At 40.2% G+C, this 57,671-nt stretch carries 46 protein-coding genes, 1 tRNA gene and 2 pseudogenes (1 of these 49 running past the window's edge); 26 read left to right on the forward strand and 23 right to left on the reverse strand.

The genetic code is table 11. The features are described 5' to 3' along the window. Positions 1 to 52: 52 nt before the first annotated feature. Positions 53 to 331, reverse strand: a pseudogene (locus ACM0OY_RS11030) (FkbM family methyltransferase); the annotation flags it as partial. 19 nt (positions 332 to 350) lie between these two features. Further along, entirely contained in the window at positions 351 to 776 is a 426-nt protein-coding gene (locus tag ACM0OY_RS11035; RefSeq protein WP_414568898.1) for a hypothetical protein, read from the reverse strand. Positions 777 to 2,123: 1,347 nt separating this feature from the next. On the opposite strand from ACM0OY_RS11035, the gene ACM0OY_RS11040 reads away from it, so the two are divergent. The 12 genes from ACM0OY_RS11040 to ACM0OY_RS11095 all read left to right on the forward strand — a co-directional run bounded on the left by ACM0OY_RS11040 (position 2,124) and on the right by ACM0OY_RS11095 (position 16,279). Beyond that, the gene (locus ACM0OY_RS11040; protein ID WP_414568899.1) at positions 2,124 to 2,549 is read left to right on the forward strand and encodes a hypothetical protein; all 426 of its coding nucleotides are present in this window, start codon (positions 2,124 to 2,126) and stop codon (positions 2,547 to 2,549) included. A gap of 56 nt (positions 2,550 to 2,605) precedes the next feature. Next, complete coding sequence (locus ACM0OY_RS11045) at positions 2,606 to 4,789, forward strand: GumC family protein (protein ID WP_414568900.1); 2,184 nt, start codon at positions 2,606 to 2,608, stop codon at positions 4,787 to 4,789. Between the two features lie 394 nt (positions 4,790 to 5,183). Next, complete coding sequence (locus ACM0OY_RS11050) at positions 5,184 to 5,987, forward strand: nitroreductase family protein (RefSeq protein ID WP_414568901.1); 804 nt, start codon at positions 5,184 to 5,186, stop codon at positions 5,985 to 5,987. Positions 5,988 to 6,201: 214 nt separating this feature from the next. Next, positions 6,202 to 7,116 carry a glycosyltransferase family 2 protein gene (locus tag ACM0OY_RS11055; RefSeq protein WP_414568902.1) on the forward strand — a complete coding sequence of 305 codons (915 nt, stop codon included), beginning with the start codon at positions 6,202 to 6,204 and terminating at the stop codon, positions 7,114 to 7,116. A 67-nt stretch (positions 7,117 to 7,183) separates the two neighbouring features. After that, a complete protein-coding gene (locus tag ACM0OY_RS11060; RefSeq protein ID WP_414568903.1) occupies positions 7,184 to 8,287 on the forward strand; it encodes a polysaccharide pyruvyl transferase family protein in 1,104 nt (367 codons plus the stop codon). Positions 8,288 to 8,370: 83 nt separating this feature from the next. Continuing rightward, positions 8,371 to 9,684 (forward strand): flippase, encoded by a 1,314-nt coding sequence (locus ACM0OY_RS11065; protein WP_414568904.1) that lies wholly within the window; start codon positions 8,371 to 8,373, stop codon positions 9,682 to 9,684. A 277-nt stretch (positions 9,685 to 9,961) separates the two neighbouring features. Then, entirely contained in the window at positions 9,962 to 10,687 is a 726-nt protein-coding gene (locus ACM0OY_RS11070) for an FkbM family methyltransferase (RefSeq protein ID WP_414568905.1), read from the forward strand. Positions 10,688 to 10,738: 51 nt separating this feature from the next. After that, positions 10,739 to 11,434, forward strand: a complete 696-nt coding sequence (locus ACM0OY_RS11075) for a class I SAM-dependent methyltransferase (RefSeq protein ID WP_414568906.1) — start codon at positions 10,739 to 10,741, stop codon at positions 11,432 to 11,434. 81 nt (positions 11,435 to 11,515) lie between these two features. Next, a complete protein-coding gene (locus ACM0OY_RS11080) occupies positions 11,516 to 12,787 on the forward strand; it encodes an O-antigen ligase family protein (protein WP_414568907.1) in 1,272 nt (423 codons plus the stop codon). Positions 12,788 to 12,898: 111 nt separating this feature from the next. Beyond that, a complete protein-coding gene (locus ACM0OY_RS11085; protein ID WP_414568908.1) occupies positions 12,899 to 14,143 on the forward strand; it encodes a glycosyltransferase family 4 protein in 1,245 nt (414 codons plus the stop codon). Between the two features lie 68 nt (positions 14,144 to 14,211). Beyond that, the gene (locus tag ACM0OY_RS11090) at positions 14,212 to 15,054 is read left to right on the forward strand and encodes a glycosyltransferase family 2 protein (protein WP_414568909.1); all 843 of its coding nucleotides are present in this window, start codon (positions 14,212 to 14,214) and stop codon (positions 15,052 to 15,054) included. 70 nt (positions 15,055 to 15,124) lie between these two features. Then, positions 15,125 to 16,279 (forward strand): glycosyltransferase, encoded by a 1,155-nt coding sequence (locus ACM0OY_RS11095; protein ID WP_414568910.1) that lies wholly within the window; start codon positions 15,125 to 15,127, stop codon positions 16,277 to 16,279. 165 nt (positions 16,280 to 16,444) lie between these two features. Here ACM0OY_RS11095 and ACM0OY_RS11100 read toward each other — a convergent pair whose 3' ends face one another. After that, positions 16,445 to 16,621, reverse strand: coding sequence for a hypothetical protein (locus ACM0OY_RS11100; protein WP_414568911.1), 177 nt, complete (start codon positions 16,619 to 16,621; stop codon positions 16,445 to 16,447). A 61-nt stretch (positions 16,622 to 16,682) separates the two neighbouring features. Between ACM0OY_RS11100 and ACM0OY_RS11105 the strand changes: the two genes are divergently transcribed. From ACM0OY_RS11105 to glgP, 4 genes are all read left to right on the forward strand, one after another. Further along, positions 16,683 to 17,483, forward strand: coding sequence for a WecB/TagA/CpsF family glycosyltransferase (locus tag ACM0OY_RS11105; RefSeq protein WP_414568912.1), 801 nt, complete (start codon positions 16,683 to 16,685; stop codon positions 17,481 to 17,483). 193 nt (positions 17,484 to 17,676) lie between these two features. Next, the gene (locus ACM0OY_RS11110; protein WP_414568913.1) at positions 17,677 to 19,197 is read left to right on the forward strand and encodes a choice-of-anchor Q domain-containing protein; all 1,521 of its coding nucleotides are present in this window, start codon (positions 17,677 to 17,679) and stop codon (positions 19,195 to 19,197) included. A 166-nt stretch (positions 19,198 to 19,363) separates the two neighbouring features. Then, complete coding sequence (gene fghA, locus ACM0OY_RS11115; RefSeq protein WP_414568914.1) at positions 19,364 to 20,218, forward strand: S-formylglutathione hydrolase; 855 nt, start codon at positions 19,364 to 19,366, stop codon at positions 20,216 to 20,218. Between the two features lie 864 nt (positions 20,219 to 21,082). Continuing rightward, positions 21,083 to 23,296 carry an alpha-glucan family phosphorylase gene (glgP, locus tag ACM0OY_RS11120; RefSeq protein WP_414568915.1) on the forward strand — a complete coding sequence of 738 codons (2,214 nt, stop codon included), beginning with the start codon at positions 21,083 to 21,085 and terminating at the stop codon, positions 23,294 to 23,296. Positions 23,297 to 23,464: 168 nt separating this feature from the next. Here the strand turns inward: glgP and ACM0OY_RS11125 are convergent, their stop codons facing one another. Next, positions 23,465 to 24,415 carry a general stress protein gene (locus ACM0OY_RS11125; RefSeq protein WP_414568916.1) on the reverse strand — a complete coding sequence of 317 codons (951 nt, stop codon included), beginning with the start codon at positions 24,413 to 24,415 and terminating at the stop codon, positions 23,465 to 23,467. 376 nt (positions 24,416 to 24,791) lie between these two features. On the opposite strand from ACM0OY_RS11125, the gene ACM0OY_RS11130 reads away from it, so the two are divergent. Continuing rightward, positions 24,792 to 25,559, forward strand: coding sequence for a Uma2 family endonuclease (locus ACM0OY_RS11130; RefSeq protein WP_414568917.1), 768 nt, complete (start codon positions 24,792 to 24,794; stop codon positions 25,557 to 25,559). Between the two features lie 247 nt (positions 25,560 to 25,806). Here the strand turns inward: ACM0OY_RS11130 and ACM0OY_RS11135 are convergent, their stop codons facing one another. The 6 genes and pseudogenes from ACM0OY_RS11135 to ACM0OY_RS11160 form a co-directional block, all read right to left on the reverse strand. Next, positions 25,807 to 27,507, reverse strand: coding sequence for a DUF1565 domain-containing protein (locus ACM0OY_RS11135; protein ID WP_414568918.1), 1,701 nt, complete (start codon positions 27,505 to 27,507; stop codon positions 25,807 to 25,809). Positions 27,508 to 28,110: 603 nt separating this feature from the next. Then, positions 28,111 to 28,380 carry a hypothetical protein gene (locus ACM0OY_RS11140; protein WP_414568919.1) on the reverse strand — a complete coding sequence of 90 codons (270 nt, stop codon included), beginning with the start codon at positions 28,378 to 28,380 and terminating at the stop codon, positions 28,111 to 28,113. Positions 28,381 to 28,793: 413 nt separating this feature from the next. Continuing rightward, positions 28,794 to 31,175, reverse strand: a complete 2,382-nt coding sequence (locus ACM0OY_RS11145) for a phosphoketolase (RefSeq protein WP_414568920.1) — start codon at positions 31,173 to 31,175, stop codon at positions 28,794 to 28,796. A 202-nt stretch (positions 31,176 to 31,377) separates the two neighbouring features. Beyond that, a pseudogene (locus tag ACM0OY_RS11150) lies at positions 31,378 to 31,548 on the reverse strand (Uma2 family endonuclease); the annotation flags it as partial. Positions 31,549 to 31,591: 43 nt separating this feature from the next. Then, complete coding sequence (gene rimM / locus ACM0OY_RS11155) at positions 31,592 to 32,158, reverse strand: ribosome maturation factor RimM (RefSeq protein WP_414568921.1); 567 nt, start codon at positions 32,156 to 32,158, stop codon at positions 31,592 to 31,594. Positions 32,159 to 32,272: 114 nt separating this feature from the next. After that, positions 32,273 to 33,556, reverse strand: coding sequence for a valine--pyruvate transaminase (locus ACM0OY_RS11160; protein WP_414568922.1), 1,284 nt, complete (start codon positions 33,554 to 33,556; stop codon positions 32,273 to 32,275). Between the two features lie 382 nt (positions 33,557 to 33,938). Here ACM0OY_RS11160 and ACM0OY_RS11165 point away from each other — a divergent pair, with 382 nt between their 5' ends. Both ACM0OY_RS11165 and ACM0OY_RS11170 read left to right on the forward strand, forming a co-directional pair. Beyond that, positions 33,939 to 35,048: an S-(hydroxymethyl)glutathione dehydrogenase/class III alcohol dehydrogenase gene (locus ACM0OY_RS11165; RefSeq protein ID WP_414568981.1), complete on the forward strand. Its 1,110-nt coding sequence runs from the start codon at positions 33,939 to 33,941 to the stop codon at positions 35,046 to 35,048. Between the two features lie 337 nt (positions 35,049 to 35,385). After that, complete coding sequence (locus ACM0OY_RS11170; RefSeq protein WP_414568923.1) at positions 35,386 to 35,973, forward strand: Uma2 family endonuclease; 588 nt, start codon at positions 35,386 to 35,388, stop codon at positions 35,971 to 35,973. 85 nt (positions 35,974 to 36,058) lie between these two features. Here the strand turns inward: ACM0OY_RS11170 and ACM0OY_RS11175 are convergent, their stop codons facing one another. Then, positions 36,059 to 36,451: a hypothetical protein gene (locus ACM0OY_RS11175; protein WP_414568924.1), complete on the reverse strand. Its 393-nt coding sequence runs from the start codon at positions 36,449 to 36,451 to the stop codon at positions 36,059 to 36,061. Between the two features lie 208 nt (positions 36,452 to 36,659). Between ACM0OY_RS11175 and ACM0OY_RS11180 the strand changes: the two genes are divergently transcribed. After that, positions 36,660 to 36,818: a hypothetical protein gene (locus ACM0OY_RS11180; protein ID WP_414568925.1), complete on the forward strand. Its 159-nt coding sequence runs from the start codon at positions 36,660 to 36,662 to the stop codon at positions 36,816 to 36,818. 246 nt (positions 36,819 to 37,064) lie between these two features. Beyond that, on the forward strand, positions 37,065 to 37,733 hold the full coding sequence (locus ACM0OY_RS11185; RefSeq protein WP_414568926.1) for a transposase: 669 nt from the start codon (positions 37,065 to 37,067) through the stop codon (positions 37,731 to 37,733). A 37-nt stretch (positions 37,734 to 37,770) separates the two neighbouring features. On the opposite strand, the gene ACM0OY_RS11190 is transcribed toward ACM0OY_RS11185, so the two are convergent. Continuing rightward, positions 37,771 to 39,285 carry a phenylacetate--CoA ligase family protein gene (locus tag ACM0OY_RS11190; RefSeq protein WP_414568927.1) on the reverse strand — a complete coding sequence of 505 codons (1,515 nt, stop codon included), beginning with the start codon at positions 39,283 to 39,285 and terminating at the stop codon, positions 37,771 to 37,773. Between the two features lie 367 nt (positions 39,286 to 39,652). On the opposite strand from ACM0OY_RS11190, the gene ACM0OY_RS11195 reads away from it, so the two are divergent. Together ACM0OY_RS11195 and ACM0OY_RS11200 are read left to right on the forward strand one after the other, a co-directional pair. Continuing rightward, on the forward strand, positions 39,653 to 41,350 hold the full coding sequence (locus ACM0OY_RS11195; RefSeq protein WP_414568928.1) for a protein kinase domain-containing protein: 1,698 nt from the start codon (positions 39,653 to 39,655) through the stop codon (positions 41,348 to 41,350). A 56-nt stretch (positions 41,351 to 41,406) separates the two neighbouring features. Then, entirely contained in the window at positions 41,407 to 43,605 is a 2,199-nt protein-coding gene (locus tag ACM0OY_RS11200; RefSeq protein ID WP_414568929.1) for a protein kinase domain-containing protein, read from the forward strand. A 128-nt stretch (positions 43,606 to 43,733) separates the two neighbouring features. On the opposite strand, the gene ACM0OY_RS11205 is transcribed toward ACM0OY_RS11200, so the two are convergent. Continuing rightward, on the reverse strand, positions 43,734 to 45,167 hold the full coding sequence (locus tag ACM0OY_RS11205) for a vWA domain-containing protein (protein ID WP_414568930.1): 1,434 nt from the start codon (positions 45,165 to 45,167) through the stop codon (positions 43,734 to 43,736). A 43-nt stretch (positions 45,168 to 45,210) separates the two neighbouring features. Here ACM0OY_RS11205 and ACM0OY_RS11210 point away from each other — a divergent pair, with 43 nt between their 5' ends. Continuing rightward, positions 45,211 to 45,348: a hypothetical protein gene (locus tag ACM0OY_RS11210; protein ID WP_414568931.1), complete on the forward strand. Its 138-nt coding sequence runs from the start codon at positions 45,211 to 45,213 to the stop codon at positions 45,346 to 45,348. Between the two features lie 38 nt (positions 45,349 to 45,386). Here ACM0OY_RS11210 and rplL read toward each other — a convergent pair whose 3' ends face one another. The 4 genes from rplL to ACM0OY_RS11230 all read right to left on the reverse strand — a co-directional run bounded on the left by rplL (position 45,387) and on the right by ACM0OY_RS11230 (position 47,420). Next, positions 45,387 to 45,767: a 50S ribosomal protein L7/L12 gene (gene rplL / locus ACM0OY_RS11215; RefSeq protein ID WP_414568932.1), complete on the reverse strand. Its 381-nt coding sequence runs from the start codon at positions 45,765 to 45,767 to the stop codon at positions 45,387 to 45,389. A 139-nt stretch (positions 45,768 to 45,906) separates the two neighbouring features. Next, a tRNA-Leu gene (locus ACM0OY_RS11220) sits at positions 45,907 to 45,976 on the reverse strand. Positions 45,977 to 46,235: 259 nt separating this feature from the next. Continuing rightward, positions 46,236 to 46,736 (reverse strand): hypothetical protein, encoded by a 501-nt coding sequence (locus ACM0OY_RS11225; protein WP_414568933.1) that lies wholly within the window; start codon positions 46,734 to 46,736, stop codon positions 46,236 to 46,238. A gap of 483 nt (positions 46,737 to 47,219) precedes the next feature. Further along, on the reverse strand, positions 47,220 to 47,420 hold the full coding sequence (locus ACM0OY_RS11230; protein WP_414568934.1) for a hypothetical protein: 201 nt from the start codon (positions 47,418 to 47,420) through the stop codon (positions 47,220 to 47,222). Positions 47,421 to 48,233: 813 nt separating this feature from the next. Between ACM0OY_RS11230 and ACM0OY_RS11235 the strand changes: the two genes are divergently transcribed. Continuing rightward, positions 48,234 to 48,617 (forward strand): CVNH domain-containing protein, encoded by a 384-nt coding sequence (locus tag ACM0OY_RS11235; protein WP_414568935.1) that lies wholly within the window; start codon positions 48,234 to 48,236, stop codon positions 48,615 to 48,617. Between the two features lie 192 nt (positions 48,618 to 48,809). Further along, positions 48,810 to 49,076 carry a hypothetical protein gene (locus ACM0OY_RS11240; RefSeq protein WP_414568936.1) on the forward strand — a complete coding sequence of 89 codons (267 nt, stop codon included), beginning with the start codon at positions 48,810 to 48,812 and terminating at the stop codon, positions 49,074 to 49,076. A gap of 105 nt (positions 49,077 to 49,181) precedes the next feature. Here the strand turns inward: ACM0OY_RS11240 and ACM0OY_RS11245 are convergent, their stop codons facing one another. The 6 genes from ACM0OY_RS11245 to thrS all read right to left on the reverse strand — a co-directional run. Then, entirely contained in the window at positions 49,182 to 50,795 is a 1,614-nt protein-coding gene (locus ACM0OY_RS11245) for an NAD(P)H-quinone oxidoreductase subunit 4 (RefSeq protein WP_414568982.1), read from the reverse strand. Between the two features lie 248 nt (positions 50,796 to 51,043). Beyond that, complete coding sequence (locus ACM0OY_RS11250) at positions 51,044 to 51,553, reverse strand: hypothetical protein (protein WP_414568937.1); 510 nt, start codon at positions 51,551 to 51,553, stop codon at positions 51,044 to 51,046. 169 nt (positions 51,554 to 51,722) lie between these two features. Then, positions 51,723 to 52,634, reverse strand: coding sequence for a homoserine kinase (thrB, locus tag ACM0OY_RS11255; RefSeq protein ID WP_414568938.1), 912 nt, complete (start codon positions 52,632 to 52,634; stop codon positions 51,723 to 51,725). 215 nt (positions 52,635 to 52,849) lie between these two features. Continuing rightward, the gene (locus tag ACM0OY_RS11260; RefSeq protein WP_414568939.1) at positions 52,850 to 54,676 is read right to left on the reverse strand and encodes a lipoxygenase family protein; all 1,827 of its coding nucleotides are present in this window, start codon (positions 54,674 to 54,676) and stop codon (positions 52,850 to 52,852) included. A gap of 480 nt (positions 54,677 to 55,156) precedes the next feature. Beyond that, a complete protein-coding gene (locus ACM0OY_RS11265) occupies positions 55,157 to 56,845 on the reverse strand; it encodes an NAD(P)H-quinone oxidoreductase subunit 4 (protein ID WP_414568983.1) in 1,689 nt (562 codons plus the stop codon). Between the two features lie 349 nt (positions 56,846 to 57,194). Beyond that, positions 57,195 to 57,671, reverse strand: the final stretch of a protein-coding gene (gene thrS, locus ACM0OY_RS11270; protein WP_414568940.1) for a threonine--tRNA ligase. The gene runs 1,362 nt beyond the window's last position; 477 of the gene's 1,839 nt are visible here — the last part of the coding sequence; its start codon lies off the right edge, out of view; the stop codon is at positions 57,195 to 57,197.

Genomic DNA, 57,671 nt, shown 5'->3' on the forward strand with positions numbered 1-57,671 from the left:
TTGAGCAACTTTACTTTCCGTTACATACTTTGGTTTTTTTGCGCCATTCTACTTATACTTCCTTGACAAAGGTGTAATTTCCATTACCTTGAGCATATACAAGTGAGTATCCAAATTGCAGGATACTGGTTACAGACTCTTTTATTCTGTCCCTATAGTTTGTATCTAAAGGGTTGAAGCATTCGTCGTATTCAACACATAGTATTTTAATATCCAATTTGTCTTCAATAATGGAGTTTACAACCTTATACTCGGCTCCCTCGATGTCTAGTTTTAGTAAGTCGAGATGAGTGTGTCCGTTCTTGTGCATAACGTTTGCAAGTCTATCTACCTGAGCTTCAAAAAACTCTTCAGTTTTTTGTAAATTCTAAGACAGAGTGTGATATGTGCGCTGAATTTTTTGGTGCGTAAAACCTTAATTTTTCCTCTTGATTCCACAGCCCAATATCAGAGAAATGATACTTCTGATAATCGGCGGCATGTTTTCTAACGTGCTTAATTGCACGAGGAGTAAGATCAAAAGCGTAGACGTGGCAGTTAAATTCTTCTATCAACCCCAAGTCAAACGTAATGTCTTCCCCACAACCAACGCAATAGCATGTAGAATCTGCATTCAGTAAGTCTTTGGGAACTACCCAGCCGCCATAATCTGTACCAATATGTAATAAATCGTTGCGCGATACGACTTTTGTACCAGTTACTTCATCTATGTTTAATAGTTGAAATACGCGGCGAAATACTTTGTGAAATGCCCTAGAAACAAGTTGTGTTTTCACGTTATTCCGGTTTCATATTTAACTCATATTAACCCGATATTAAGATACTCGTAAGTAACAATAAGAGTTACTTACCGAATATAAAATCTATCTTTGGGTATATTATTAGTTGTTTAGGACGCCAGAATGCACTAATTTGAGTAGCAATTAAAACAGCTATTCCCTTATAAAGTGAATGGTTGGAAGCATTTTGGTGTGATAGTTGCGAGGAAACAAAGTGGGATTATGTCAAGAAATATAATCGCAGCTATGAATTGGCGATCGCACCCTCACAACGCAATAAGCAAGTGGCATAATTCACCCTCAAGGAAACTCTTCTGTAGCAGAGTTTACTCGCAGGCAAGGCCGCAATGCACAATTTTGATACCGCTTATCGGTGTGCCTAACAGCCTCCCTAGACACAATTATTCTTTACAAATCTTAATATAATTTTATATCTTTAGAACGAGACTAGTGTTAATTTACTTAAGTGAGAGGAAGAAATATTTTATATTTCTTAAGTATTTACCGTAGTCGGCCTCTTTGTATGAAAATCAATCGACTAGTAGCGGCGATTGCTAGTTCCCACTGAGCCACGAGCCAGAGACCATACCAAAGGAGGCGCAACACCATACTTCATGATGCTGGTTGTTGGTATATTCTCTCTGTGGGTAGTGGCTACTGAAAAATTGTTCTAAAATTTGGGAGGTATCAAAGCCCTGAACATATTTTTACGAGTGGCAACCCAGTTTTCCATCATTCTTCATATGTTGACAAAAAGTTAGTTTATTCATTGAGAAATTGTTTATCGTCCGAACATATCAAGAATGGTTGTCAATCTTTAATCTCCAGTACCTAGTCATGAATTGTAATTACTTAAGTAAAAGTTGCTCCTTAGATCCTCGACTTATTTAATAAGTCGAGGATCTAAATCCAGTTGAAGTAAGTTGATTTCGTCGCTAGGACATCATCGACTAAATCAACTTGCTATTTAGAATAGGTAAAAAGCTGGGAGTATTAAGTATTATCTCTTTTGAGTTTTACCTCTTTGTAATAGTGCCTTTTCCCAAAAATCTGAAAATATTAAGTAAGGAATTTCTGAAAAATGGACACCTCAATGATTCTGATTAATCTCTATTTACCCTATCTATAATTATGGTTAAGTCTTAGGATATAAATTTATTTTTTTTTTAGTAGATAAAAAAAGAAAATAAAATAGTTATGCTAGGCTAATTAAGAATTAATCAAAATTTTTGAGTGTAATTAAATAACTGATGTTTGATTTAGGAGTTGGGCTTCGATGATTTATATCTCAGTCCCTCCAGTGGAACCTTATTAATGGTGTGCCTACCAATAAGTGAGGTCTAATTGCAGAATAAGTGTAACCAAAGTAACCAAAATCGGAAACGTTCAAAGCGACGGGCTATTTACTGTCCAATTCATGGATGCTATTTGGATAGTGTGAGTCAAAAGTATAAATTATATGCTGATCGAGCCGGACAACTCCAACAAAGGGGGATAGGACGACAGAATGCACTAATTTTAGTGGCAACTAAAACAGCTATTCCTTTAGAAGGAGAATGGTTGGAAGAATTTTGGTGCAATCTCTGTCAGCAAACAAAGTGGTATCACGTCAAGAAATGCGATCGCACTTATGAAGTGGCGATCGCACCCTCAGAACTTTGGCAGCAAGCAAGTGGCGTAATTCACCCCGAAGGCAACCCTTCTGTAGGAGAGTTTACTAAAAGACAAGCCAGAATAGCCGGCTCTAGCAGCACCAAGGATTTTCGGTAAACACTTTAAAATAATTGCAGCCTCCTATAGACCAATAAAATCAATATCTTGCGATTATGGAAACTAAACCAAACTCTGAAGAGATAGATTTTCAAAAATATCTACTCGTTTTACAACGACGTTGGCTTCCTACAGTCGGAATTTGGGCAATAGTCACTGTCGGTGCAACCTTATTTGCACTCTCATTAAAACCATCATATAAAGCAAATGGAAGTTTGTTGATTAGGACAAATGAAACCTCCTCACTAACTGGTCTAGGAGAAGCTATAGGCAGACTAGAGTCTTTAACTTCTACAAATAATCCTTTAGAAACTCAGGCAAAGATCGTGACATCTGTTCCAGTTCTTCAGGAAACTATTAGAACCCTTGACCTGAAAGACAAACAAGGTGAACCTTTGAAAATTCAGGACTTTCTGCGAAACCTGAAGATAGAAAATGCCAAAGGGACTGAGATTTTACAAGTTTCCTATACAGATAAAGATCCATTTTTAGCTGCCGAAGTTGTCAACCAACTCATGCAAGTTTATATCAGGAATAACATAGAAGCTAATCGGGCTGAGGCAGCTTCAGCCCGGAAGTTTATCGGGCAAGAAATACCTGCTACTGAAGCATCTGTAAGAGAAGCAGAGTCGAACCTGCGTAAATTTAAAGAGGAAAATAAAATAATTGCTCTGGAAACAGAGGCATCCATAGCAGTCCAAACTATTGCCAGCTTAGAACAGCAAATTTCTCAAGCCCAAGCTCAATTTGTTAATGTCAATGCTCGGGTACAAAAGTTGCAAAATCAGGCAACCATTGATTCAGAGCAATCTGTGAGTTTTGCCTCCTTGAGTCAAATACCTGGGATTCAACAAGTGTTGACTCAACTTCAAGAAGCACAAAACCAGTTGACAGTTGAGCAAACTCGTTTGCAGCCAACTCACCCTACCATCATCAACTTGCAAGAAAAAATAACTGGTCTCAACAACTTACTACAAAATCGCATCAACCGAAGCATAGGTGGTAATCAGCAAATTTCTGCAAGAAATTTACAAATTGGAGAACTACGTCAAAGTCTGATTGAAGATTTTGCTCGCACTGAGACAGAACGGGCTGGTTTAGCCGAACAAATTGCTACACTTTCTGATAAGTGGTACGCATACAAACAACGAGCAAATGTTTTACCCAAGCTGGAACAGACCCAGCGCCAACTCGAGCGCAAGCTGAAAGCGGCTCAAACAACTTACGAAGTACTTTTGACAAAACTCCAAGAAGTCCAGGTAGCAGAAAACCAAAATATTGGCAATGCTCGCATCATCTCCTCTGCCTTAGTACCAGATGACCCTACTGGTCCTCGTAAAGCCCTATTTATATTGGGAGGTGGAGTTATAGGTCTTATGCTTGGCATTATTACTGCGTTCACTTTAGATCTAATTGATAGCTCTGTGAAAACAGTCAAAGAAGCTAGGCAATTATTCCAATACACCTTACTAGGGGTGATTCCTTCAGTAGGTAGGAATCTTAAAAAGAGTTCTGTAGAGCAACAGATCCCCAGAATAATTGGCAGAGAGATTCCCCAGTATCCTGTTGGTGATGCATACCAAATGCTGCAAGCCAACTTACAGTTTCTAAATTCCGATAAAAAGCTAAAAGCGATCGTAGTTACTAGTTCTGTATCCAAAGAAGGCAAGTCTGAAGTAGCTGCAAATTTAGCTGTGACAATGGCTCAGTCAGGACAACGAGTATTACTAGTGGATGCCAATATGCGCCATCCAATGCAGCATCATATCTGGGAAATGACAAATGCAGTTGGGCTATCCAATGTCATGATTGACCAAGTTCCCCTCAGTGTAACTGTACACAAAGTAATGCCAAACCTTGACGTTCTACCTTCTGGAGTTGTACCTCCTAACCCAGCAGTACTTTTAGATTCCCAGAGGATGGCTAAACTAGTCGGTTATTTTACACAGAAGTACGATTTCGTAATTTTCGATACCCCTTCCCTTGCAGGAATGCTAGATGCTGCGGTTTTAAGTAAGTTAGTTGACGGTATCTTGTTGGTGGTTCGCCCTGGAGTGATTAACTATGATACCGCCAATGCAGCTAAAGAGTTTCTCAGACAGTCAGGGCAACAAGTTTTAGGGATGGTGATTAACGGCGTGAATATCAAACGAGAAACTGACAGCTACTTCTACTACTCCAGAGAATCAACTGAGTCGAATTTGTCATCGAACAAGACAAAAAAGAAGCAAGCTGTTTGAGTTAGCCATGCTAATCACAGGAAAATCCCACAACCAAACATTAAAAAGGTTTTCTCCTAACTTCCTAGTCCATATTTTCAAGCTAGAGATGTCAAAATCACAAGTATTTGTAAGTTTGATAACTGATATTCACCCCGAAAGTTGGAAATTTAGAGTCAAAAACATTCTGAAAAAATTCATCCCGGCACACGTTAGATACAAGCTATATCATCAACGATGGCGTCTGACGTTCATGCCAAAACTTTTATTAAATTACGCTTATGATTGTGGGCGATTTGTCAAAAACTCGTCAGTCAGTGTGAGACACCCTTCAAGCAATTTGAAAGTTGAAACAAAAACCCAATTCCAAGCTCGAATTACAATTGACTACCATAGCCTTGAAAAAGGATTAGCAATGAAAGAGCCAAGAGTTGGTTTTGGACGGGAAACTATTCAAAGACTATTATCTAACTTGTCTGCCTATCAACAAAAATACGGTTTTGATGAAACTGTACAAATCACACTCAATGCTCTCTTAGCTTACTATTCCTTTAACTTGGAACATGGCTTCAAAGACGAGCACCTTTATGAGTCAATACTCAAGTTGAAAGAAGCAATTCCTATTTACAGCAATAGTACAGGTGAAGGAGGTATTTTTAAGGTAACCAAGAAGTCAATTCTTGAGGATGCTCATATAGATCTTCGAGGTTTCTTTCAATCAAGATACAGTATCCGACACTTCGCACCCGTTGAGGTAAATATGTGCTTGATTGAACAAGCAGTTGCTATGGCTCAAAAAACTCCATCAGTTTGCAATAGACAGTCATCGAAGGTGTATGTATTTAGTAGTGATGAAGATAAACAAAAAGTTCTGAGCTATCAGAGTGGTAACCGGGGTTTTGGTGACCAAGCTAGTAAAGTTTTAATTGTTGTATCTGACCTAGAAAACTTTACCTTAATTGGAGAGCGAAATCAGTGCTGGATTGATGGGGGTATGTATGCTATGTCTCTCGTTTATGCCCTGCATTCTCTAGGTTTGGGAACGTGTTGTTTGAATTGGAGTGTTGAACGCTCGGTTGATAAGGCACTCAAAAAAGCCACAAACATTAAAGATTCAGAGTCTATCATTATGATGATTGCAGTTGGTCATCTGCCTGAAGAATTGAGAGTAACTCAATCTCCTCGCAAGCCAGTTCAAGAGGTATTGGTTATTAAGTAGTTTTTGTGGATTAACCTTTTGCACAGTTGATTTTGTATTGTAATATTATCCCTCTTTCATATCTCTCATGATAGACTTATTTTGCAAATTGAGCGTCATACAAAAATGTGCTGCTCAATTCTCTAGGTGATTCCTTATTACCCTAGAAGTAGAGTAGGTACGAATTTACTTTTGACATGACAAATTGTTAATTTCTTCAAACATATTATTAACCATGAAAACTCCAGTCGCTCTATTCATATTTAATCGCCCAGATAACACAGAAAAAGTATTTCAAGCTATTCGTCAAGCAAAACCACCTCAATTATTGGTCATTGCTGATGGCTATCGTAAAGACAAAGTTGGTGAATTAGAAAAATGTGAAGCAACTCGTGCGGTTATTGAACAGGTTGATTGGAATTGTGAAGTACTAAAAAATTACTCAGATGTTAACTTGGGTTGTGGTAAGCGTCTGGCAACAGGAATTAATTGGGTGTTTGAACAGGTAAATGAAGCAATTTTTTTGGAAGATGATTGTTTGCCTCAACCGACATTTTTTAAATTTTGCGAAACTATGTTGGAAATGTATAGCCATGATGAGAGGATTATGACAATCGCTGGTTGCAATCCTTTAATAGAGTGGAAATCAGACATTCAAAGCTATCACTTTGCTTACTATGGTGGAGTTTGGGGTTGGGCTTCATGGAAAAGAGCTTGGAAATACTTTGACTATGAAATTAAATTCTGGTCAGATAGAGAAGTAAGACAGCGTATAGGTGGTATTCTGGCAAACAACCAACAATTTAAAACTTACGACTTGATATTTTCTGAAACCTTTAAAAATCCAGAGATGTACAATGCATGGAGTTACCAATGGTTCTGCTGTCGGTTATCCCAGTCAGGGTTAGTGATTGTTCCCGCAGTAAATTTAATTTCTAATATTGGTTTTGATAATGATGCAACTCATACTACACAAGCTAATTCAGGCTTAGCTAAGATGACAACTATGCCACTCAAGTTTCCTTTAAAGATTAATCATTATGCTGTAGTTGATCGAGATTATGATAAAACTTTTTATGAAAAATATTTAAAATTAAGTTATTTCTCTATTTTGAAGAAAAAAATTAAATCTTACTTGCTAAACAAGTAAGATTTTAATCAAGGGTGCGACTTGTAAAAAAAAAAATCATAGTTCTTTATCATTGTCAATACAAATTATGTGTCTAAAAATCGGAATAATCACTTACCATTTTACAATTAACTATGGAGCAACATTGCAAGCTTATGCTTTATCTCGTTTTTTAGAAAATAACGGATATGATGTAGAGATTATTGATTACAGATCTAAATCAATTAGATTAGAACAAAGGAAATATTTATATCCTAAACGTTCTTGGTTCAATCCAAATCTGCTTCTAAAAAGTAGAAAAAAGGTTGTAAATATGAATAACTTTTTGGATAAAAATCTGAAAATTAGTCCAAAAAAGTTTTATGAAAAAAATACTTTAAATGAATATAAACATTTATATGATGTTGTGATTTGTGGCAGTGACGAAATATGGAACGTAAATAGCCCAAGAGGGTTAGATACGCCTTATTTTCTAGATTTCCTAAATGGAAAAGATACTCGTAAAGTAAGTTATGCTCCAAGTTTTGGGTCTACAACCAATCTGGGTTTAAATAAAGAAAAAATACATAATTTACTCAAAGATTTTTATTCCGTTTCTGTAAGAGATAATAATAGCTTGTCCCTAATTAATCAAGGTGGGTTTGATTTTCATATTAAAAAAGTTGTTGATCCAACATTTTTAATAGATTACGAAGATATTATTAAAGTTTCTGATGTTGAAAGCAAATACATACTAGTGTATGGATTGCTAGACCAAAAAGAGGCTGAATATGTAAAAGCATTAGCAGAGAAAGAAGGATTAGATATTATTGCAATAGGCGCGCCACAAATTCATTTAAAACCATTTCTTAAGCTAGATTTATTTGATATTGCACCAGACGATTGGCTTGGTTATTTTTATAATGCCTCATTTGTCGTAACAAATTTTTTTCATGGATTAGTATTTGCCATTATTTTTAATAAACCTTTTATTATTTTCAGTCATCCACAAAAAACGGTTAAAGTTAGAGATATATTAACTCCTTTAGGTTTAGAAAGTAGATTATTAAATTTAAATGAAATAAATAATAAAAAAACATTTTTAACTGATGATGACTTGTTATCACCACTCTTAACAGAGCAGCAAAGAAATGATTTAAATCAACAAATTCAAATTTCAAAAGATTATTTATTGCGTGAAGCTCTCAAATAGAGGAAATTTATCAAGACTAGGTTGTAACAAAATTATGTACCTCCGAGATTTGAGTTAGCAAAAACTAGGGCAATTAAAGTTTGATGTTAGATAAATTCAAAATTCACAAGCTATCGCTCCTAAAATCTCGCACTGGTCTGCGTGCAATTGTTACAAATACAGGTTGGTTGTTTGTTGATCGCATTCTTCGTATGGGTGTAGGTCTTATTGTGGGGGTTTGGGTAGCACGATACTTGGGAGTCCAGCAGTATGGTCTTTTTAACTACGTAGCTGCCTTTGTTGCCCTATTCAGTCCGTTTGCCACCTTAGGATTAGATAGGGTAGTAGTCCGTGATATTGTGCGTAGTAGATCGAGCAAAGACCAAATTATAGGTACAACTTTCTGGCTCAAATTGTTTGGGGGAGTGAGTTCTCTGTTGTTAGCAGTTGGTGTTATATATGTGTTACGCCCAAATGAAAAGATGACTGTCTGGCTAGTAGCAATTTTGGCAAGCGCAGGAATTTTTCAGGCTGTAGATACGATTGATTTTTGGTTTCAGTCTCAACTGCTATCAAAGTACACAGTAGTTGCTAAAAATACTGCTTTTATCATCGCTACTCTAGTTAAAATAGCTCTTATCAATATCCAAGCGCCATTGATTGCTTTTGCCTGGGTGACATTAGCAGAATTTAGCTTGGGTGCAGTAGGTTTGGCAATTGCCTACAGAGTCAATGGCTACTCTGTGCAGTTGTGGCGTTGGAATTTTTCAGTGGCTAAGGCTCTGTTAAAAGATAGTTGGCCTCTGATTCTTTCTAGTATGAGTATCATAATTTACATGAAAATTGACCAAATTATGCTAGGAGAAATGATTGGCAATACTGCTGTGGGTATTTACTCGGCTGCGTCACGTATTTCAGAAGTTTGGTATTTTATCCCCACAGCGATCGTCTCTTCGGTGTCTCCAACAATTTATGCTGCCAAACAAACTAGTGAAGCACTTTATTATCAGCGGATCAAACAATTACTGCGTCTGATGGTGGTGATTTCTCTGCTGATCGCTCTACCAATGTCATTTCTATCCGGATCAATAATTACGATGCTTTTTGGTAATGGCTATCTAGCAGCGGGACAAGTGCTAGCAATTCATATCTGGGCTTCCTTATTTGTCTTCATGGGGGTAGCGACGTCACCCTGGTTCATTGGTGAAGGTTTGACTCATCTTTCCCTAAACAGAACTTTACTAGGGGCAATTATGAATATATGGTTAAATTTTTTACTGATTCCTAAGTATGGTGGAGTTGGAGCTGCTATAGCAACTGTAATCTCTCAATCATTTGCTACTTTTTTCAGCCATGCCTTTCATCCAAAAACACGAAAAATATTTCAGATGCAAATCAAATCATTGTTACCTTTTTAACAATCTTTCCATTTCATATAATTCATGTCTGGATGAACACTTCTCTTAAGGTTGCCGCCGAGGCAGAGAGTTTTAAATTATAAGTAATTAGCCGGACTTGATATCACTCAAAAATTTGCCATCATTTCATAATTAGTATTGGTTGTAGGATTTTATGATCTATAAAAAAACCAAAGAAAACATTTTAGTTATTATAATATATACTTATAGGTTTTTGTTTCTCAGAAAATCATTATTCAAATTAAATAAGCTAATTTTTATTCTGAGCTTGAGGGGTATGGGAATTCTTAATCATGAAAATGATAGATTAAGCGGTGAAGATTTTTTTATAAAAAAAATAGCAAAACTTTTGCATAATTCAGTAGTAGTAGATGTGGGAGCCAATATTGGCAATTACTCTAACAAAATTAAAATTTTATCACCAAGTACAAATATTTATGCATTTGAACCTCATCCCAATACCTTTAAAGAGCTTGAAGTTCAAGCTAATCAAAATCATTATGTAGCGTTGAATGCAGCTTGTAGTGATGTAGCAGGTAGCTTACAACTCTATGACTATCAAAATAAAACTTCTACTTCTCATGCTTCTCTCTATAAAGATGTCATCGATAAGATCCACAAAGGAGTTTCACAAAGTTGGCATGTAAACGTAACTACAATAGATGAATTAGTGAAAACTTCTAAAATTGGTCATATTAGGCTACTAAAAATAGACACAGAGGGCAATGAGCTTAAGGTCTTATTGGGAGCAAAAGAAAGTCTTGCGGAAGGATTAATTGATATCATCCAACTTGAATTTAATGAAATGAATGTTGTAAGTAGAGTTTTCTTTAGAGATATTTATGAAACATTAAACAACTATTTACTTTATCGATTATTACCGGATGGATTAGTTTTTTTAGGTGAATATTACTCATTGAATTTGGAAATATTTGCCTATCAGAATATTGTTGCTATTAGAAAAGGATTTGTTAATGAAGTTAAATATTCCCTAAATATTTAAACTTAACAATACTAGATTATGGGCATAAAAAATATTAGCTGAGAAACAACAATGTTTAACCAAGTCATCGAAAAAGTCTATGACCACCGTAATTCTAATTCATGGTCAGCAAAATTGAGAAAAAAACGGCTGAGTTTTTTTTCTTCCCTCATGGCTTTGATACCAACAACACAAAGTTCAGTCAAAATACTTGACGTAGGAGGAGTCCCAGAGTTTTGGCAAAATTCGGCATTTTTTGAACAAACTCCTGTAAATGTAGAAATTTATGTAGTCAATATAAATCCTTTTTATGAAAAGCATGGTACAAGTAATCAGAAAATTAAAATTATGACTAGTGATGCCAGGAATCTAAAACACTTTAAAGACAAAGAATTTGACATTGTTTTTTCAAATTCTGTCATTGAACATGTAGGAGATTATAGCGATCAACGTCAAATGGCTAATGAAGTAATGCGAGTTGGACAAAGGTATTTTATTCAAACACCTAATCTTTACTTTCCGATTGAGCCTCATTTCATTTTTCCCTTCTTTCAATTTCTTCCAATAGGGCTTAGAGTTGAGTTATTGACTCGCTTTGATCTCGGATGGTTGAAAAAACAACCAGATAAGCAAAAAGCCAGAGTTGAAGTTGAATCTATTAGATTATTGAGCAAAAAACAGTTTACTAATCTTTTCCCTGGTGCAAATTATTATGAAGAGAAAATCTTTGGTTTAACTAAATCTTTGATTGTTTATGACGGATGGTAAAACTTGTTTATTCATATTTCAATAAATCTTACACTAGTCAAACACTGTGACGGAAACTTTAATTATAAGAATAATATTTAAATGAGTGTTTCATCAATAGGAAAATTTACAGTTAATAGAATACTGAACTTAGTATGTAATAAATTAGAAATTCTTGGAATTTTCTTATTATTTATAGGCTTCTTTGACGCTAACATTTTTGAATTGCGCGATCGCTTCAATACTGCAAGCTATGGTATTCTACTATTTCTGATAATTTTGCAATGGAAACGATGCATTTATGTTGCTACTAGAGATATATCTCTACTGCTACTAATTGGTACTATATTGCTATCGTATTTCTGGTCTACTGCTCCGGAATTTACTTTAGACGAGTCTAAAAGTGTTATACGTGCGATTTTGTTCGGGATTTATCTAGCTGCCCAATATAACCCAAAGGAATTGATGCAACTATTGCTCAAAATGTTTGGCATAGCGGTGATTCTCAACTTCATATTTACTGGCTTTGCAGTTGCTATAGGTCAACCATACATTGCTATTTCTCAGGCAAACAATGAACCCTCATGGCAAGGCTTGTTGACACACAAGCAATATCTGGGTCGGATGATGATGCACGCAGCCATATTGTTTTTGCTGAGTTCTTTTACCCACAAAAGATTTCCTTGGCTCACATGGGGTGGATTTAGCTTTTCAATAATCTTACTTTTCCTCTCCAAAAGTAAGACATCATGGATAGGTTTTATAGTTGCATTAACTTTATTGCCCATTCTCAAATTCACAAGATGGCACTACAAAATTCGTACAATAATGTATGTCATTGTAGTATTATTAGCTGGAAGTATTGCTGTCTTAATATTTAGTAACTTAGAAATGATAGTAGTTGATGTTCTACGCAAGCCTCGAGATTTGAATGGGCGTTATGATATTTGGGAGTTAGCGATTGAAGCTGGTTTAAAACGACCTTGGCTGGGTTATGGGTTAGCTGGATTTTGGACTTCTAATGAGGGTCTGTCAATTGTTAAACACACTTGGGCTGCATCTACTGTTACTACTCGTTTTCACTCCCACAATGGTTTTATCGATACTTTCTTGCAATTAGGTATTATAGGATTTTCAGTATTTATATTCAATTTTTTTGCAGCAGTTAAGAGAGTAATTAATCTAATACATTTAACTAAAACAATTGAAAGTTTTTGGATGCTCGAATTTCTCATGCTTTCCTTTTTATTACAAGTTAGTGAAACATTAACTATGATCTCAGCGCATACAATATGTTCAATATATGTATCAATAGTACTATCAACTATAATTTGGCAAAATAGAATCAAAGCTAATGTTGTAAAATGTGCGTAATCAATATACTGAGTAAATGAATAAAAAGATCAAAAATCAATTTTCATTAAAAGATTTTCAACCTGAGTATTGTGATAGTGTATCTGAGGCTGAATAAGCCAGGGAATACAAATGAAAATTTTACTGATCAATCACTCTGATATTAGTGGCGGTGCCTCGCGTGCTGCTTATCGTTTGCACCAAGGATTACAGGGTATTGGTGCAATTTCACAAGTATTAACACAAGAAAAATATAGTGATGACAAAACGGTGCTTGCACCAGAATTCAGACTTTCTCAAGGTATGGCACGCGCAAAACAGACCTTTGATACCTTGCCATTAAAGTTTTATGGTCAGCGTACTAAAACTACATTTTCTCTACAGTGGTTACCAGATACAGTTGTTTCTAAGGTTACTCAGATTAATCCAGATATCATCAATCTCCACTGGATTAATTCTGCATTTATGCAGATAGAAACTATTGCCAAACTTAAACGCCCTATAGTTTGGACTATCCATGATATGTGGGCATTTACTGGAGGGTGTCATTACACCGGGGAATGCGATCGCTACACAGCATCCTGTGGTAGTTGTCCCCAACTTGGGAGTACTCGCAACTGGGACTTATCCCATTGGGTATGGCAACGCAAAACTAAAGCTTGGAGAGATTTGAATCTGACAATTATTTCACCTAGTGTTTGGTTAGCTAAGTGCGCTAAATCCAGTTCCTTATTTAAGGATTTGCGGATAGAGGTCATTCCTAATGGATTGGATACTCAAGTCTACAGACCTATTCAAAAATCCATAGCCAGACAACTACTTAACTTACCCCAAGATAAACAACTAATTCTTTTCGGATCGCTACAGGCAACTAGCGATCGCCGAAAAGGCTTTCATCTACTGCAAGCAGCCCTGCAAGAGCTAAGTATATCTGGCTGGAAAGATAAATTAGAAGTTGTTATTTTTGGGGCATCTCAGCCAGAAAAACCACCAAATTTTGGTTTAAAAAGTCATTATTTAGGTACGTTTAACGATGACCTATCATTAGCTTTAGTTTATTCAATAGCAAATGTGTTTGTTCTACCTTCCATTGAAGAGAACTTGGCAAATACTGTGATGGAGGCGATCGCCTGTGGAACACCGACAGTCGCCTTTAATATTGGTGGTATGCCAGATATGATTGAGCATCAAAAGAATGGTTATTTAGCTCAACCATTCAAAGTTGAAGATTTGGCTAAAGCAATAGCTTGGGTGTTGGAAGACGAAGATAGAAATAATAAACTCTCTTACTTTGCTCGCCAAAAAGCAGAACAAGAATTCACTATAGCAACTCAAGCGCATCACTACCTTTCGCTTTTTCAAGAAATTAAATGTTAGTGAAATTAACTATCTAGCAAATAGTCTGATAAGTAAACAATTTAGAAAATTAACTAGAACAATAAACAATGAAAATATCAATTGTTACACCTGTATACAATGCTGCCAGTACTGTTGAAAAGACTATACTCAGCGTAATTAATCAAGATATTCAAGCTGAATTAGAGTACATTGTTGTTGACGGTGGGTCAAATGATGGAACTTTAGAAATAATTAATCGTTATTCAGATGACATAGATATTTTAATATCAGAACCTGATAGAGGTATTTATGACGCTATGAATAAAGGCGTAAATCTTGCCACAGGAGATATTATCGGTATTATAAATTCTGATGATTGGTATAATCCTAATGCATTGCAAATTGTTGAAAATAGCTTTCAGCAAGAACCCAAAATTTCAATTCTTTACTCTTCTATAGATAACTATTTTGAAGGTAAATATATGAATACTTTTATTCCCGGAGAATTAAAAAATTTAGTATTCAAATTTACGCTTAATCATCCTAGTTGTTTTGTGAAAAAATCCGTATATGACAAATTAGGTTTGTTTGATTTAAGCTATGAGATAGCAGCTGATTACGATTTTATTTTTCGAGCTTACAGGTCGGGTTTTTGCTTTCAATACGTTACAATGCCTCTTGTCTCTTACTCCCTTAATGGCATGAGTGGGAAACCATTGAACAAATTTAAGCAAATTCACGAGAGTTGGAAAGTCACCTCTAAATTTGCTAAACAAGAATCAAATAGTTTAAATATTAAACATCGAAAGTTTTATTTGACTTGGCTATTGAAAGAGTTGATAACTTTTCCTTTAAAATTACTTATCAATCCGCAAATATCAATAAAATTAAAAGCTTTTCTCAGAGATAAAATTGGTAGCTTACCCGCCGATCAGTATGGAGCATGGTAATCAAACTTAACAGCAAATTATTGTTGATTAGATAAGTTATGGCTTTACATAATCATCAAAAACATTTTTTATGAAAATTCTCTTCTTAACAACCATTATCTTAAGTAAAAATTGCAATGGTGGCGAAGTAGCTTCACAATGTTTTATTAATGCTCTGAGGAATCTTGGACATCAAGTTACAGTCATTGGATATTTACGCAAAGGTGATAAATTTGAACATAATCCTCAAGAAACACTAATAGTTGATGAACGTTATACGGAAACGAGTAAAACAAAGCTTTTCTTGATTTTTTGGCTAATAATAGCTTTTTTGAAAGGTTTACCATATTCTTCAGCAAAATATTATTCTCGTAATTACATTGCACTAGTAAAAAAGCTTTTAATCAAGGACAATTATGACGCGATCGTCATCGATCATGCTCAGTTAGGATGGATAGAGCGTTTAATCTCAGTAGAAAATAAATTAATTACTATTGCTCACAACGTAGAGTATCAGATATATGAAGATATTTTTCAGAAAGCAAACAACTTTATATCAAAGTTTATTTATAGACGTGAAGCTAATTTAATTAAAGTGCAAGAAGAACATTTATTAAACGCGTCTCAACAGGTCTGGACACTGACTGAGCACGATCAGAAGTACTTTTCTAATGTTGGAGGTTTAGGTAAAGTTAGAACATTTGGAATAACGCCTGGTTTTACAACTTTACAAGATAAAGCAGTAAGTAAATGCTTTGATATTGGTCTTCTAGGTAGTTGGATATGGAAAGCGAATAGAGAAGCACTCCAATGGTTTATTGAAGATATTTATCCTTATTTACCCACGGATTTCTTAATTCATATAGCTGGCAAAGGTGCCGATTGGCTAACTAATAAGTATCCTAATATTTACTATTGTGGTGTTGTACCTGATGCTCAAGAATTTATGGCTCAAGCAAGGGTAATTGCTATTCCTACTCTTAGTGGGGGAGGTATACAGATAAAAACTTTAGATGCTATTGCTTCGGGATCTTGTATCGTAGCAACTCCAGTAGCATTACGAGGAATTTCTTGTCTACCCTCAACAGTCAAAATAGCTGAAAAGCCAGAAGAGTTTGCTAATTTTATAATTTCGGCAGTCTCCTTGCCATTGACACAAAAAGTTTTTGAGGAAGCAAAAGATTGGTATCATATTCGGCAAGATAAATTCATTCATGACATAGCTTATGCAATCAACGATTTATGATTACTTAAACTGTAAATACATTATAAAAACAGAAAATTATCATTGTTATAAAAAGGTGTCTTTCATCCCATCTCTTCTAGGGATAAGATGAAAGACGCCTTTTTAGATCGTTAATCGTTAAGTGTTGAAAGTTAACAGTTATCAGTCAACAGTTAACGTCAAATCCTATCCCCTTTTAGGAGCGGGATAGTTATTCATTTGCCAGTCGGGCAGAATTAAATTCTTAATTATGGTTTCTGACCCCTGAATTCTGTTTTGCTGAAAATTTGGTGGTGCTTCTAGATGCGGATCTAAATCCCCCACTTCACGCATTGCTGAATTCTTCTTTTTGAAATTGCTCATTGTCACTGCAAAAAGCAATCAGCACTTTTTGATGGCCTCTTAACTCCAACACCACAAATTTATGAACTATTCAACAAGAGTAAATATTTGCGATATCCAGATAGACAAGTACCCATTCGATCGCGTAGTTGAAGCGATCGCACATCAGGCAATCTCAAGAAGTACTCCTAAATATGTGGTGACACCCAATGCACAGCATATTGTAGCACTGCAACACGATGCTCGTTTTCGTCTGATATATCACCAAGCTTTTATAGTGGTACCGGATGGTGTTTCTCTTTTGTGGGCAGCTAAGCTTTTTAACACACCACTGTCTGGCCGAGTAAATGGAACAGACTTGTTCGAGCATCTGTGCAAAATCAGTGCTGACAAAGGACTGAAAGTGTTTCTGCTAGGTGGTCGAACTGGAGCTGCAAAGAAGGCAAAACAGGTTCTAGAAGCAAGACATCCCAACCTCGATATTGTTGGTACTTATTGTCCTTACTACGGGTTTGAGTCAGACCCAGAGGAATTAAAACGAATTAACTTAGCGATTCAAGAAGCAGCACCAGATATTCTATTTGTTGGGTTAGGTGCCCCAAAGCAGGAATATTGGATATACAACAATTACCAAAAACTAGGCGTTCCAGTATCCATTGGTATTGGGGTCAGCTTTGAATTAGTTGCTGGGATGGTAAAAAGAGCGCCAAAATTCATGCAAAAAGCTGGTTTAGAGTGGTTGTTCCGATTGATTATGGAACCTAAACGTTTATGGCAACGTTATTTCATCGGAAACATCATCTTTATTCTGCTAGTACTAAAGCAGAAATTCAAGTTGTTGTGGTCTTCGTACATACCTATGCCCAAAAAAGATGTTGTATGAGCTGTAGCTTGGAAGTTTCTATAGGTCTGGTCTCAACTTAAATACAAGTACTCTACTTAAGTAGTCCTAAAGAATACATTAACTTATCAGTTGTTGCTAGCTTTGCATACACAGTTGTTTAGTGTAATCACAGTTGGCACACTTAGCTCTTCAAAGTAACTTTGAATGGCGGTGTTAAGAAAAGTGTGTTCCTATGTTAGCGAAAAGTCTTGTTTCAAGCTACTCTGTTGTACTAACCTGTGTATTGATTGGTTTCGGTAATGTACAAAAAGTAGCTTCAACAACAAATGTTCAGCCTGCATCTAACTATGAAGAAAAGACTGGTAATAATGGAGACTTAATAAGTACTACTACAGGTAGCTTTAACTCGGTTAAAGGCATTCATAATTCTAGAATTGGCGTTGGCAAATTAGCACAAGCTACTACCAGCAAGACGTACTACGTTTCTAGCACTGGAAACGATAGCAATAATGGCTTGACAACAACTACCGCGTTTCGGACCTTGCAACGAGCAGCAAATACGGTCTCAGCACCAGGGGATACTGTTTACGTGATGAACGGTACTTATACGCGTACAGATTCCCCTAAAGAAATCCTTGTGATTTGGGAAAAACATGGCACATCCACTGCTCCAATTACTTTCAAAGCCTATCCTGGACACAAACCTATCATCAAATCACAAAATTCTTTCGCCATTAATGTTGTTGGCTCGTCTTACGTGATTATCGAAGGTCTTGAGCTAATAGGAAATAACGACAATATCACTTTGGAGTATGCACTACAGCAAAAAAATAATTTGAACAACCCACTGACAAGTGGCATAGGGATTGCACTTAATCCATCCTTCTCAGCAGGAGTAATCAAAAACCATTCCCACCACGTAGTAATTCGCAACAACAAAATTTCTAAGTTTGGTGGTACAGGAATTGGCACATTTAAAGCTGACTACATCACCATTGAAAACAATATCCTTTTTAAAAATTGCTTGTATAGTCCTTTTGGAACGAGTGCCATTAGCATGTTGTTTAACTGGAATTATGACAACAATACCACTGACTATAAAATGGTTGTTAGAGGTAATCTCTCTTACAGTAATCAAAACCTTGTTCCCTATTATTATGCAGGAAAAATTACTGAAGGTAATGGGATTATGATTGATGATGCTCTAAATAAAAACGCGAATTCAAATCATCAAGCTTATTGGGGAAAAACCTTAGTTGCAAATAATATCGTTTACAAAAATGGCGCTTCTGGTATTCACGTATTTAGAAGTGCCAATGTTGATGTAATCAACAATACTACTTATCAAAACGCACAAAACCCTAACACTCAACATTTAGGTGAAATTGCAACCGTTACGGCTGAGCGGGTTAAGGTATTCAATAATATCATGTATGCGAAGAAAGATGGAATAGTCAACACTTTATATCAATCTCAGAATACCGTAATCTATGACAATAACCTTGTCTACAATTCCTCTAAATACACCAGTTCAGGCTTGAGTAACATTATTGGAAAAGACCCACAATTTGCAGATATAGCTGCAAGTAATTTCTCACTCAAATATGGTAGCTTGGCGATCGATGCTGGACTGAGTAGTTTCAATGGCGCGAAAGCACCAAACATCGACCAGCGTGGTGTAAGTCGCCCACAAGATGGTGATGGCAACGGTATTGCGATAGTGGATATAGGTGCGCTTGAACGCACACGTTGAACGAAAACATTATCAAACACCCATTCTCTACTAAAGCATAGGTTGATTTGAATTAAGCTCATCCCGTCCCTAAAAGGTCGATGAGGTTTCACGCGAACAGTTGACTGTTAACAGTCAACTGGTATAATCTTTCTCTGGCAACCGTTCAGGAAAGAGAATATAACCAATGGCTAACCTCAACCTGATTTCAGAATATAAAAGCTTTGGTGGCAAACTCGGCTTTTACAGCCATTCGTCATCAACCTGTAACGGTGAAATGCGCTTTGCCATCTATCAACCACCACAAGCAACTCAACAACCCGTGCCAATTCTCTATTTTCTCTCTGGTTTGACTTGCACTGAAGAGAATTTTATGGTTAAGGCGGGTGGGGTGCAGCGCTTTGCAGCTCAGTACGGTTTAATATTGGTTGCGCCAGACACTAGTCCGCGTAATACAGGTATTCCAGCTGAGGATGATGACTGGGACTTTGGCACTGGTGCGGGATTTTATATTGATGCTACAGCAGAGCCGTGGCGTCAATACTACCAAATGTATAGTTATGTCGTCCACGAGTTACCTGCTTTAATTACCGCAAACTTCCCAGTCCAATCAGATAAACAAGGTATTTTCGGTCATTCCATGGGGGGACATGGGGCGTTAGTATGTGCAATGAGAAATCCACAGCTCTACAAATCAGTATCAGCTTTTGCACCTATTACTGCACCTATGCGTTGTCCTTGGGGTCAAAAAATTTTCAGTAATTATCTTGGCAGCGATAAAGAAAGTTGGCGTGCTTATGATGCTAGTGAATTAGTCAAAAAAGTTGGATATCACAGTTCGATTCTCATTGATCAAGGCACTGCCGATAAATTTTTAGTTGAACAATTAATGCCAGAAGTGTTCGAGCAAGCTTGTGCGGATGTTAACCAGCCGCTACAGTTACGTTATCAAGAAGGCTACGACCACAGTTATTATTTTATTTCTAGTTTTATTGAAGATCATATCCGTCACCACACGATCGCTTTAGGATTAAGTCACTAACGGTAACCACATCAGTTATCGATGAAACCATCACTTTATTGTTTTTCAGGCAGCCAAAAGGTAATAGGTAATAGCGGAAATAATCTTACCGATAATTTTAATTAGGGAAAAAATTAAATATTTGAAACGAGGTCGCTTACTGCAATTTTTTAATGCGTTCTTTTTAAATTTATCTCCTAATTTTAATTATAGGGGTTCCCCTATTGCCCAATACAGTTCAGATAAGACCAAAACACTTGTAGAGACTGCGATTTATCGCGTCTCGAAAACCCAAAATTTTTTACCAGTAGCCTTTAACTGAACCGTATTGACCTATTGCCTTCTTATCTAAATAGCTATAAATTGATAATTACGAATTACGAATCAAAAATTACGAATTGTTACAGTAGTTTTCAATAAACTTCTATCATCAAGCAATTATTTAGTCAAAACTAAATTACCTACAACAGATATAAATAATTTTATTTTTATAAAAATAAGAAATAAATATTAACAACAAAACAAATAAATTCAAAGAATGTCAATGAATTTGATATAAAAAAATGTAATAATCCGTCTAAAAGCAGAGATAATCTTTAGAAGACAAAAACAATAAAAACCATTCATTTGGATAAGGTTTGATGTCTATAAGCTCCAACTTCAGGGGAGAATTCAACAACTGAAGACTCCGGCGTCATAAACCTGAAGAGGGAATAAAAGTGACTGTAAATTGGGCATGGGGTATGGAAGGCAGAGGGGCAAAGGGGCAGAGGGGCAGGGGGGAAAGACTTACTGCTATTTCAGCTCTAGTCCCTTGCTCCCTACTTTCCACTCCCGATTCCCCAGCCCCTAGAGAAAAAGTTTAGCGAGAGGGTGTAGATTAGTATGGTTAATAGCAGTGCAATAACCGCAGCACGACGATTGAGTGAAAAGTTACCTTTACCGCTCAAGCGTTTAGCAGATTTGGCTTATAACTATTGGTGGAGTTGGAGTGGCGATCGCGTTTCTTTATTCCAAACCATCGATCCCCAAGAATGGGAACGTTGTGGCCATAACCCAGTGGCGATTTTAGAGTCAGCAACCTATGAGCGTCTCACCCAATTAGCAGAAGATCCATCTTATCTCAAGCAGATATACGCCTTAGCGCGTGAGTTTGACCAATACATCAATCAGCAAGATACTTGGGTGAGTCGAGTTGCACCGCAAGTATCCCAAGAGCGCCCCATTGCTTACTTTTGCGCCGAATTTGGTATTCATGAATCCCTACCCGTCTACTCTGGTGGCTTGGGTATTCTCGCCGGGGATCACCTAAAATCATCATCAGATTTGGGTGTGCCTCTGGTTGGTGTCGGCTTGCTGTATCGCCAAGGTTATTTTCGGCAACGCTTGAACCGCCAGGGTTGGCAAGAAGATTATTATATTGACAACCCTTTTGGGCACATGCCCCTAGAGTTAATTAAAAATGACCAAGGGGAAGCGGTGACTATCCAAATACAAGTTCGCCAGCGGTTTGTAAAAGTGCAAATTTGGCGAGTGCAAGTCGGGCGAGTGACTTTATATTTATTGGATAGCGATCGCCACGATAACGATCCCATTGACCGTTGGCTAACGGGACACCTATATGGCGGTAACTTAGAAACCCGCATCGCCCAAGAAGTTGTTTTGGGTATTGGTGGCGTCCGGGCTTTGAATGCCTTGGGAATTGAACCTTCTGTCTATCACCTCAACGAAGGACACGCTGCATTTTGCACATTGGAAATTGCCCGCTTAGAAATTGAGCGGACTGGCAAATCTTTCTACGATATCGAAGCCAAGGTACGCAACAGTTGTGTATTTACTACCCATACCCCCGTTCCCGCTGGTCACGATGTCTTCTCGCCGGATTTAATTGACTCCTTCTTTGCCAACTACTGGCCGCAATTGCGACTGTCCCGCGAGCAATTTTTGGCATTGGGGGCAAGGCGACTGGGCGATCCTTGGGAACCCTTTGGTATGACCGTTTTAGCATTGCGGATGTGTCGGGCTTGTAATGGCGTCAGTGAATTGCACGGTCAAGTTTCCCGTAAGATGTGGACAGTTCTCTTTCCGCAGCGATCGGAAGACACGGTACCAATTGGTTACATTACCAATGGCGTTCATGCACCCACTTGGACTGCACCCCTGTTGGCTGACTTATATAATCAGTATCTCGGAGAAGACTGGAAAACTCGTGCCGTCGATCCCGAGATGTGGGCTAAAGTTGACGAAATTCCCGATGAGGAACTGTGGTCACGACATCTCATTCTCAAAGAACGATTGATTGCTTTCACTCGTTATAAGGTGAAGAAATCACGGGAGTTGCGTGGCGAAAATTATGAACTCATTCAAGCAACCGAAAAGCTGCTTGACCCCAATGTATTAACCATTGGATTTGCCAGACGTTTCAGCCCCTACAAACGTGGGGATCTAATTCTGCGCGACGCCCAACGGGCATTAAAGATTTTTGGGAACAACTCACGCCCAGTACAAATTATCTTTGCAGGAAAAGCCCACCCAGCAGATGAAGAAGGCAAGCGAATTATCCAGCGGTTAATGGAATGGTGTCATAATTCCGGTATTATTAACCGAGTCGCCTTTATTGAAGATTACGACATTTACACTGGACAAAAACTGGTGCAAGGTGTGGATGTTTGGTTGAATAATCCGCGTCGTCCCCTGGAAGCTTCTGGTACGAGTGGGCAAAAAGTCTGCTTTAACGGCGGTCTTAATTGCAGCGTTCTCGATGGCTGGTGGTGCGAAGGTTACCAAGCCGGAAAGGATGGCAAAGGAATTAACGGTTGGGCAATTGGTGAAGATGCTAATACTAGCGACCAAGTATTGCAAGATCGTATTGACTCCGAATCGCTGTATCAGCTTTTGGAAGAAGAAATCGTTCCTTTATACTATGACCAAGATGCTCAAGGTATTCCCCACCGTTGGGTACAGATGATGAAAACGTCGATTAAGACAAATTCGCCGTTATTCAACACTGACAGAATGATTGCTGACTACGTTTCACAAGTGTATGTCCCAGAGATTTCTAAGAAGGTAGAACCGATTTTGGCTAAAGTTTTGCTGTAAAGCACTTCCAAAAAATAAATTATCCCAAATTGTTTGTACATTTGTAGGGGCGCACAGCTGTGCGCCCCTACCCTATGGTTTAATTACCTGAAAATTGCTGTAACTTGTCTTTATAAACTATATTCTGAAACTCAAATAAGTTTGCCATGTCAATGGCAGCGCTCACTTTTAAGAACGAATTAACATTGGGTCATAAATTTGACACTCTTGAACACCATACTTACCCAGAATCAAGCCAGCAGGGTCAAGCTCATTGTCTGTGCCACTAACGATAAGTATGTAATTACCTTGCTCAATTTGCTCGTTGTAAAAGCGTGCCCACTCATCTGGTATTCCTAGCCTCACAGCGTCAAAGCGATCGCTTAAAATAACACCTGTCGATCCAATCAATTGAGGAAAGTCTTTGGAAATTAAAGAAATCTGGCTTACTGGAAAACCTGCAACAAGCATATCGTTAATTGTCGCTTCAGCATTATCTATACGATCAAAGTAATTAATTGCATACTTGGTCAAAATTCCACTTTTATTAGGAATGGCAGTAACAGAAGTTGTTGTGGTCAAATAATTTCTACTTCCATGTTCACTGTTGAAATCCTCGTAAATGCCGAACTCTTCAATACCCCAACGCTGTAAAATTGCTTCTACTTGAGCAATTTCTAAAGATGTACAATCGACAATTATTAAATAGTGTCCATCCTCTACTCGCTCGTTATATGCTCTAGCTTGCTCTTCTGATATTCCCCAACCAACTAATGCACCAGCAAAAGTCCCAGTAGCAGCACCAATACTTGCTCCCACAAGGGTTGTAACCAAAGCAGTTGCCGCTGCCCCAGCCAGCATTATTGGCCCGACTCCAGGGATTGCTAAAGTCCCAAGACCTACCAATAAACCAGTCAAACCACCAACAGCGCCCCCTGAAAGTCCTCCTACTGTTGCACCTTCGTCAGCTTTATCAGCAGTTTCATTATTAGCAATCTCATGATTGCGGTCTGCGTTCTGTACAACCACAGATACTTTCTCCATCGCCAAACCAGAATCTTTCAATTCATGTAGTGCCTGTTCTACATCTCGACGATGAGTAAATACGCCTACAACGCGTTGATTTTGACTTAAAATCATTATTACTCCTTGGTACCAGGGAAAATTAATTACCTGCAAATCTAGTGTTTCAGTACTTGTAATCTTAAATACAAATTTGTTTAACTGAAATTCATCTTAAGTAGTAAGATATATCTCCAAATGCTGCGATCGCTACGTCCTTAAGACTTAATTAACTCCTCCATACGAACAATTTCTAACTGCAAAATCAGTGGGTGAGTCGCTATGACTATACTATTTTGCTTGAATCAAGCTACGGTTTTTGCAGGTAAGAGTAATCCTGTTGCTGTCTCTCGAATGCTGATTATCTCGTTCACATACGGGGCATGTGAACGATGAAAAGTTCTGCTTTACGTTCTGGAAGCGATAAAATCAAAAATAAATTCATGCTGTGTTTATGGCAACCCAACTCAGCCAAGCCAAATCTGCAACTGAACTGGTAATCTCTTGGGAAGCCTTGCCCAAAGACTTTCAACTAGAGGATGAACCAGTGGAGAATACCAGTCAGCCAATTTTGGCTGGTGCTTTGCGTGAAAGCCTAGAAATCAGTGGATTCATTCAACCTCAAATGTTGATAGCTTCAAACTTTGGTCTTTGTGCCACTGTCAACGGACAATTTATTGCCAAAGCACCAGACTGGGTTTATGTGCCATCGGTGAATGAAGTTCTAGGAAATCGTAAAAGTTATACACCGAATTTAGAAGGAGATATTCCAGCAATCGCCATCGAATTTTTATCCGATACTGAGGGTGGAGAATATTCGGTCAAGCGAAGTTATCCACCAGGAAAATGGTTTTTCTACGAGCAAATTTTACAGATTCCCATCTACGTAATTTTTGACCCAGATGGCGGTTTATTAGAATATTATCAACTCGAAAATCAACGCTATGAGTTAAAGCAACCCGACGAAAATGGCCGTCATTGGGTTGATGTCATGGGCTTATTTTTGGGAACTTGGCAAGGCACAAAAGAAGCGCGAACAGGTTATTGGTTGCGCTGGTGGGATCGAGACGGGAATTTGTTACCGTGGGCTGTAGAACAGATTGAACAGGAACACCAACGCGCCGAACAGGAACGCCAAGGTGCCGAACAAGAACGCCAGCAAAAAGAACGACTGATTGCTTATTTGCAATCTCAGGGTATCGACCCGAATAATTTGCCTTAGTTTGAGTAGGTGCAAAAACCTTTGGTAGGGGCGAACAGCCGTTCGCCCTTAGATCATTTCTGGAGATGTCTAGTTTACGCACTCACAATATAAGGTCAGGGCAAACGCATCTAAATTACTCTTGATCACAACGAAGGTTAAAAACCAACGAAAAAATCAGGATTTCGCGCTTGATTATTTTTTAAGCCCCAAAGCGATCGCCTAAAATTTTCGCAATAAGCAAGAGTTAATGACATTAATTTTAGTTCTATTGAGAATAGACTTTGCTTGTTGACATGATGCGGCCGCCCTGAATATAAGGTGAATCGATCGCTGCCACACGACCAGCATCTACCAAAGCTTGATATACCATCGCAGCTACTTCAGCACGCGTGGCATCGCGGGTAGGATTGAGTTGTTTGAGATTAGGGTGATTAACGATAATCTCTTTTTGAATAGCTTTGATGACTTCATCTTTAGCATAATCAGGAATCTTTGCTTGGTCATCAAAAGTTTTGCTGGTTGCTGTACCATCACCAGATAACCCCAATCCATTCACCAGGGAGACAATTACTTGCACACGCTGGATATTTTTGTTGGGACCAAAAGTATTATCGGTAAAACCAGAGAGAAATAAACCTTGATATGCTTGTTGAATTACCTTAGATGCCCAAAAGTCTGCTGGTACATCTTTAAATTTTGTAACTGGACGGCTTGGGGGCGGGTTGAAAGCTTTTACTAGCAATGCTGCGTATTGCGCCCGTGTCATTGTAGCATCAGGTTTAAATGTGCGATCGGGAAAACCATTAATTATCCCAAATTTGACTAATTCCCGAATAAATGCACCTGCCCAATGATTAGTAATATCAGTTAATTCGATTGTAGGCGTGGGAGTGGGTGTTGGAGTTGGCGTGGGACTGGGTGTTGGAGTTGGCGTGGGTGTTGGAGTGGGAGTGGGTGTTGGAGTTGGCGTGGGTGTTGGAGTTGGAGTTGGCGTGGGAGTGGGTGTTGGAGTTGGCGTGGGTGTTGGAGTTGGAGTTGGCGTGGGAGTTGGAGTTGGCGTGGGTGTTGGAGTCGGCGTGGGTGTTGGTGTTGGAACCGAGGTATCTGCAAACTCTACCTTTCCTGTGACTTTAGTCGGATCTATAGTATTTCCCACAGAAACCAACTTGTTGGAACTGGCATTTTGCAAATCAAATTTACCGTTATTGCGTAGAGTGTTGCCTCCTGGATTATTGGTACTGCCGATATCCGGTAGGGCACTTGCAATTATAGTTAGACCATCATCAGTGTTATTTTCACTCAAATTATTCCGCAATACAGGACGCGCAGTACCAGAGACGACGATTCCAGAACGGTTTTCAGAAATTTTGTTATCTCGAAGTATGGGTGATGCACTATCACTAATGGCAATGCCAAAACCTGTTTTGAAGAAAGTATTACCTTGAATTTGACCTTGGGAATTTTTAGCGATCGCAACTCCATTGGCTGCATTCTCACTGAACACATTACCTAGAATAACTGGGTTAGCATCGCCTGTAGCAAATACTCCTTCCCGCTTACATTGAGTGAAAGTGCTATTAGCAACAGTGGGGGCAGTTGATTCAATCCAGACACCACTACCGCGGGTAGCCAGATTTGTTACAGTCACTCCTCGAAGTTCGGCTTTATCAGCTAGCACAAAAGTGACATTTTGACCAGCAAAAGTACGGCTGAGGTAACTACCACTTCCTTCAATCAAAATGCCGTTGCCTTTGTTGGCTTCATTACCCACCACTGCTACTCCAGATGGGATCGCTAGTGGAAAGACTTCACCGCTAGCAGCATTGTAATTACCATTTGCCAGTTGAATCTTAGTGTCAACTGTAGCTACCTTCAGGGCTTGCGTAATAGTTTTAAATGGGGCTTGTTGACTACCCGCATTAGTATCGCTGCCTGCTACTGGATTTACATAAAAAGTTTGAGCCATATTTATACTTCCAAAAAATACATAGCTATCCTAGCGCTAACCATGAAAATGAGTAGTGTTTGATGCATTAAATATCTGAAAGTACTTTTCACTCCAAAGTTATAAAATTATGCAAATACTTTAGGATTTCACTAGTAGTCGGTCAACCTCAAATTTATGAGTGAGGCTAGAGCAGTGGGGATTTTGAGGTTCTGAAGTGAATGAACGAGTATTAAATCGCTTTATTTTCCGTCGCTTTGGTAATGTAGCGAAGAATTGACTCAAAATCTTGGCGGATTTCCACGATTTGTCTTACCCAAGTGTTAGAAGCAGCGATCAGTACTTCCAACAATTTTGATCGCGTTCATTGTCTAACCCATGACTGAAGATTAGCTGTATCTCCAACTGCGTTAGAGCCTTGACGCATCCGTGCCGATTTATTTTCATTGGCAGACTGTAAACCCTGTGATCCACAGACTACAACAATTTCCTTTTCAACATACAGCAAGATACAAATAAGTTTCCTATGTGAAAGTAAAAATTAATCATTTAAACTTCTTTTAAATCGTCTGATTCATTTAATCTATCTGTTTTTTCTATTTCTTGTATTTCTGTATTATTTGGTTATTGGTTTTTAAGTGCCTCAAAGAATTTTCCCAAATTCTTACCTCTAACTTCCTTTTCTGAAGAAGGCGCTTGGAAGGGTCGGGCTGTAGAAACAATTCGCGCAGGTATATTAGAACTCTTTATATTTTGAATGTAACTTTCACTATAAGGAAGTGGAAAATTCCCATTATACTTATCATTTAAATCTTCAGCTTGTTTAATAATGCTATCAAAAACATAAGCGCTATTATATGCATGATCTAAAACTTTTAAGTATTTAAGATACATCTTCTACTAATGCTCCGCTATTACCTGTTATATGCAAAATAGAGCCTTCTTGAGTTGATTTAAAGCTTTGAGTTTGAACCATATATCTGCTATGTATCAGTTAAAAAACAATATTTTAAAGCCAATAATAATTATTACTCTGGATTGATATCAATATTTACTTTTACAAGAACCTCCTGTTACCCCCGTAGTGCCCTTTCTGACTGCGGGGTTTTTAATTGCTGGTAAGGATAAAAAATAACGATTACTTTCAGCTTCTGAAAATATGCTTAGATTATTTTTGAATATTTAAACAAGGTACTTCTAAAAAATATATTATCCACTAGGATAGAAGGATCTTTTCTGCGTAAGTCCTAAAAAAGGGAGAAGCAGGGAGAAGAGTTTCCCCTCTGCCTCTTTCCTATTGTTACCTGTTAATACGGCCACTTCCAGTCCCGAATTTCGGGCATATCGTCACCGTATTTCTCAATGTAGTGCTTGTGTTCGATCAGTTTATCTTGCATCTGCTGTTTGACATAAGCTGCCTTAGATCCGAGTTTGGAGACGCGATTGATGACATCAATTACGAGATGGAAGCGATCTAAATCGTTGAGAACAACCATATCAAATGGGGTGGTGGTGGTTCCTTCTTCCTTGTAACCGCGCACATGCAAATTCTGGTGATTGGTGTGGCGGTAGGTTAAGCGATGAATTAGCCAGGGATAGCCATGAAACGCAAAGATGATCGGTTTATCTGTGGTGAAAAGCGTATCAAAGTCTCTTTCACTCAAACCGTGGGGATGTTCGCTTTTTGGCTGTAGTGTCATTAAATCGACTACGTTGATTACCCGCACTTTTAAGTCAGGGAAGTTCTGGCGCAAGATATCTACAGCCGCCAAGGTTTCTAAGGTGGGAATATCCCCAGCACAAGCCAGTACTACATCTGGTTCGCCGCCTTGGTCGTTGCTTGCCCATTCCCAAATGCCGATGCCTTTGGTGCAGTGCTTGACGGCAGCATCAATGTTGAGATATTGCAATGCTGGCTGCTTTCCAGCAACGATGACGTTGACATAGTTGCGGCTTCTCAAGCAATGGTCAGTTACGGATAGCAGAGTGTTGGCATCGGGGGGCAAATACACGCGAACAATCTCTGCTTTCTTGTTAACCACATGGTCAATAAAACCTGGGTCTTGGTGAGAGAAACCGTTGTGGTCTTGTCGCCAAACGTGAGAAGAAAGTAGGTAATTGAGGGAAGCAATTGGTCTACGCCAGGGAATGTCTATGGTAGTTTTCAACCATTTGGCGTGTTGGTTGAACATGGAGTCAATGATGTGAATGAAGGCTTCATAACAGGAGAAAAAGCCGTGGCGACCTGTGAGGAGATAGCCTTCTAACCATCCTTGACAACAAGTTTCGCTGAGAATTTCCATCACTCGACCGTCCGGGGAAAGATGGTCATCTTCCGGGAGGGTCTGGGCTGTCCAAGTTCGGTCTGTGACTTCAAACACAGCATCCAGACGGTTGGATACCGTTTCGTCAGGGCCAAAGATGCGGAAATTGCGTTTTTCTTCGTTAAGTTGCATGATATCCCGCAGGAATCTACCAGCAACTTTAGTAGATTCAGCGATCGCTTCACCTGGTTCGGGAACATCTATGGCATAGTCTCTAAAATCCGGCATCTTTAGGTCATGCAGCAGGATACCGCCGTTGGCATGGGGATTGTCACCCATGCGTCGATGCCCTTTGGGAGCTAGTTCTGCTAGTTCCTCAATCAGTTTACCATTGCTGTCGAAGAGTTCTTCTGGTTTATAACTCTTCATCCAATCTTCTAGGAGTTTCAGATGTTCTGGCTGTTTGCTGATATTGCCAAAAGGAACCTGATGCGATCGCCAATAACCTTCGGTTTTTTTGCCATCCACTTCCTTCGGTCCCGTCCAACCTTTGGGAGTTCGCATGATAATCATCGGCCACTGGGGACGTTCAGTGAAACCATGTACGCGGGCTTCTCTTTGGATACTTTGAATTTGGGCGATGACTGTATCTAGAGTTGCCGCCATCTGTTGGTGAACATCTGCGGGATCGTGACCTTCTACAAAGTATGGTTTGTAGCCATAGCCTACAAATAAACTCTCTAATTCTTCATGGCTAATCCGTGATAATACTGTTGGATTAGCAATTTTATATCCATTCAGATGCAAAATTGGCAGTACTGCACCATCACGCGCTGGGTTGAGAAACTTGTTGGAGTGCCAACTAGTCGCTAAGGCACCAGTTTCGGCTTCGCCGTCACCCACAACAGCAGCAACAATCAAGTCTGGGTTATCAAACGCAGCACCGAAAGCATGGACGAGGGCATAACCTAGTTCCCCGCCTTCGTGGATGGAACCAGGAGTTTCCGGTGCAACGTGGCTGGGAATACCACCAGGGAAAGAGAATTGTTTGAAGAGTTTCTTCATTCCCTCAGCATCTTGGGAGATGTTGTGGTAATACTCGCTGTAAGTACCTTCTAAGTAGGTGTTGGCTACCAGTCCGGGGCCGCCATGACCAGGCCCAGCAATGTATATCGTGTTGAGGTCATATTTTTTGATTACCCGATTGAGGTGAACATAAATGAAGTTCAGCCCTGGTGTTGTTCCCCAGTGACCCAAAAGCCTGGGTTTGACGTGTTCTATTTTTAGCGGTTCTCTTAGTAGCGGATTGTCGAGGAGATATATTTGCCCAATTGAAAGATAGTTCGCTGCACGCCAGTAGGCATTGATTTTACCTAATTCTTCATCTGTTAAAGGCTTTGTTTGTGGAGTCGTTGCTAATGTCATTTCGACACTCCATTACAAAAGGATTTTGACGGTTTCGTTCAGTATGTAATTATACTTATTTTCCAGATGATAGCCATCTAACCCATGATAAATTTTTCCAGCGTTTGTGAAAAAATTCCTTGGCTTTGGGCACTGGATATGAAGCGATGTCTACGATCGCTAGCATAAGTTATTAATTAATAATTATTTAGTCAATATATATTTATGCTGAAATATTACCTGCTTGAAAAACTTGCTGAGCAGTTAAATTTAACTCTGTAAATCTTGGGGAATCAATGCGCTGTGTACCCGTAAACTTGCTAATTTGATACTCACCTTCATCCAAAGAACCAATTAATATCGTAGGTTGTTTTGGTTTTCCAATAAACCCCCTTTTTTGTAAAGTTTGGGCCATTTTCCAGCCTCGAAAATTTTAACTAATTATTAATTTCCAATAATCCAGGTGGCGGCGTAATTTCAATGCGACGTGTTTGTAAGTTTACCACTGGGGCGATCGCTTCTACAAAGGGAATCAAAACAGTCTTTTGCTTTTTGTCAGTTGCCAATGGTTCATGCAATTTTACTTCTAATAAATCATTGCCGGCGGGGATGATATCTACCACCGTACCAACGAGTTCGCCAGATGCTTGCATGAAGACTTCCAAGCCAATCAAATCGAGGACATGATATTCATTTTCGCCTAATTGGGGGCGATCGCTAGCTGGCACCATTAACTTACAACCCCGCAGTGCCTCTGCCTGATTGCAATTTTCCACTCCAGCTAATTTGATGACATACAAGTTTTTATTACTGATGTAACGTCCTGCCAATAATTCGATTGGTTGGGGTTCTGTCTCACCGGGACGCAACAACCAACGCTTTCCCGGCACTTCAAATCTTTCAGGGAAGTCCGAGTCAGGATAAACTCGTAACTCCCCAGACAATCCCTGAGGTGCAACAATCTTACCAATTTCTAGCCAATCATCGGATTTGTCATTAGTCATTAGTCATTAGTCATTAGTCATTAGTCATTGGGCATTGGGAAGAGGATGGGGAGCAGACGTTTCAGAGCAGAGGGGGAAGACTTACTGCAACTTCCCCTCTGCCCCACTCGCTCATCACACACTCACAGCTGTACGTTGATAGGCTTCTTCGGCTACTTTGGCTAAACGTTGCATACCAGTGACAATTTCTTCATCGCTGCCAGTGAGGCTGATACGGAAGCATTGGTGTTTGTGTGCCCATTCTTCGTGTAAACCGGGGAAGAAGGTACTTCCAGGTACAATGATGACACCTACTTGTTTGAGTTCTTGGTAAAATTCCCAGTCTGTGATGGGTAAATTTTCTAACCACAACCAAGCAAAAATTGCTCCTTCACCGCGATGGAGGAACCAAGGTAAATTCTTGGGCATTGCTTGTTCTAAGCTGGTTTCTAAAACGGCAAACTTATTTTGGTAGAAGGGACGAATCACAGTTTGAGAAATTTCTACTAAAGCACCAGAGTTAATTGCTAAGGCTGCGATCGCTTGACCATAACGGGAAGAATGTAGACTCGCGTTTGCCTGAAAACACTCTAGCACTTCAATCCACTTTTCATCCCCGATCGCAATACCAATCCTTTCTCCTGGTAATCCGGCTTTGGATAAACTCATACAGTGGAGAATATTATCGCCAAACACTGGGGTCATTTCGGTAAAGTTTAATGACGGGAAGGGAGGTGCATAAGCCGAATCAATTAGCACTGGCATATTGTAAGGCGAGGCTAGGGCAGCAATCTTTTTCACTTCGTCATCAGTGAGAACGTTACCGGTGGGGTTACAGGGGCGAGAGAAGATGACACAACCAGTGTTTTCAGTAATTGTGACTTGGCTGAAGTCTGGGCGATATTTAAATCTGTGGGCGGCTGCATCGATATCGAGAGTTGGTTTGTAGGCAACTAAGGCTTTTGGTTCCAAGCAGATACCGCCGTAACCGGTGTAGTCAGGACTCAGAGGTAAAACGATTTGTTTTAACTGGCCGGTGCTGGTGTAGCCACCGAATATATTTGCAGCGTAGAAATAGAGGGTTTGACTACCAGGGGTGATAAAAATATTGCGATCGCCCAATTTTAACCCGTAGCGTTTGTTAAAGTCGTTGGCGATCGCTTCAATTAATGGTGCATACCCTTGGCTTGACCCGTAGCGACAAACTACCTCACCATATTCTGGACTAGCCAAAAGCTGTGCAGTGCAATCCCGCCACAACTGTTCTACCTCCGGTAAAATCAACGGGTTACCAGCACTCAAATTAATAAACTGCTGCCCTGAACCGGCTCGTAACGTTTCGATAATATCCTTCATGATTGCTCTGACGCCAGTCAGGTTGGACATTTGAGCGCCAATTTGTGTTAGGGCAGGGTTCATAAGCTGTAATAAAATTTATTAATTGAAGGTGGACAAATTACTTGGGGTTTGCTGCTGACATCAAGTTTACATCGTTGCCAAAACAACTTTTTCCGCCTTTAACCAATCTAGCTAGAGAATGATATTTTTACAAAGTAATATTCGAGGGGAGTGGGGAGTAGGGAGTGCGGGTATGAGGAGGATGGGGAGACAAGGAGACAAATTACAATAAGTTTCTTTCCTCCGAAGTTCTGAGCAGAGGTTTCCTCTGCTCAGACTTCTCTCCTTGTCCTCTTCCCATGCCCAATGCCCCATGCCCAATGCCCCATGCCCAATACCCTTAAACCACTCTCCGATATAAACTCAAATAAGCCAATTGACAAACTATACAGGAGGGTTGACGTTGCAAGTTAAAGCAGCAGTCGCTTATAGCGCAGGTAAGCCGTTGACTATTGAAACGGTTGAACTATCTGGGCCACAAGCTGGGGAAGTGTTAGTCGAGATTAAAGCCACTGGGGTTTGTCATACCGACGCCTATACCCTTTCTGGTATTGATCCCGAAGGTTTATTTCCGGCAATTTTGGGACATGAAGGTGCTGGTGTGGTGGTTGAAGTAGGCGCTGGTGTCACCAGTCTCAAACCAGGGGATCATGTGATTCCTTTATACATTGCTGAATGTCGTCAGTGCGAATATTGTTTGAGCTTCAAAACTAATCTCTGTCAAGCTATTCGCCAAACCCAAGGACGTGGTGTTATGCCCGATGGCACTAGTCGCTTTAGTATTGATGGGCAGATGATTCATCATTACATGGGTACATCTACTTTCGCCAACTATACGGTGCTGCCGGAAATTTCCTTGGCAAAAATTCGGGAAGATGCCCCATTTGAGAAAGTTTGTTACATTGGCTGTGGCGTGACTACTGGTATTGGTGCAGTCATTAATACAGCCAAGGTGGAACCAGGGGCAAATGTTGTAGTTTTTGGCTTGGGTGGTATTGGCTTAAATGTCATCCAAGGGGCGCGAATGGTGGGAGCAAATATGATTGTTGGGGTGGATATTAATCCCAGCAAACGCGGCTTAGCAGAAAAGTTTGGTATGACGCACTTTGTTAATCCCCAAGAAGTAGAGGGTGATTTAGTTGCCTATTTGGTTGATTTAACAAAAGGCGGTGCTGATTACAGTTTTGAATGTATTGGTAATGTGAAAGTAATGCGTCAAGCATTAGAATGCTGCCACAAAGGTTGGGGTGTGAGTGTAATTATCGGTGTTGCTGGTGCTGGAGAGGAAATCAGTACTCGTCCTTTTCAATTAGTAACTGGAAGGGTTTGGAAAGGTACGGCATTTGGTGGGGCTAAAGGGCGTACAGATGTGCCAAAAATTGTTGATTGGTATATGGAAGGTAAGATAAACATTGATGATTTGATTACCCATGTGATGCCCATTGAGCAAATTAATGATGCTTTTGATTTGATGCACAAAGGTGAATCAATTCGGAGTGTGGTGACTTTTTAATTCGTAATTCGTAATTCGTAGTTCGTAGTTCGTAATTCGTAATTATGACTCCATAGCTGAAGCTATTTGTTCTGAAATCAGGAAGGAATTCTCTAACTAACTATAACTAAAGTTAGTTGGCTTCTCCAATAGTTACGAATTACGAATTAGTAATTATTTCTCCATCACCAATGAAATCAGGATATTTTAAGCGATCGCTCTTATCCAAGTGAAGCTACAACAGATGATTTACTGGAATAATAGCCAAATCTTTGAGTTCTAACACTTCGTTTAATAGACAAGGGTGCGTTACCCTATTGATAATAGACCAATTGCCACATTTTGTGAGTTAATTAATATGGTTTTACAAACAGAGAAGCTTTACTACACCCCAGAAGAATATCTGGAATTAGAAGAGAAGGCTGAATATAAAAATGAATACAGAGATGGAGAAATTATACCCATGCCAGGGGGAACAACTAACCACAATAAAATTGCACTTAATTTTTGTAGAAAATTTCCCCTCACATTTCAAGGTCAAGCTTATGACACATACATAGCTGATGTCAAATTAGCAATACCTCGTTATCGCATTTATACTTATCCTGATGTTATGGTTATCAAAGGTAAGCCAATGTATGAGGGAACAAGTAAAACAATTATTACTAATCCCTCGTTAATTGTTGAAGTCTTATCAAAGTCAACTAAAAATTATGACAAAACAGATAAGTTTAAATATTATCGTTCGATTCCTGAGTTTCAAGAATATATTATGATTGACCAGTATAGTTTTTCTGTAGAACAATTTGCAAAGCAAGCAGAAGGTCAATGGATTTTTAAGGAATATGAAGGTGAAGAGGCTGTTTTAGTCTTAGATTCTATTGATTTTCAAATTACGTTACGAGATATTTATGAGCGAGTTGATTTTGAGTTGATTGAGGAATAAAACAGGGGTTAACAATTCAAAATTCACGCATTAAAGACATTAACATAGGCATCATTCACTGTGAATGATGCCTATTTGTTGCTTGTTACGCGGTTTGTGTAGAAGCGGCTTTTGACTCTGCGGTGGATTTTATCCGCGTAATGCTGGCTTTACGAATGCGCTCGCTCTTGCGTACTCCGCCTGTCATCTCGTATTCCCGACTGTTTTTGCCATACCTCGACGCCACACCATTAACCAAGCGTTCTGACGTTTCCCGAATGTTCTTTTCAAGGGTTTCTATTTTTCCCTTTGCTGTGTCAAGTGCAGTTAGCATCATATTATACTCGTCAATCTCGTTGCGGAGTTCCCCGGTTAACTCAGTTAAATGATTTACACTGATGGAATCACCAAAGTCAAGGCTGGAATTAATCGATTTAAATCCGATTAATTTCTGTTCGGTTTTTTCTAGCAAGGTAGAGCTTCTTTTTTTGCGTGGCATCAATGAATACTTTTTACTAAACTCTATCTTTCTAGGGTGTCTCAATAAGGCAATGTAGCGGTTCAGTAAAGCTTACAAAATAAAGTATTTTTTGTAATAAGATTTGATTTTTAAATCAGTAATTACACGAAAATAGATAACAAATCGTTGAGAACGGACTTGCGTTGTGGACGAATAGACTTGTGTTGTGGACGAACGGACTTGCGTTGTGAACGAATGGACTTGCGTTGTGGACGAATGGACTTGCGTTGTGGATGAATGGACTTGTGTTGTGGACGAATGGACTTGTGTTGTGGACGAATGGACTTGCGTTGTGGATGAATGGACTTGTGTTGTGGATGAATGGACTTGTGTTGTGAACGAATAAGAGAGACGCGATAAATCGCCGTCTCTACAAAGCGTTAATTTTTATGAAAAAAACCCGATGCGAACCGAATTGCACGCGATCGAGAAAAGTGTCACAAATACACCATATTGTAGAGACGCGATTCATCGCGTCTTCTTCCTTCCCATCATTTACATAGCGCGAATAATTCCGAGTTTTTTGGGTTGGCAATTACATCAATGCAAAGCAATAATTACATAAATTTTTGTATCAACCAAAGATGTAATCATGAATCATTCCGATCCTCAACCAGAAAACAACAAACCCAAATACAAAGGTAAATATCGAATTGAATCAACCCGTTTGCCAGCATGGAGTTATGCCAGCAATGCCGGATATTTCATTACTATTTGCACCGACGGGAAAAAATGCTTTTTTGGTGAGGTTGTAGAGGGCGAAATGCAGCGATCGCCAATTGGAGAAATTGCTCATAAATTGTGGTACGAGATTCCTAATCATTTTTCTAATTGCCAGATAGATTCGTTTTGCGTCATGCCTAATCATATTCATGGGATTTTGGTTATTAATCAAATACGAGAAGAAGGCGTGATCAATCCACGAACACAAGAAGAAGACGCGATGAATCCACGAACACAGGAAGAAGACGCGATGAATCGCGTCTCTACAAGTGAACGGGGGGATATTCAACGGGGTGGGGTTACTGGGTTATTTAATCCGATGTTATCTAAAAATTCCCTTTCTAAAATTATTAGATGGTACAAAGGACGATGTACATTTGAAATTAATCAAATATATGAAGGTTTTGGATGGCAAGAAAGGTTTCATGACAAGATAATTCGTAATGAATTCGCCCGCGATCGCATTAGACAATATATTATCAATAACCCAATCAATTGGGAACACGATTGCGAACAACCACCCCATCCCCCCTTGTAGAGACGCGATTCATCGCGTCTTCTTGTATTTGATTCATCTATTTACGCGTATACCGATGTTTCACCCCAACTGGGAAATATTCAGCATCCCCCATTGCCGCTAATGCAACTTGTGGTGTTTGATATTCTGCGGGAACATAATTAGCAAACTCGCTATTTAGCCGTAGCAGTTGTGAAAGAATAGAAGATGCGATCGCTTCTCTTTGATCTTCACTACCCTCAACCCCTGGCGCTAATTCCACAACCACAGATAAAAATCGATTTTTGTCTGCATCTTCCTTCACCTGCAACACAAATTTACCTGTCACCCATTCTTGAATTCCTGGTTGTTCCAATCCCACTGTCACATTTTCTGGATAGATGTTTGCGCCAAAGTAAGAAACTGTAAAGTTAGAACGCCCGAAGACATAAACGAAAGGTAATGAGTGAACACCTCTGGCTGAATTCTGACTCTCATTCTGTAACTCTGCAACAGGATCGAATCCCCATTCTGCTAAAAATTGCAGCATGGCATCATAACTAATGATACCGCCAGTATCCAAGATGTCATAACGCACCAATGGAACACCGTTATCTCCAGAAAACAGCAATGCACCATCTTGAACTTCAAAAAAGCGGCTGCAAGGATCGTACTGTACTAATGTGGGTAAACGCGATTCACCAAACAAAGCCCTAGCTGCATCGGGATTTTCTGCCAAAAAACGACGAATGCAAATACTTAACGGGGTTTCATTGCCCAAAACTCCTGCATCCGCAGTGCCGTAAAGCGATGCAAAATCATAGCAGGGATTTTGCGAACCAACTCGTTTACCAACTAAACTCCGCCATTCTTCGCTGAATACTTCTCCCGCCATGACAAATTTAATCTGATATTCCTGCCACTCCACACCACGAGCAATTCCAGTATCAATGACATCTTTCAAAAATGGCGGGTATCCCAAAAGTACCACTTGCTCGAAAGCAGAACCTAATTCTTGCACAACTCGCAATATTTCTTCTTTGTTGTTACCTGGAGTAATTACAGTCAGGGGATAACCTTTACTAGCAAGATAGCGACAGCAATTGGTGGTGAACATTCCACCTACCCAAGTGCCTAAAGTGAAACAAATTACAGCTAGAGTACGTCTAGCATCTGTATAAAAACTATCGTGAAAAATCTGTTCAAAACGTGTGGCGATTTGGAGTTCATCTGTGAAAAAACGAGGCCAAAATGTCGGTTTCCCACTGGAACCAGAGGAAGCGGCTATCATATCACACCCTGCCAATTGTCCGTTGCGGCACAAGTCAGCTAAAGGATAACGCAGTATATAATTTTCTTTAGCGATCGCTGGCAGTTTTTGAAACTCCTCCAAGCTTTGAATAGTCGCAGGATTAATTGCTCTTGCTGCTAAAAAAGCCTTGTAGGCGGGTACGTTAGCCGCCACATCATGAAATAAACTCAAAGCTACTGAAGTTTGAGTGTTAAGGTGCTGTTGCAGTTGAGTTTCTAAAGGGGTAGAAAGAAAATCTTCAAATGCTTTAATTGCTCGCTGCTTTTGTGATTTCCAGTTCATGATGCTTGTTATTTATCCTGAAGTAGAGCCAACACCGTTAATTACTGCGAGTATTTATTTTAGCTTTTATCTAGTACCAGTAAAATCCCATTAAGAAGGGTGTGGGGAATAGTACTTGGTTAATAATTTTGAACTCAGAATCTGGTTTTGATAAAAGGGTAAAAATTTTTCTTTGCATTACCCTTGCCCTTTTACTTTTAACCGAAAAATAATGTTAGTATATAAATATACAAAAATATTGTTCTTTATATTAATCTACATTCCTGACGATAGGAACATCCTACCCCCAAGGTTTGGTAAGATATCCGAAAATAAGAGTATACCTGTTGTAGTCATTCAATAAAATCTTAATTTATCCTTGGGCACCATGCAGGTCTATTGCAGCAAACAACACACAAACGATAATGGTAACCGCTTTTGTATCCTTTGCGGTGAACCATTACCTCTTGCTGTGGGACAGGTTATAGATAATCGCTATCAAATCATACGTCAACTAGGTCAAGGTGGCTTTGGACGCACTTATTTGGCGGAGGATAAAAAGAAATCGCATCAAACCTGTGTGCTGAAGGAATTTGCACCCCAAGTACAAGAAAAACAAGATTTACAAAAAGCCAAAGAGTTATTTGAACGAGAAGCCAATGTCCTCAAAAAACTCCAGCATTCTCAAATTCCGCGTTTTCACAGTTCGCTACAAGTGAAAATAGGTACTAAAGATTTTTTCTTTTTAGTCCAAGATTATGTAGATGGCGACAATTTTGACCAATTATTAGAACAGCGTCGCAGTCAAGGAAAAGCCTTTAGTGAAGAGGAAATAATTACCCTACTGCAACAAATTTTACCCGTATTATCCTACATTCACTCACGGGATGTAGTTCACCGCGATATCTCTCCCGATAACTTGATTTGGCGGCGTTCTGATAATCTGCCAGTGTTGATTGATTTTGGTGGCGTCAAACAGTTGCCAGCTTCTCAAGGTTTTTGGCGTACTCAGCTGGTTGGAAATAACACTTTGCTTGGTAAAAAAGGTTATGCTCCAGAGGAACAGCTACGCCAAGGAAAAGCATTTTTTAGTAGTGATTTATACTCTTTAGCTGTAACTGCATTAGTGTTACTAACGGGGCAAGAACCGCAAAAATTATACGATAGCTATCAGGGAATTTGGTACTGGGGCAAGCAAATCCAAGTCAGTCCCAAACTAGAGTCTGTGTTAAAAAAGATGCTGGCTTATAAACCGAGCGATCGCTATCAACGAGCCGAGCAGATCCTCAAAGATTTACCATCGCTCAATGCAACTAAACCTCCAGCAAATTATATTACCAAGATTAAAACGATGGTAGTTGCTCCTGGAAAACAACGCGCCAGCGCTATTATCAGTAGATTCCAAAACAGAACCCAAGCAATCGCTAAACCGGCATCTTTCCCTGTTTGGATTCGTCCTTTTGTGATGAGTCTTGGTGGTACAGCTTTAGTCGTCTTAACTGGTGCAGGTGCTTGGGCAGTGGTAAACGCAGTCATTCGCGGCGTATCTTCAATTACCATACCATCTATATCTTTACCGCAAATTCCCCAATTACCCAATCCTAGCAGTCAACCAGTCAGCGATCGCGGCACAAGTGGCAACCTCCAAGAAATTATCAGTCGCCGCCAAAAGCTACAAATTAGCGAAGGATTTTTTACTCGCTTCGTAGATGATATTTTTTATACAAAAAATTCCCAGTTAAAGGGGCGTAGCCTCTCCTCAAAACCTGAAGATGCTCGTTTACGAGATGAGTGGTACCGCCTCGCTGACCAGTTTTTGAATAAAGTAGAACAAGCTAATCTCAGTACAGCAGCACGTCGCAAACTAGGAACTTACACTACACAAGATTATGAAAGATGGAGACGACAAGCGCGAGCTGGAGAATTCGGAGACTATACAATTGATCGGTTGAACAAAGAAACAAATGAAAAATTTGATCGCTTGTTTCCTGACCAAGACCGTGGGAAACTCAATCAGCAAACTTTCGGTCAAATTTGGTATGCGATGGCAGCCGATCGAATTGATAAAGTAAAATCTGGCAATTAACGTGACTGGGAACGCAAAGACGCGGAGAATGACTAATGACTAATGACTAATGACTAATGACTAAATTATATTGTTCTAAAGGACATGAAAATTCCCCAGGTAGTCGCTTTTGTCTTCAGTGTGGTGAGAAGTTGGATACGCCTATGAGTTATGGTATACAAGCAGGATTAACTTTAGGCGATCGCTATGTGATTGTGCGTCAACTCGGTCAAGGTGGCTTTGGACGCACTTATTTAGCTGAAGATGTTAACCGCTTCCGCGAACTTTGTGTTTTAAAAGAATTTTCTCCCCAAGTCCAAACCGCTTACGTTGTCGAAAAAGCTGAAGAACTTTTTCAAAGAGAAGCAAGTGTTCTCTATCGGCTACAACATCCCCAAATTCCCCGCTTCCGAGAACTGCTTCGCACTAACTTACAGGGCAGAGAATATCTGTTTTTGGTGCAAGATTATGTAGAAGGGGAAACTTACAACTCTTTATTAAATACCCGGACAAAGCAAGGTTTACGCTTTACAGAAGCCGAAGTCCGCCAATTGTTGCAGCAAATTTTACCAGTGTTGGAGTACATCCACTCAATAGGCGTAATTCATCGAGATATTTCTCCAGATAACTTAATACTTCGCACTTTTGACCAACTACCAGTATTAATTGATTTTGGCGGTGTTAAACAAGTAGTAGCAACTGTAGCTTCACAATATTACCAACCCGGCGCAGTCGCTTCTTCCCCATCACCAACCCTATTAGGTAAAGTAGGATTTGCTCCCCCAGAACAGATGCAAACTGGGTTGGTGTCTCCCCACAGTGACTTGTATGCCTTAGCTGCCACAATGTTGGTTTTACTGACAGGGAAACTACCACAAGAATTGATTGATAGTTATAATTTAACCTGGCAATGGCGACGAGAAGTTAGCCTGAGTCCTCTTTTAGGACAAGTATTAGATAAAATGCTAGCTGCCAGACCAGGCGATCGCTATCAATCAGTCCGTCAAGTACTCGAAGCCCTCAACTCGCCCCCAGTGAGCTATCCCGCGACTCAATACCCCACTCCCGCCCCGCCAGAACCCACATCCGCCACCGTCGCCATCTCCCCTCCTCCCCCATCTCCCCATCTCTTGGTAGGTGAGCAAAGCCGAACCGCATCTCCCCCATCTCCTCAGCCCACAAGTTCCTGGACACCAACCAAAACCTTCCTAGCAGCACTGGCAGCAGTTACTACAGCTGGATTAATTTTCTGGGGAGTGAGTAGCAACCGCAATGGAGGGAAAGGTGAACCTAGCCCCACACCCAGCCCAATCCCAACCAGTAACCAGCCAGTCGATCCCTTAGCGGAATACTCACCAGCCGAACGTCAGCGTAAACAACAATTAAGCGATCGCCGTCAACAGTTGGGCATTGACGAGAAGTTTTACATTAACTTAGTGAATCAAGTTTTTTGGGACAGAAATCCCAGTTTACGCGGACGGACTCTTAGCAACGGTTCCGAAGATGAGAGTTTGCGGGCAGAATGGGATAAAACAGCATCAGAATTGCTGGAAAAGCTAGCACCACTGAGTTCAAATACACGTCGGCAATTAGGAACTTATACAACTGCTGAACGCGATCGCTGGAAAGTCGAAGTCAACCGCATCAATGTTGGTAGCCGTTCTTTGTACGATTTGGGAGATGCAGCTTTTTTAAGTGTATTCCCTGAGCAACGCGATAAAAACTTTGCAGAACAGCCCATTGGACAAGTTTGGTACGGATTTGTGAGTGATAAACTCAGTGCGATCCTCGCTGGTAGTGCTTTCCAGAAACTTGGCTTTGATCCTGGTGCGATCGGCAAAACAGTCAGTGGTACTCTGCAACCTGGTGGTGGTAAAGTTTTCATTGCTGAACTTGCCAAAGAGCAATCTTTAGAATTAAAGCTACAAGCGAATTCCCAAGTTTTGTTATCAGTTTATTCACCCTCTGGCAAAATCAAACTTTTAGAAGATTCTACCCGGCGGACTTTATCAAATAAGTTACCAGAAAACGGTTTTTATGAGTTTGTCGTTGTTTCCACAGCATCCAAACCAGTAGACTATCAACTCACCATTACAACCCAAACTCCCACTCCACCTGCATCTCCGACACCAACGCCTACAGAAACACCCACAGCGACACCAACTCCAACTCCGACGCCAACTCCAACGCCAACGCCAACGCCAACTCCCACAGAGACCCCCACACCTGAACCTACACCTACGCCTAGTGCTGAGGTGACGCCCGAAAGTAATTAAGATAGGACTTAATAAATAACAGTAATAATGCGTAAATAAGCCTAATTGTCAGGATTGAAAAATCTCTAGTGTAAACTGACAAAATATCAGGATGCGTTAGAAATAAGTATGACGCACCCTGATGTACTTTACTTATCGTCTCGCACAGGCAACGGCATGTCCAGAATCTCCATCAGCAAATCCAGACGAGAGGGACGCGTTAGGAGTGGGACAAGGTTTGGCAAGCTGTAGTAGTCACCCTCAAAGGTGAAAGTATCCACAGGTGCTTGCTGCTGCTTGAGTTGACTCTCCACCCAGTTGTAATGAGTACCCACACGGACAATCACCACATTAGGCATGACTGCAAACTCTCGGCAATAGGTCTTGTAGACTTCACCGAAGTAAGGAGCTGCATTTTCGCCTTCATCCGTCACCAGAATAATCTGGTCAACAACCTGCTTCTTCTTCCGCATTGCTTCCAACGCAGAACCGATACTAGTACCACCACCTGCGTTGATGTGCTGAAAAGCACGCTCCCAGTCGGTTAACTCGTTGCCCTTTGCCGTGACAGCGTAAGGAATGGTGTCGAAGGCGTAGACAAACAGTTCTGCTTGAGTGATACCAGAGATGAGGGCAGCGAGTTGCTTACCGATCGCGATCGCATTCTCCATTGAACCAGACTTATCTACCAGTAAGGCAGTTGGACGAGCGATCGCACCACGTCGTTTCACCTGTTCGTTGGTCACTTTTTCCAAACGTGCAACGGTGTCTGCATCGAAATCTGCGGTGTCTGCGGCAATCTGGGCTTTGAATGCTGCAACACGCCCACTCTTAGATGCTTCTTCCAGCTTAGAATCAATCAGCTTTTTGACTTGTGGGTGATCCATTGCACCTCTAGCTTGGAGTGACTTGAGGTTATTAATCGCTTCCTGGGGAGACATGCTGTTGATTAACGCCACCAGCACAACCGGTGTGAGTTGTTTGATTGTACCGATCGCGATCGTATAGGGAATATTGAACTCCACAATCAGCCGCGCTTGTTCTGCGGCACTTTCCGCTTTAGCAAGCCGCTTGAGGATATCTGCTAACGAACCCTCTGGAGGAGTATCACGGAACAGAATCGCATTTGCTCGTTCATTTGGTTTGATGTGCAGCGAAGCATAGAGGTGCTTCATTGCCTTACGACCCCGCAGCGCAGCGCGATCGAACAAAGCGGGATTGCTTTCCCGTGTCTTCAAGTAACGCCGCACAGCAGTCCGAGCCGAACGAGGCAGTTTATTTTGCTGCTGCTTCATAAAGTCCACTACACGCGCCACTTGATAAGGTGGAAACTCTTGCAGCATGATAAATCCGGCGTCGCGGTGTTCAACCAAATTGCTAGTTAGCAAGTGAGCAACAAACACTTCCTTATGGTCGCGGACATCACCATGACGCTGATACCAGACTGCCAGGTGTCCGTAGAAAATAGGATCGAGTTCAACAATTAACTTGTGAATTTCTGCGACTTGCTCAAGTTTGCGGTGAGGGGTTGTCAGCAAACTGTTGAGCATTTCCAAGCGCAGGTCACGTTCTGCGGTATTCATAATAACCTCCTCTAATTGTGATGCATGAGGAGGCAGATGTTGTATGCGGGGCGATCAAGTCACCGCGCAAGTTGTAGAAGCATTGTGTATAACTTATTCAGAGTTATGTAAGCTTCTGCGATCGGGGCGCGACAACAACTGCCAAGGTATTGGGTATTGGGGATTGGGGATTGGAAAATAGGATTTTTAATCTATCTTAATTCCCCAGTCCCCATCCTCTTACGTCAGAGAAACAACTGCTCCTCTTTCCTCTAGCTGTTGCTTGAGAATTTCAGCTGCTTCTTGGTTCATTCCTGTCTGAACTACTTGAGGCAGAGATTCCACAAAGTCTTTTGCTTCTTTGAGTCCCAGCCCAGTCACCGTCCGGATGACCTTGAGTAAGGCAATCTTTTTCTCTGCTGGAATCGATACCAACAAGACATGAAATTCCGTTTGAATCTGCGGTTGAGTTTCATCCTCATCTCGCTTGTCAATCTGAAGGAATTTAGGCGTGGATATATCGACATTGAAAGTTGCTTCAATTTGCTTTACTAATTGAGCGGTTTCACTAACATTTAGAGACTTGATTTGTTCTAAAATTTCTAAACTTTTCACAGTCATTGCAGTCTCCAATCATACCAGATTAGAATAATCAATATTATTTTTAATTCAATCAAGCAGGTTTGTAATTAAGACTTTTAATCCAAAATCTAAAATCCAAAATTGGATCACTTCGTGCAAGTTGAAAAAGCTGTTGATTCACACACGGGATTTGAACCCGTAGTTGCTTGATCTTGATTCAAGTGCCTTACCAATTCGGCTAGTATGTAAGCTTTCTCGGTTAGGGCACGAAGTGAAAATTTTAGTTCTGATAAATTTGATTTAAAATAAATCGAATTTCTTTCTTACTACACTGCCGTTTACTAACAGCGTAAATTCTTCTACCTTTATGCAATAACGCGGCATAATGGTGAATGAAACCTTTAAGAACATCTGTGACATAATTAGTTGGTGGCGGTGGAAAATCCTCAAAGGTAATTAGATACCAAATATCATTCAGTTTGTGATATTGATGATATTCATCAACAATCAGAACATCAATTTGCTCTGAGTTTTGCTCCTGCTTTCGAGGCTTTTTTCGATTGCACAAAGTATTCCAGTCTGAGGATGAATGTAAAAGCGATCGCCATAGCCTCGATCTAACTGATATCGATAACCTTGGTAAGACTTTCTATAGACATTACCATCAGTTATTTCCACATGCCGTTCAACGTAGTCCCAAAGATGACCAATAACATGTTGTCCTGCCATTGTTTTGGTATCTAATCGTTGACACAGTTCGCTATAAACGTCATTCCACGGCTGTCCAACTTTTGAGCGCAAAAACCGACGCAAGGGGCCGAGATGATCTGAAAGATGTTTCGATTTGTTTCTTGGTTTAATCAGGTAGGGATTTAATAATCCGTCATCACTCGCTTCTTTAGTGAGTTTGTCTAATTGCTTTTTAAAACCAGACAATTTTTTGAGGCTAATTCTCCTACCACCACGAGGACGCTCAATCACAATTTCGCTCAAACGATGTTCGCTCATATCTCATATTGTTTAAATATAGTTCTACCGATCGAGTTTTGATTAAACATAAGTTTGCGAACATCATTGAACTCACCTCCAAATTAATAATCGAGTCAGGGTTGATAGATAAATACAATTTAAATAATAGGAATTCCGCACAAGTTAGCAAAGCAATTTTCACAGTTGCCTTTACCAATTTGGCTACGCTCCCATAAGTGGAAGCGACAGGAATCGAACCTGTATATCCGTTGCCGGATAGTAGTGTGTAGGCTTTACAAGTTAGGGCGCGGAATTAATTCTTAAATAAAACCGTGCAAGTTTAAGAAGCTTTTTACAGCTTACGGCCGCTCTTACCAACTATTGGCAGTGGGCACGTATGGTAAATCTGCGAGAGATTTATAAATCATACAACGCTTGTTCGATCGCTCGAATTTTACTACCTTAGGACCGTTATAAATGTGTATGTATGCTTCTTTTGTCAGGGCACGGAAACTAAACATTTTAACCGTAGACAGCTTCAGGACGGACGATTAAATCCCCACTGGGACGCCGATCGACTACGTAAGCAGAAAGGCGATCGCTATTTACATCTAAATGCCGCGCAACCTGTTCCTTTACTGCCATATCATTCATACTTGCTGTAATTCCCAGTTGTGTTTCTACAATATCAACAGAACGTCCTTCAAATCGAATATGAACCATCACAATCACCTCTTTTGTAATTACGAATTACGAATTATTTAGTGGATCTGATCGGAATTGAACCGATACCTTCCCTGTGAGAGTTGCACTCACACCTCGTACAAGTTGAAAAAGCTGTGGTAACACCGCAGGAATTGAACCTGCACTTATCGTTTTAGAGACGATCGCTCTACCTTTGAGCAAGTATGTAAGCTTTTTCTGTCAGGGCACAAGTGAATCCGGGCGCTCTACCATTAGAGTTACAGACCCAAGTTTGCGAAAATTAATAGAAATTATTCTTTTCTTTTTTTTGCCTTTTAACTTTTGTACAGACGCGATTAATCGCGTCTCTACTTTTGCCTTGTTTGGTCAGTGGAGTCGTCGGGAATTGAACCCGAATCCTGCAACCGTCCGTTTGTTGGTTTCGGAGCAGTCGAACGCCAATCGCGACCCCAAAAGTTGTAATTAGCTATTCAGTTTTCTTGGTTCTGAGATGTTTTAGTTTTACCTCTTGGGGAGGCTTTTGTATCTATACTACATTTGTAATACATAAAATACATCGTGTCAAGGGGATACTACAAAATTTTTGGGAAAATCAGAGAACCAGCAGTATGAATCAAGAAAAAGTTTTAATTGTTACAATTTATTAGCAGGGTATTAACGGAGGTTATGAGAGTTAGCAGCCCAGGAGCATACCATTTTAAGGATTACTCCAACAGAACTAAAGTATAAAACCAGCTATAGTTAAAAAAATATTATTTTTTTGTAGAGAAAAATATAAGAGTATAAAATTTTCGCTTGGTTGGTTTAATCAATTTTGAGGAAAAACAGCTAATGTTGAAAATTTGTGTAACTTTTTTGTGTGCCATCTTCCTGAGCTTTAATATGGCGATCGCTAACGCTTGGGCAACTGGTCAATTTTCTCAAACCTGTCAGAACATTAGTGTTGAGGGTTCAACCTTAACGGCTGATTGCCAAAATGCGGATGGATATACTGTTTCTACAACTACTATCGACTTAAATCCATATATCAGCAATCTGGATGGAACCTTAAGTTGGGATGGAGATAAATTTGCTCTCACCTGCGACAATATTGGTTTAGCTGGTAGAAACAGACTCCGTGCTGAATGCGAAAGAGCAGACGGAGAAACATTAGGAACATATATCAATCTTGATGAGCATCTTGCCAATATTGACGGTCAGCTAAAGTTTGAATAATTTAGAACAGTCACGATCTTCTAATCCCAAATTGGAAAAAGAAGTATTAGGGACTTCCAACCCATCAATTATCCAATCTTGTGGGGTAAGTATCTTATCCGCCCTTTATTGCAGGCAGCCGAGACGCCCACCCCACAATTAGTAATTGGATAATCTCAGGGTGCAATCTACTTGAAAAAAGGCAGAATATATATGTCAGACCAGTTTACGTTTACCGTCACCAATAATACCGATCTAGCAATTACAGAGTTATGGGCATCTCTTGATGATGATGAATGGTCTCAATTTACCCTTTCTGAAGAAGGGATTCCCGTCGGTGAAGCAGTAACAATTGCTTGGGCAGAATATACGAATGATTCGCCCTGTGAATGGTACATCTCTGCTGTATTTGAAGATGAATCAGAAAGTGAGTCAGCCTTATTTAACTTCTGTGAAGAACCAGATCTAGTATTTGGATAAATTTCCTTGCAGTAATGCCAAAATTTTAGGGGTGGTTATACAACCACCCCTTTATTCCCCTCATAATTAGAATTTAATTCCAGCACCCTTTGTAGGATGTATATTTTACTTTGAAATATTAACTAAATTTTCAATTTGAGAACTAGCCAAGGTTGGTGCTGTAAAAATACGTGAGTAGAGACTTGATGGTTGTTGATGAGCAACAACTGGTAGAACTTGGCGAGCATGGGCGGCTAACTCTACTGCCTTGACATCATAAGTCTGCGTTACCAACTTGGGATAGAACCCGATACCAATGATTGGTAGCAATAAACAAGCGGTAATGAACAGTTCGCGGGGTTTGACATCAGATATTACAGCATCCAAGTGTAAGTCTTTGTTTTGGTTACCGTAGAACACTTGACGCAGCATCGACAGTAAGTAAATTGGTGTCAAAATCACGCCAACTGCTGATAGCAGCACCACTACAACTTTGAAGCTAGAACTGTAAACATCACTGGTGGCGATACCTAGAAATACCATCAACTCACCAACGAAGCCACTCATTCCTGGTAAAGCGAGAGAAGCCATTGAGCCAGCGGTAAACAGAGCAAAAGTTTTGGGCATTACCTTCGCTATTCCACCCATTTTATCCATCATCAAGGTGTGGGTGCGATCGTAAGTGACACCGGATAAGAAGAACAAGCTAGCAGCAATCAAACCGTGAGAAACCATTTGTAGTACAGCGCCGCTGATGCCAAGTTCTGTGTAGGAGGCAATTCCAATCAGCACAAACCCCATGTGGGCAATTGAAGAATAAGCCAAACGACGCTTGAGATTGGTTTGAGCAAAGGCACAGCAAGCACCGTAGACAATGTTAACTACACCTAAAATCGCCAGCACTGGAGCAAAGTAAACATGAGCATTAGGCAGCATCTCAACATTGATGCGGATGAGAGCGTAACCACCCATTTTCAACAACACACCAGCTAATATCATGGAACCAGGTGCTGATGCTTCACCGTGAGCATCGGGTAGCCAAGTGTGCAAGGGGAAAATTGGCAGTTTTACACCAAAGGCAATCAAGAAACCCGCGTAGACTAATAGTTCAAGAGCTTTGGGATATTCTTTCATTCCCAGAGTCGCCATATCAAAGGTGACTGTATCTCCTGAGAAGACAAGTGCAAAACCCGCTACCAAAATGAATATTGAAGCAGCAGCGGTGTAAAGAATGAATTTAGTAGCTGCATAGCGACGGTTTTGTCCTCCCCAAATGGAAATCAGCAGGTAAACCGGCACTAACTCGATTTCCCACATCAGGAAGAACAACAGCAAATCCTGAGCAACAAACACGCCAAGCTGGGCGCTGTACATCGCCAGCATCAAACCATAAAATAATCGCGGCTTGTTGGTAACTTTCCAAGCCGCGAAGATTGCGAGGGTATTGATTAAGCCTGTTAGAAGTACTAAGGGCATCGATAAACCATCAACCCCCACAGCCCAATGTAAACCTAACTGCGGTACCCAAGGATAGTTTTCTATCAGTTGGAGTGTTGAACTTTGGAAGTCGTACTTATACCAAAAGGTATAAATCATCAATGCGAAATCTGCGAAAGCAACTCCTAAACCGTACCAACGAACGGTTCTACCTTCTTTATCTGGGATTAGCGGGATGGCTAAGGCAGCCACCAAGGGCAGGGCAATTATGGCTGTTAACCAAGGAAATTCCATAGCATTCATCACTTCTGACAATCAATTTCACTTTTCGCTTTTAATTACATTATATTAAGCAATTTGTACTTTTGTAAACGCGATCGCTCTTGAAAAGATTAAATTTTAGATTTAGATAGTAATAAATACTTATCCATAGCTGCTGTTGCCCATTGTAAATGTAAAGTTTTGCAACGTCAACAAAAAACGGCGGCTAATGCCACCGTCCTAAGTTATGGTTTAGTCTGATTTTTGCTTGATGAGTGTTAGCTGAGATTTTAAACAATACGGTTGACAATCGTCCAGACTTCACCATCTGAGCGGACATAGGGAACGGAGATTGTCTTGAACCCAGTAATGAAGGGTTTGTAATAAACTTGCCAATACATAGGACTAAGCTCATCAGCGCAACGTTTGAGTAGCCTGATTTCTGTAGCTAGTTCTGCTGCGAGTTGATTAATGCGTTGAGCATGAACTTGAGCTACTTTTTTCGCTTCCTCTAACTGCTGCTGTTGGGTAAGTTGTTTTGATTCAATTTGCCAACGGGCTAATTGGGCTTGTTTTTGCTGTAGTTGCAATTCCAGCGCTGCAACTGCATCATCTATGCCCTTGAGTTCAGCAGATAATTGGGGATTTTCTCTAGCTTGGCGACGGTAAGCCTCAACCATTGCCAAAGGTGAATCATTTTCGCCAGATATTACATTATTAATAGTGAGCGCAGTGCGTTCTTGCTGGAGAGCCTGAATTTGAGACTTAAGCACCACTATTTCAGTTTGAATTTGATCCATAAGTGTGGGTGGGGACTGGGGACTGGGGGAGATGCAGTTTGGCTTCTCTGCGAGACGCACTCGCGTTCGCTCACTGACCGGGAGATGAGGAGGCAGGGGAGCAGGGAGCAGAGGGGAAAGAGGTTTCTCCCCCTGCCCCCTGCCTCTTCCCATGCCCAATGCCCATCTTCTAACTTTTTGCGCCTTGGATATCCAGAGAAAGCGATCGCACATTGGCTATAATTCCTTCTTGTTCCCAAGTACTGGACATCGCTGCTTCCACAGCTTCTGAGTGTAACTCATCCGTCAAAGCTAACAGTGTCGGACCTGCACCACTAATCACCATGCCATAAGCACCAGCTGTTACAGCTGCTAAATTGACAGCATCGTAACCAGGAATTAAAGCTTTGCGATAGGGCTGATGCAATTTATCTTGCAAAGCCGTCTTTAACCATTCTGCTTTACCAGTTTCCAAGCCACGCAATAATAAACCCAAGTGTGCAGTGTTGAAAATCGCATCTGCACGAGTGACTTCCGTTGGCAGAACCCGCCGTGCTTCTGAAGTGGAAAGTTCAAAATTAGGAATAGCTACAACTGGTATGATATCTTGATGCCAAGGAACATCACAAATTTCCCAACCTGCGCCACCGGAAGCAGCCAGCCGACATCCACCCAAAAAAGCTGGAACTACATTATCAGGATGTCCTTCCATTGCGATCGCTAATTCCATCACTTGCGACTGACTCATGGGCGAACCCTCAAGTTGATTCGCCGCAACCAACCCACCCACAATTGCAGTCGCGGAACTACCCAAACCCCTCGCTAGCGGTACACCTAGTTGAATTTCAATTTTCACCGATGGCGGTGTCTGCTCTATATGTTGATAAAATCTGATAAATGCTTGGTAGAGGAGATTGCTTTCATCAGTTTGTACTCGTTGGGCTTCTTCACCTGTAACAGTGATAATTAACCCCCCCTCTTCTACACGAGTGAACTTGAACTGATTATAAAGCTTTAAAGCTGCACCAATGCAATCAAAACCTGGCCCCAAATTAGCAGTTGTGGCGGGAACGGTAACAGTGACACCAGAAACAACAGACATCTGCAAATACTCCCTAATCAATCAACCAGCATCCCACATAAATGACCCCTAATTAGAGATAATATGCATTTGACACTGCTTGATTGCTTGGAAATTTTTTATACTAAATCCACATTATTATAGCGATTTTTAATTGGGTGTAATACAGTAGGGGCGCATAGCTATGCGCCCCTACCAAGTGTTGCATTCAAATGAGAATTGCTACGATATTTTCCCTATATAGCAATACTTTGTGCAATTCGGGAAGGGAGAAGGTAAGTGTAAGGCTGAGAAACAGATGCGTTGCGAACGGATATTTTGGTTTCGATTTCTTGAAGACTTGTTTGGAATTTCTGGAATGCCTGTTTTGCCATAGGTTCCGAGAAAGGATTTGTCAAAGTCACAAGAGATTTGCTGGAGTATGGAGGCGCTATAGTTAAAAGCTTCACAAGAACGATTTGCACAATAGATTGAAAGCGTTTTGGTAACCTTTGAGCGAGTGTTACTTTGTTTTCACTTTCAGGTTCAAATAGATCCAAGAATGGCTTATAAACAGCAAATGGGTTATTAGGAATCCATGCAGCATAGTCATATTGACCAAAATTGACGGCTGAATGCTGAGCCGTTGCCGTAAAAATAATGTTGGTAGCAATCTCAATCAAATCATCTAATGTATTCAGCTGGTTAGATTTATCAGGAGTCAACAGCCCTTTGATATTGCCATTATTGATCAGTTCCTCTTTCCAGCTTTGAAGTTGCCGATCGCCAATGATTTCTGCATCATTTTTGTAGTGCGATCGCAAAACATCGTCTACATAGTTTTTGATAGCGTCCCAGATTAATAATGCATCGTCACGATAGTAGTAATTTGGTAATTCATCAACCTGACGTGCTACCAAGTTATATGGCAAAGCTAGCTCGTAAAAATTCAATCCTTGTGCTTGATTTTCTGTTTCTCCATAGCTATGCTTTATGCCATTGTATCCTCTATTCAAAATCTCATTAGAACCGACATAACCCAATGAGGCTGTTTTATCAAATAAACGACCTCTGCCCAAGAATATATTACGAGCCATATCATTGATTGGCAAGGTGTTAAAAAAATGAGGCTTTAACAGTTGATATAAAATATGTTGCGGCGATAGTTTTCGGTTTGTACTGACTGCAAAAGGCTCAATAATTAGATGTGTGTTCAGCAAGTGGGAAAGCATCTCGTGGTAAGCAAGATCGGCACCAACTACGGCTAGCTTAGCTGCTGACCAGTGTTCCGGTAGCGAATTAGGGGTGAATATTTGCTTAATGTTCTCGTTTTTAGCGCCAGTTTTTTCCTCTAATTGTATGGCGACCGGAACAAGCTGTTTTTGGTCATCTACATAAAAAAGACAAATTGGAGACTGTAAATACCTTCCTAATTGATCTGCTAAATCAGCAGTGATAATCTTATTAAAGATTGGATAGTCTAAGATATAGAGACGGTTTTCTGCCAATGCTGATGTTAGATCGATATCCTTACCCCTAACTGGGTTAATTATTTCATTATTAACAGCAAAATTTCCGTTGGGATTAATATCTCCTGGCTGGCACTTGCGTATCATCACTGGATTCATGCCGTTCAGACGTTGGCGGCCAAATTCTATATCTGACTGCCAATTTTTAGCAACTTCTGGCTTTTGAAAAAATGTCCACGGTTTGAAAAATTCATCTAATTCTTCTAGATTATTCCACTTATTAAAATCAGAAAAAATTGTCAATAATCCTAAGTCTGCTGTGCCTGTAAAGACAATTTCACCTTTTTTAAACTTGTTCCAAAGGTAAGGAAATAAATGTATAAATTGCGCTGTAAGTAAACCTATTACACCTTTAATAGCAGTGAAAAGAAAAATGATGATTTTTCCGATGCTAAACCCTTCTCCTTTGGGAACACCTTTAACATGTCCAGGTAGATTCTCATAAGTTCGCTCCCATTGGTAACGGCTTTCTGGGTTCTGCAAATTTTTTTGATTCTTCTGATGATCGCCTAGTGCAGTGAAATCTTGATCTGTGGTTGTTTTAGAGTAATTCATTATTTAGAATTCCTGAACTCTCAACTACTAAAAAGGTAGCAAAGTGGAAACTTTAAGTATTTCAGGATTAATATGTTTTTTTTATGACTATACTTACGTATTAACTACCATAATCTTAAATTATGCTGGTTTTTCAGAGCGATTATTTAGTTGAAATTACTTAACTTGTTATGAGGTATTGTTTCGGTTTTAGCGATAATTACGCAAGATTGCGATCGCTTGGTGGCCTGACAAAATCAATCATCTTAAAGCTTTGCAATATAAATTATTCAAAAGTAACTTGGTTGTCTCACCGCTATTAAAACCAAGCCAATAGGGTGGGCAAATATTTACCCACCCTACAGGTTTAAGCGATAATTTATATGTAATTTTGTAAGATGAGCATTGCTCACCCTACTTTTGCTAGAAGTTATTGAAGTTAGCATTGGTGGAGATCGCCACTACCATTGCTCTTTTGTACAGAAATAGATTTGAAGCAGGTTATTTCAAAGTTCCTAAAATTGGTGTTAGCTCAGTTTCTGAGATTTTCGGAACCAATAATCTATTAGCATAAATCTGGGGATTTGTTTGCGAAACTATGGCATATGACTGACGAATACGAGCGTTAACTGCGACAGTCTTCACATCGTACATCTGCATAGCTACCTTGGGGTAGAAGCCAATCCCGATAATTATCAGCAGAAAACAGGCAGCGATAAACACTTCACGAGGTCTGGCATCCTCGTAGACTGCTTCTTCTGGCACGAGGCAGTCTGTACCAAAACAAACTGTTCCCTCATCTTCTCGATTTTCCAAACCCGCATTATTAATGTCGCATAGAAGTGCTGCGTCTTTACCATAAAATACCTGCCGCAGCATGGAAAGTAGATAGATAGGTGTGAGGATGACTCCAACTGCGGCGAGAAAAACCGTTACAGTACAGAAAGTTGAACTGTAAACGTCACTGGTTGTTATACCAAGGAAGACCGAGAGTTCGCCAGCAAAGCCGCTCATACCAGGAAGAGCCAGGGATGCCATCGCTCCAATTGTAAACAGAGCAAACACTTTGGGCATAGCTTGACCAATACCACCCATGTCTTTCATTACCATAGTGTGGGTGCGATCGTAAGTAACACCCGCTAAGAAGAACAGCACGGATGCAATCAAACCATGTGAAATCATCTGTAACATTGCGCCGTTGATTCCTAAATCAGTGAACGACGCAATACCCAGCAGTACAAATCCCATGTGTGAAATCGACGAATAAGCCAAACGTCGCTTCATATTAGTCTGAGCAAAAGAGTTCAATCCACCATAGATAATGTTGACAACTCCCAGAATAGCTAGAACCGGTGCAAAATAAATGTGTGCATCAGGGAGCATCTCAAGATTGAGGCGAATCAGCCCGTATCCGCCCATTTTGAGCAACACACCAGCTAAAATCATCGACACAGGAGAGGATGCTTCTCCGTGAGCATCAGGTAACCAAGTGTGCATGGGGAAAACAGCCAGCTTGACACCAAATGCAATCAACAACCCTGCATAAAGCAGCAATTGTAAACTAAGCGGGTATTCCTTCATGGCAAGTACGGTTATATCAAAAGACATATTACCGCCGCCGTATAGACCCATTGCTAGGGCTGCCACTAGGATAAATATTGAAGCTGCTGCTGTATAAAGCAAGAATTTTGTTGCTGCGTAGCGGCGTTTCTGCCCACCCCAAATGCACACTAGTAGGTATACGGGAATTAGCTCTACTTCCCACATGATGAAAAATAGTAGCAAGTCTTGGGCAACGAACACGCCTACTTGTGCAGAATACAGCACAAGCATCAGAAAATAGAAAAGGCGGGGTCGGTGATTAACTTGCCAAGCTGAAAAAATCGAGAGTGTGGTGACTAATCCTGCTAGAAGCACAAGTGGAAATGAAATTCCATCGACCGATACTGCCCAGTTCAGACCTAACTGAGGTACCCAGGCATAGTTCTCCACGAGTTGAAAACTAGCACTGCTCACATCGTAATGCTTCCAAAAGACGTAACACATCAAGGCAAAGTCTGCAATACCTACACCCAGTGCATACCAACGCACGCGCTTGCCGTCTTTATCAGGCAGCACAGGGATGAGCAGGGAAGCAATCAGTGGCAGCAAGACAATCGCGGTAAGCCAGGGAAATCGATCCGCTATCATCATGTGAGTAAGAAAAAATACTTATCTGTGGATGATGTCATTCTACTAAACTTTGTAACAATCTCTTAATAAGTCTTTACCCTATTTACGCATAAACGGATATACAAGTGCTTATATCAAGTTCGGATAATCACTTATTATTAAAATTTCTCCGCGTCCCCTTGTGCGTCAGTCCTAATGATAAGTCTTCACCCGAACATGATATTAGACGGTTGAGGTTTTGAGTAGATAACAATACCCGCTACCGTATTAGGAAAGGTAGCGGGTATTTCAGCTAAAACTTTGGAAAGTTATAAAGTAGTTAAGCTTAAGATCTCAAGTATGGAGGTGGGCAATACCTAAGAGATTACTAAAAGTTCTCGAAGTTAGCGATCGCATTCTTCATCTTATCTAAGACCTCATCCACAGATACAGCGCCCAATTCCCCAGAGGCGCGGGTGCGGATACTCAAGGTGTTGGTTTCCACTTCCTTGGCTCCCACGACTGCCATCACAGGTATTTTATCTTTCTCTGCGTTGCGAATGAGTTTACCCAAGCGATCGCCACTAGTATCCACCTCTGCACGGATACCTAATGCCCGCATCTTTGCTACTAGATCTTTAGTAAAATCTAACTGTGCTTCACCTACTGGCAGTAATCTCGCTTGTACTGGTGCCAGCCACAAGGGAAAATCTCCCGCATACTCTTCAATCAAAATACCAATCAACCTTTCCAGCGAACCAAAAGGTGCACGGTGAATCATCACCGGACGTTTGCGAGAACCATCTTCAGCAACGTACTCTAAATCAAAACGTTCTGGCAAAATGTAATCTACCTGCACAGTTCC

The organism is Nostoc sp. CCY 9925 (genome assembly GCF_963920935.1).
Classification (GTDB): Bacteria; Cyanobacteriota; Cyanobacteriia; order Cyanobacteriales; family Nostocaceae; genus Nostoc.

Excerpts from the sequence above, each read along its gene's own strand:
- ACM0OY_RS11230 (WP_414568934.1), bottom strand. The coding sequence starts at position 47,420 with ATGGTTCATATTCGATTTGAAGGACGTTCTGTTGATATTGTAGAAACA.
- ACM0OY_RS11050 (WP_414568901.1), top strand. The coding sequence starts at position 5,184 with ATGAAAGAGCCAAGAGTTGGTTTTGGACGGGAAACTATTCAAAGACTA.
- fghA (WP_414568914.1), top strand. The coding sequence starts at position 19,364 with ATGGCTAACCTCAACCTGATTTCAGAATATAAAAGCTTTGGTGGCAAA.
- ACM0OY_RS11170 (WP_414568923.1), top strand. The coding sequence starts at position 35,386 with ATGGTTTTACAAACAGAGAAGCTTTACTACACCCCAGAAGAATATCTG.
- ACM0OY_RS11070 (WP_414568905.1), top strand. The coding sequence starts at position 9,962 with ATGGGAATTCTTAATCATGAAAATGATAGATTAAGCGGTGAAGATTTT.
- thrB (WP_414568938.1), bottom strand. The coding sequence starts at position 52,634 with ATGTCTGTTGTTTCTGGTGTCACTGTTACCGTTCCCGCCACAACTGCT.
- ACM0OY_RS11225 (WP_414568933.1), bottom strand. The coding sequence starts at position 46,736 with ATGAGCGAACATCGTTTGAGCGAAATTGTGATTGAGCGTCCTCGTGGT.
- ACM0OY_RS11130 (WP_414568917.1), top strand. The coding sequence starts at position 24,792 with ATGGCAACCCAACTCAGCCAAGCCAAATCTGCAACTGAACTGGTAATC.
- ACM0OY_RS11110 (WP_414568913.1), top strand. The coding sequence starts at position 17,677 with ATGTTAGCGAAAAGTCTTGTTTCAAGCTACTCTGTTGTACTAACCTGT.
- ACM0OY_RS11205 (WP_414568930.1), bottom strand. The coding sequence starts at position 45,167 with ATGAATACCGCAGAACGTGACCTGCGCTTGGAAATGCTCAACAGTTTG.
- ACM0OY_RS11210 (WP_414568931.1), top strand. The coding sequence starts at position 45,211 with ATGCGGGGCGATCAAGTCACCGCGCAAGTTGTAGAAGCATTGTGTATA.
- ACM0OY_RS11190 (WP_414568927.1), bottom strand. The coding sequence starts at position 39,285 with ATGAACTGGAAATCACAAAAGCAGCGAGCAATTAAAGCATTTGAAGAT.
- ACM0OY_RS11090 (WP_414568909.1), top strand. The coding sequence starts at position 14,212 with ATGAAAATATCAATTGTTACACCTGTATACAATGCTGCCAGTACTGTT.
- ACM0OY_RS11265 (WP_414568983.1), bottom strand. The coding sequence starts at position 56,845 with ATGATAGCGGATCGATTTCCCTGGCTTACCGCGATTGTCTTGCTGCCA.
- rimM (WP_414568921.1), bottom strand. The coding sequence starts at position 32,158 with ATGACTAATGACAAATCCGATGATTGGCTAGAAATTGGTAAGATTGTT.
- ACM0OY_RS11260 (WP_414568939.1), bottom strand. The coding sequence starts at position 54,676 with ATGAATTACTCTAAAACAACCACAGATCAAGATTTCACTGCACTAGGC.
- ACM0OY_RS11240 (WP_414568936.1), top strand. The coding sequence starts at position 48,810 with ATGTCAGACCAGTTTACGTTTACCGTCACCAATAATACCGATCTAGCA.
- ACM0OY_RS11185 (WP_414568926.1), top strand. The coding sequence starts at position 37,065 with ATGAATCATTCCGATCCTCAACCAGAAAACAACAAACCCAAATACAAA.
- ACM0OY_RS11100 (WP_414568911.1), bottom strand. The coding sequence starts at position 16,621 with ATGAGCAATTTCAAAAAGAAGAATTCAGCAATGCGTGAAGTGGGGGAT.
- ACM0OY_RS11060 (WP_414568903.1), top strand. The coding sequence starts at position 7,184 with ATGTGTCTAAAAATCGGAATAATCACTTACCATTTTACAATTAACTAT.
- ACM0OY_RS11045 (WP_414568900.1), top strand. The coding sequence starts at position 2,606 with ATGGAAACTAAACCAAACTCTGAAGAGATAGATTTTCAAAAATATCTA.
- ACM0OY_RS11195 (WP_414568928.1), top strand. The coding sequence starts at position 39,653 with ATGCAGGTCTATTGCAGCAAACAACACACAAACGATAATGGTAACCGC.
- rplL (WP_414568932.1), bottom strand. The coding sequence starts at position 45,767 with ATGACTGTGAAAAGTTTAGAAATTTTAGAACAAATCAAGTCTCTAAAT.
- glgP (WP_414568915.1), top strand. The coding sequence starts at position 21,083 with ATGGTTAATAGCAGTGCAATAACCGCAGCACGACGATTGAGTGAAAAG.
- ACM0OY_RS11055 (WP_414568902.1), top strand. The coding sequence starts at position 6,202 with ATGAAAACTCCAGTCGCTCTATTCATATTTAATCGCCCAGATAACACA.
- ACM0OY_RS11160 (WP_414568922.1), bottom strand. The coding sequence starts at position 33,556 with ATGAACCCTGCCCTAACACAAATTGGCGCTCAAATGTCCAACCTGACT.
- ACM0OY_RS11065 (WP_414568904.1), top strand. The coding sequence starts at position 8,371 with ATGTTAGATAAATTCAAAATTCACAAGCTATCGCTCCTAAAATCTCGC.
- ACM0OY_RS11145 (WP_414568920.1), bottom strand. The coding sequence starts at position 31,175 with ATGACATTAGCAACGACTCCACAAACAAAGCCTTTAACAGATGAAGAA.
- ACM0OY_RS11085 (WP_414568908.1), top strand. The coding sequence starts at position 12,899 with ATGAAAATTTTACTGATCAATCACTCTGATATTAGTGGCGGTGCCTCG.
- ACM0OY_RS11125 (WP_414568916.1), bottom strand. The coding sequence starts at position 24,415 with ATGATTTTAAGTCAAAATCAACGCGTTGTAGGCGTATTTACTCATCGT.
- ACM0OY_RS11095 (WP_414568910.1), top strand. The coding sequence starts at position 15,125 with ATGAAAATTCTCTTCTTAACAACCATTATCTTAAGTAAAAATTGCAAT.
- ACM0OY_RS11245 (WP_414568982.1), bottom strand. The coding sequence starts at position 50,795 with ATGAATGCTATGGAATTTCCTTGGTTAACAGCCATAATTGCCCTGCCC.
- ACM0OY_RS11140 (WP_414568919.1), bottom strand. The coding sequence starts at position 28,380 with ATGTATCTTAAATACTTAAAAGTTTTAGATCATGCATATAATAGCGCT.
- ACM0OY_RS11250 (WP_414568937.1), bottom strand. The coding sequence starts at position 51,553 with ATGGATCAAATTCAAACTGAAATAGTGGTGCTTAAGTCTCAAATTCAG.
- ACM0OY_RS11200 (WP_414568929.1), top strand. The coding sequence starts at position 41,407 with ATGACTAAATTATATTGTTCTAAAGGACATGAAAATTCCCCAGGTAGT.
- ACM0OY_RS11080 (WP_414568907.1), top strand. The coding sequence starts at position 11,516 with ATGAGTGTTTCATCAATAGGAAAATTTACAGTTAATAGAATACTGAAC.
- ACM0OY_RS11235 (WP_414568935.1), top strand. The coding sequence starts at position 48,234 with ATGTTGAAAATTTGTGTAACTTTTTTGTGTGCCATCTTCCTGAGCTTT.
- ACM0OY_RS11175 (WP_414568924.1), bottom strand. The coding sequence starts at position 36,451 with ATGCCACGCAAAAAAAGAAGCTCTACCTTGCTAGAAAAAACCGAACAG.
- ACM0OY_RS11135 (WP_414568918.1), bottom strand. The coding sequence starts at position 27,507 with ATGGCTCAAACTTTTTATGTAAATCCAGTAGCAGGCAGCGATACTAAT.
- ACM0OY_RS11105 (WP_414568912.1), top strand. The coding sequence starts at position 16,683 with ATGAACTATTCAACAAGAGTAAATATTTGCGATATCCAGATAGACAAG.
- ACM0OY_RS11075 (WP_414568906.1), top strand. The coding sequence starts at position 10,739 with ATGTTTAACCAAGTCATCGAAAAAGTCTATGACCACCGTAATTCTAAT.